Genomic DNA, 56,563 nt, shown 5'->3' on the forward strand with positions numbered 1-56,563 from the left:
CTTAACGGCGCCGGCCAGGTGCCGACCGTTGTGCTCGATGACGGCCGTCCGCTCGCGCAGTCCAATGCCATCATCCGCTATCTCGCGCGTGGCAGCGATCTGATCCCGACCGATGCCTATGACGCCGCCAAGATGGATGAATGGCTGTTCTGGGAACAATACAGCCACGAGCCCTATATCGCGGTGTGTCGCTATCAGATCGTCTATCTCGGCAAGGCGATTTCGGATCTCGATCCTGAGAAGCTCAAGCGCGGCTATTTCGCACTGGTGCGTATGGAGCATCACCTGACGACATCGCGTTTCCTTGTGGGAGATCGCGTCTCGCTGGCTGACGCATCGTTGCTGGCCTATACGCGCGTGGCCCATGAGGGCGGCTTTCATCTCGACGGTTACGCATCGATCAGGCGCTGGATCGCCGATAGCGAGAAGGCATTGGGTATTTCGTGAATACGCAGATCAAGCTACGGCCTGCGCGCCGCGAGGACGTCGTCGCGATCGTGGTAATGCTGGCCGATGATGCGCTTGGCCGTGGCCGCGAGCGTATCGAGGACCCACTGCCGCAATCTTATTACGAGGCCTTCGATAAACTCGCGCATGACCCAAATATCCGGTTGATGGTTGCAGAAGGCGGCGACGGCAGCGTGGTCGGATGCCTGCAGCTCTGCATCTTGCCGGGCTTGAGCTCGCAGGGCGCTTCGCGAGCGCTCATCGAGGATGTTCGTGTTTCGACGACGCTGCGCAGCCAGGGTATCGGCGAACAACTGGTGCGATGGGCCATTGGCGAGGCACAGGCGAGGGGATGCAAACTCGTCGAGCTGCTGACGCATCAGACCCGGGTCGATGCCCAGCGCTTCTACAAACGGCTCGGTTTCGCTGACAGTCATGTGGGCATGACGTTCCGCTTCTAGGCCACGCGCGATCACCATGCCGTGCGGTCGGGAACGTCGAACAGGACCGGTGGTTGCCCATCGTCATCAACGATGGAGCTGCCCATGCAATCCCGATTTGGCTTTTCCGCTATCGTCGTCGCCTCGCTTCTGGCCTCGACCGCATTCGCCTCGGCCCAAGGCGCCGGCACGGACGGTGTCACGGGCGCCCCGGTAACGCAGATGCCGAGCCCGAATGTCTCGCCGCCTCCCGCAACGGGCACGACGGGTATGGGCGGCGGCACGAGTCAGCCGGGTGCGCCGAACACAACGACGCCGGGACGGATCGGCACCGGCGCGTCGCCGAGCGGTTTGCCTGGGGATAATCCGAAAGCGCCGGGCTTTCCCGGAAAGGTCGGACGATAGGCGTCACTCGTGAGAGCGAGTAAGCCGCAACCTCAAACGCAAGGGCAGCGAGGGTCATCGCTGCCCTACCGCGCATGTTCGTTCCGTCAGCGGGAAATGACGAAGAGGGCCGGTATCATGCGGCTGTGGGTGTCGGTGTTCCGGTTAATGACCCGTAAACCAGCGAAGCGCTGATGGGATTTGTTTCGGAACGTGCGGGGACGAGCGACGTATCCATATACGCGGGGACGTTGGAAGGACTCATGAGCAATTATTCGATTGAGAAGGTCGGCAGCGACTATGTCGTGAAGGTCGACGATCAAAGCGTCATGAAAGTCGGCAGCCGCCGCCGTGCCGCGCAGCTCGTGGTCTATGCGTCGGAATTGCTGAACGACGTGCCCCTGGTACCCGATGACACTGCATCGTCCGGTGACCTCGCCATGCCTGCGGGTGCATCGTCTGTGAAGGATCACGACCCGGCGGGCGATGTCACCCAAGATCAATGACGCGTGATAGCCCGGAAGTCGCTTGACGCTTTGGGTCGGTTCCCATATCCACGCCAGCGGGACACCTCCCCCCAACGGGAGGCTAGCTATCTGGAAGGATAGATTATGACTGCAGCGAAGCCTTCTTCGCGGCCCAACGTGCCGCATTTCTCCTCCGGCCCCTGCGCCAAGCGCCCCGGCTGGACCCCCGAAAAACTCACCGACGCAGCCCTTGGCCGTTCGCACCGTGCGAAGATCGGCAAGAACAAGCTCAAACTCGCGATCGATCTGACGCGTGAAGTGCTTGAAGTGCCCGCCGATTACCGCATCGGTATCGTGCCGGCATCGGATACGGGCGCCGTTGAGATGGCGCTGTGGTCGCTGCTCGGGCCGCGTCCCGTCACCACCATCGCCTGGGAATCCTTCGGTGAAGGCTGGGTTTCGGACATCGTCAAGGAGCTGAAGCTCAAGGACGTCACCAAGCTGCATGCCGGCTATGGCGAAATCCCGGACCTGTCGAAGGCCGATCCGAACTCGGACATCGTCTTCACCTGGAACGGTACCACTTCCGGCGTGCGCGTACCGAATGCCGACTGGATCAAGGCTGACCGCGAAGGCCTGACCATTTGCGACGCGACCTCGGCCGCTTTCGCGCAGCCGCTCGACTGGGCGAAGCTCGATGTCGTCACCTTCTCCTGGCAGAAGGCGCTCGGCGGCGAAGCCGCACATGGCATGCTCGTGCTGTCGCCGCGCGCCGTGGCGCGTCTGGAGAGCTACACGCCGCCATGGCCGCTGCCGAAGATCTTCCGCATGACCAAGGGCGGCAAGTTGAACGAAGGCATCTTCGTCGGCGAGACCATCAACACGCCGTCGATGCTGTGCGTCGAGGATTATCTCGATGCGCTCGGCTGGGCCAAGTCGGTCGGCGGCCTCAAGGCGCTGATCGCGCGTGCCGATGCCAACACCAAGGCGCTCGCTGACTGGAAAGCGAAGACACCGTGGATCGACTTCCTCGCAGCCGATCCCGCGATCCGCTCCAACACGTCGGTGTGCATGAAGGTGATCGATCCCGCGATCACCGCGCTATCGCCGGACGCGCAGGCTGACTTCGCCAAGAAGCTGGTCGCGGCTGTTGAGAAGGAAAATGCCGGTTTCGACTTCGCGCATTATCGCGATGCGCCGGCCGGTCTGCGCATCTGGTGCGGTGCTACGGTCGAAGCCAAGGACGTCGAAATCCTCACGCAGTGGATCGACTGGGCCTTTGCCGAGACCAAGGCTTCGCTCGCCAAGGCGGCGTAAGGCGGCTTCTTACCCTCCCCTGGAGGGGGAGGGTCGACGAGGACTGGCGACGCGCAGCGTCGTCAGGATTCGGCGGGGTGGGGTGACATCCTCTCCCCGTCCTCTCATTCAATGATCAGCCCGTTGCTTCACCCCACCCCGGCGCTTCGCGCCGACCCTCCCCCTCAAGGGGAGGGTGAAGGAGCCTCATCATGACCGCCCCCAAAGTTCTCATTTCCGACGCTCTCTCTCCCGCTGCCGTGCAGATCTTTCGAGATCGCGGCATCGACGTCGACTTCCAGCCGAACCTCGGCAAGGACAAGGACAAGCTCGCCGAGATCATCGGCAACTATGACGGCCTCGCCATCCGCTCGGCCACCAAGGCGACCGCGAAGATCCTCGAAAAGGCGACGCGCCTGAAGGTGATCGGCCGCGCCGGCATCGGCGTCGACAATGTCGAAATTCCCGCGGCGACCGCCAAGGGCATCATCGTGATGAACACGCCGTTCGGCAATTCGATCACCACCGCCGAACATGCGATCACTTTGATGCTGTCGCTCGCCCGCGAGATCCCGCAGGCCGATGCGTCGACGCAGGCCGGCAAGTGGGAGAAGAACCGCTTCATGGGCGTCGAGATCACCGGCAAGACGCTGGGCGTGATCGGCTGCGGCAATATCGGCGCCATCGCGGCTGACCGCGCGCTTGGCCTGCGCATGAAGGTCATCGCCTTCGATCCGTTCCTGTCGCCGGAGCGCGCCAAGGATATCGGCGTCGAGAAGGTCGAACTCGACGACCTCCTCAAGCGTGCCGACTTCATCACGTTGCACACGCCGCTCACCGAGAAGACGAAGAACATCATCGATGCCGCTGCCATCGCCAAGATGAAGCCCGGCGTGCGCATTATCAACTGCGCCCGCGGCGGTCTGGTCGACGAGCAGGCGCTGGTCGATGCGCTGAATAGCAAGCATGTCGCCGGCGCTGCCTTCGACGTGTTCGTCGAGGAGCCGGCCACCAAGAACGTGCTGTTCGGCCATCCCAATGTGATCTGCACGCCGCATCTGGGTGCATCGACGACCGAAGCGCAGGAGAACGTCGCGCTGCAAGTCGCCGAGCAGATGTCGGATTATCTGCTGTCGGGCGCGATCTCAAACGCGGTCAACTTCCCGTCGATCACCGCGGAAGAAGCACCGAAGCTGAAGCCGTTCATCGAACTCGCCGAGAAGCTCGGCTCGTTCGCGGGCCAGCTCACCGAGACCGGCATTGCCAAGGTGCAGATCACCTATGAAGGCGCGGTGGCCGAAATGAAGATCAAGGCCCTGACGTCTGCTGCATTGAGCGGGTTGCTGCGGCCGATGCTCGGCGACGTCAACGTCGTCTCCGCGCCGGCCGTTGCCAAGGAGCGCGGCATGGTAGTCGATGAAGTGGTGCGCGCGGCGCAGAGCGATTACGAAAGCCTGATCACCGTTACGGTTATCACCGAACGGCAGGAACGCTCGGTGTCCGGCACTGTCTATCATGACGGCAAGCCGCGGCTGGTTGATATCAAGGGTATCCGCGTCGATGCCGAATTCGGGAAGTCGATGATATATGTCACCAACGAGGACAAGCCGGGCTTCATCGGAAAGTTCGCCTCGCTGCTCGGCGACGCCAAGGTCAACATCGCGACCTTCCATCTCGGCCGCAACGAACAGGGCGGTGACGCCATCGCGCTGGTGGAGATCGACGGCGTTGTGCCGGCCGATGTGCTGAGCAAGGTGCAGGCGCTGCCGCAGGTGAAACAGGCCAAGGCGCTGACATTCTGAGTGTCTCTTACCCGAACTGACATTGCCGAAATCCCCGCCCGAAAGGCGGGGATTTTTTCGTTTTGCGGAAAATGTTCACATTCAGGTCGGCGCGGCAGGTTTGCCCCCGCCCCGCACGTGTAAGGATTTGGGAACACTACCCCGATACATTTTACTCCGAGGAATCAGCGATCGAAAATCGCACGCCCGGGGGAATACAGCCGTGAAGCTCGCCAATATCCGTATTACGTACAAGCTCGTCGTTCTGGTGGCCGTCACCATGATCGGCCTCTGCGCCGCGGGCATTCTGGCCGCCTATATGGTCAAGAGTGAGATGCTCTCCGCGCGAACCGAGCAGCTGAAGTCGATCGTCGAAATCGGGACCAACGTAGCGGCCAGCATCCAGAAGGATGTCGCAGCAGGCAAGCTCACCAAGGAAGCCGCGACCGCCGAGCTGGTACGCCGCATCGAGCCGATGACCTATGACAACGGCAACTATCTGTTCATCTACACGATGGACGGTGAAGTGGTTCATCTGCCGGGCTTCAAGGCGGGATCCAACCGGCTCGACGTCAAGGTTAGCGGCGTTGCCATTACACGTGAATTCCGCGACGGCGTCGCAGCCAACGGCACGAAGATTCTGACCTACGAATTCCAGAAGCCCAATGAGCAGGTCCCGTCGCGCAAGATGGGCTATGCCGCGGCGCTTCCCGGCTGGAACATGTTCATTGCCACCGGCGCCTATCTCGATGACCTCGACGCTCATCTGAAACCGATCATCTGGGCGCTCGGCCTGGCCATGCTGGCCATTGCCGCAGTGGCGGGTGCGATCGCGTGGCTGATCGGCCGTAGCATCACCAAGCCGCTCGGCATGCTGGGATCGCGCATGGAGTCGCTCGCCAATGGTGCGCTGGATGAGGAAATTCCCGGCGTTGGCCGTAGCGATGAAGTCGGTGCGATGGCCAAGACGGTTCAGGTGTTCAAGGACAATGCGCTGCGTATCCGCTCGCTCGAACAGGTCGAGGCGGATGCGCAGGGCCGTATCGCCGCGGAGCGCCGAGCCGCCATGGAGGCGATGGCCACGGATTTCGAGCGCAGCGTGACGGGTATCGTCCGCTCGGTCTCCACCGCCGCAGTCGGTATGCAGAGCACCGCGCAGTCGATGACGGCGACGGCAAGCGATGCAAGCTCGCGCGCCGCAACGGTCAGCGCAGCTTCGACGCGCTCGTCCGATAATGTCAGCACGGTCGCGGCGGCTGCGGAGGAATTGTCAGCGTCAGTCAGTGAAGTGCTGCGTCAGGTATCGGCCTCCAGCGAGATCGCCAGCAAGGCGGTGGGCGATGCCGAGCGCACCAATGCCACCGTTCAGATCCTGTCGAGCGGCGCTGAAAAGATCGGCGAAGTGGTACAGCTAATCCACAGCATTGCCTCCCAGACCAATCTGCTGGCGCTGAACGCAACCATCGAAGCCGCACGTGCCGGCGAGTCCGGTCGCGGTTTCGCGGTGGTGGCATCCGAAGTGAAGGCGCTGGCCAGCCAGACCGCCAAGGCCACCGAGGAAATTTCGGCGCAGGTCGCCGCCATGCAGGCATCGACCAGCGAGGCCGTTGCATCGATCGGCGCCATCACCGGCACCATCGCCCAGATGAGCCAGATCACCAACACGATCTCTGTGGCGGTGGAGCAGCAGGGCACGGCGACGCAGGAAATCGCGCGCAACATTCAGTCGGTGTCGGCCGGCGCGAATGAGATCAGCAATCATATCGGCGGCGTCAGCAGCGCAGCCGAGGCCACCGGCTCCGCGGCGTCACAGGTGCTGTCGAATGCAAAGGAGCTGGAGAGCCAGTCCGGCATGCTGCGCACCGCCGTGGATGAATTCCTCGCCAAGGTGAGAGCAGCCTGAGTCAAATCCTTCCCCGAGCGCGGCTTAGCTGCGCTCGGGGAGCTACCGGGCTGGGACTTGCCTGAACTATTGAGTTTCGGCCGCTGCGTCGTATCGCTGCACCACCAAATTTAAATCTGCACAATGATAGTTCATAGTGGTGCGCAGTTACCTGTAGCGCGACTTTTGGTGCATTCGAGGTAACCTATAACCGCGGTTGCAAAAACGGAACTACACACCACTTCACGAACTCGAAACTACACCCTGCGATGGTGACGCGCTTATTTCAGCGCGCCTTACAGGGATACTTCCCATGAATCGTTTGAAAATTTCGATCGGCCTTCGCCTCTACAGCATCATTGGCTTGAGCTTTCTTGGCCTCGCCGGGCTGGCCTGGATGCAGCTGAACACCCTCGGCGACTCGCTCAAGCAGCAGCGCCAGAGCGAATTGACCCATCTTACGGAGCTGGCGCTCGGCATCGCGCAGGAAGAATACGCGACGATTCAGCGTAGCGGCGTGTCGGACGAGGCCGCGCGCAAGACCGCAGCAGCGCGTATCGGCAAACTGCGTTACGGCAATGGCGATTACTTCTGGATCAACGACCTGCAGCCGCGCATGGTGATGCATCCGATCAAGCCCGAGATGAACGGCAGCGATCTCTCCGGCAACAAGGACCCGAACGGCAAGCGGCTGTTTGTCGAATTCGCCGATGTCGTGAAGAAGCAGAAGGCCGGCTTCGTCGATTATCTTTGGCCGAAACCCGGCAAGGACGCACCGCAGCCGAAGCTCTCTTATGTCGTCGGTTTCGAGCCCTGGGGTTGGGTCATCGGTACCGGCGTCTATATCGACGACTTGCAGGTACAGCTCTGGGAGAGTGCGCGCACCGTGATGATCGCGGCACTCGCGGTCATTGTCATTCTCGGCGCGCTTGCCTGGATGATTGGCCGCAGCATCACCATCCCGCTTCGCCGGCTCGGCGCGCGCATGCGCGGTCTCGCCGATGGCGCGCTGGATGAAGCGATCCCCGACGTCGACCGCGGCGACGAGATCGGCGCCATGGCCGCAACGGTTCAGGTGTTCAAGGACAACGCGGTGCGCATTCGCGGGCTCGACAAGATCGAGGTGGAATCGCAGGCCCGTGCTGCTGCCGAACGCCGTGCGACGATGGAAAGCCTCGCCGATGATTTCGAGCGCAGCGTCAACGGCATCGTCCGTTCCGTCTCCACCGCCGCGGCCGGTATGCAGAGTACCGCGCAGTCGATGACGGCGACAGCAAGCGACGCGAGCTCGCGCGCATCGACGGTCGGTGCGGCATCGGCGCGCTCATCTGACAATGTCAGCACGGTTGCCGCCGCGGCTGAAGAACTATCGGCATCGGTCAGCGAAGTGCTACGTCAGGTCGCAGCCTCGAGCGATATCGCCAGCAAGGCCGTGGGCGATGCGGAGCGCACCAATGCGACGGTGCAGCAGCTCTCCAGCGGCGCCGAGAAGATTGGCGAGGTCGTGCAGCTGATCCACAACATCGCATCGCAGACCAATCTGCTTGCGCTGAACGCAACCATCGAAGCGGCACGCGCCGGTGAATCCGGCCGTGGCTTCGCGGTCGTCGCGTCGGAGGTGAAGGCGCTGGCGAGCCAGACAGCGAAGGCGACCGAGGAAATCTCCGCGCAGGTTGCGGCGATGCAGGCGTCGACGCAGGAGGCTGTCAACTCGATCAACGCCATCACCGGCACGATCGCGCAGATGAGCCAGATCACCACGACGATCTCGGCGGCAGTGGAAGAGCAGGGTTCGGCCACGCAGGAGATCGCGCGCAACATCCAGTCGGTTGCCGCTGGCTCGAGCGAGGTCAGCGCTCATATCGGCGGCGTCAGCGCAGCGGCGGAAGCAACGGGGCAGGCGGCAGGCATGGTGCTGTCGAATGCAAAGGAGCTGGACGGCCAGTCGAGCATCCTGCGCAAGGCGGTGGATGAATTCCTCGCGAAGGTTCGCGCAGCGTAGAGCCTTTCCTCTTCTCTCGCGGAGAGCGAGCTCTTGTAGCGCTGCAATCGTTGCTCATCATCAAGTATCACAGGCTCGATGATTTGCGGGTTTGGTTTGTAAAGAACAAAAAAAGGTCTGTTCGGTATTCTTCTCCTCAATTGGTATTTGCACCCGCGACCTTTTTTGGAGAACTCATTGTGAAGATAAGTAATCTGACGATCACGCCCAAGCTAGGTATTCTGGTGGGTGTCATGTTGCTTGGTCTGTGCGCGTCTGGCGTTCTCGCGGGATATTTCGTTCAGGGCGAGATGATGACCTCAAGGATCGAGGAGCTGCGCCACTTCGTCGATGCCGCGCGCAGCGTGGCGATCGGATTGCAAAAACAAGTCGACGCCGGCCAGCTCACCAAGGAAGCCGCGATGGCTGAATTCGGTCGTCGTGCAAATACGATGACCTACGACAACGGCGCGGGCTACCTGTTTGGCTCCATGATGGACGGCGTGACGGTGTTGTCGCCGGACGCAAAGCAGATCGGTCAGAACCGCCTCGATGTGGTGACCAATGGCAAGGCGATCGGTCGCGAGTGGCGCGACAGTGTTGCTGCCAAGGGCGAGCACACGATGTTCTATGACTACGTCAAACCCGGCCAGACGGCGCCGCTGCGCAAGGTTGCTTATGCCGCCGCGATCCCCGGATGGAACATGTATGTGGGCGCCGGAGCCTATCTGGAAGACCTCGACGCCAGGTTGAAGCCGATCGTCTGGGCGCTCGGTTTGGCGATCCTTGCTATTGGTACGGTCGCGGGCGGCATCGCCTGGATGATCGGCCGCAGCATCAGCCGCCCGCTCGGTCAGCTCGGTGCGCGGATGCGCACGCTGGCCGATGGCGCGCTTGAGGACGACATTCCCGGGACCGGGCGCGGCGATGAGATCGGTGCGATGGCATCGACCGTTCAGGTCTTCAAGGACAATGCGGTCCGGATTCGCGGGCTCGACAAGATCGAAGCTGAGACGCAGGCGCGCGCGTCGGCCGAGCGTCGTTCGGCCATGGAGAGCATCGCCGATGATTTCGAACGCAGCGTCAACGGTATTGTCCGCTCGGTATCGACGGCAGCAGCAGGGATGCAGACTACCGCGCAATCCATGACGGCGACCGCCAGCGATGCCAGTTCGCGTGCATCGACGGTCGGCGCCGCGTCGGAGCGGTCGTCGGACAATGTCAGCACGGTTGCAGCCGCCGCCGAGGAATTGTCGGCTTCGGTCAGCGAAGTCTTGCGGCAGGTCTCGCAGTCGAGCCAAATTGCCAGCAAGGCAGTCGGCGATGCGGAACGCACCAATGCGACCGTTCAGCTGCTGTCCAGCGGCGCGGAGAAGATCGGCGAAGTGGTTCAGTTGATCCACAGCATCGCCTCCCAGACCAATCTGCTCGCGCTGAATGCGACCATCGAAGCGGCGCGCGCCGGCGAGTCCGGCCGCGGCTTTGCGGTCGTCGCCTCGGAAGTGAAGGCGCTGGCAAGCCAGACCGCCAAGGCCACCGAAGAGATCTCCGCCCAGGTCGCAGCTATGCAGGCATCGACCAGCGAAGCCGTACTCTCGATCAGCGCCATTACGGGGACCATCGCGCAGATGAGCGAGATCACCACTAGCATCTCCACGGCCGTCCAGGAGCAGGGCGAGGCCACGCGGGAAATCGCGCGCAACATTCAGTCGGTCGCGGCAGGCTCCAGTGAGATCAGCGAACATATCGGGGGCGTCAGCAGCGCAGCGGAAGCGACCGGGACGGCGGCCTCGCAGGTGTTGTCGAATGCCAGGGAGCTCGACACTCAGTCCGGCATGTTGCGAACGGCGGTGGACGAATTCCTGACCAAGGTGCGTGCGGCTTAATTTCTTTCCCTCCCCCCCCTTGCGGGGGAGGGTGGATCGAACACGCGAAGCGGGTTCGAGACGGGAGAGGGGGCGGCCGAGCGCGGGGCTACCCCTCTCCCGCCTTCGCTTCGCTCAGGCACCCTCTCCCACTGCGCGCAGCTACGCTGCGCTGGGGGAGAGGGGAAGTCAGAGAGCCGCGCTCAACAGAAAAGCCCTCCCTTGCGGGAGGGCTTTCGTCGTTCAGGCTGATGCCTGCTCGCGTTGATTACTTCGCCTTCAGGAAGTCGGCGACTTCGAGCAGCACGAACTCGTTGTCGTCGGCCTTGTTCGGCTCGCGGCTCGACGAGAACGGCAGGTTGTTGTCGTTGCCGACGATGATGTGGGTGGCATCAACCTGGTCGACGTTCTCGATGGTGAAGAACGGGAAGGTCAGCACGCCGTCATTCAGCGGCTTGCGGGCCAGCTTGTTCGGGTCCTGGATCTTCATCAGGTCGATGAAACCAATCTTGCGAACGGGCTTGCCGACATTGGCGTCGTTCAGTTCGATCTTGTAGACCTTCTTGAACTTGGCGAGATCCGGGAAGCAGTCTTCACCGCGCTTGCCGTCGGCGCAGGCCTTGTCCTTGGTGCCTTCGCCATTGTCACGCTCGATGATCAGGCCGTTGTCGGCGGTGATCATGTTGAAGTCGCCGATGGCATTGCCGTTCTGTTCGAACACGTACTGCCAGTAGCGACCGGTGAACTTCTCGTTGGCGACGTCGAATTCCAGGATGCGCGAAGCTTCCTTGCCGTCGACCTTTTCCCAGTCCTTCTTCTCGGCATCCCAGATCGGGCCTTCGAGCAGGCCGTATAGGAACTTGCCATCCTTGGAGGAGGCGAAGCCTTCATAGCCCTTGGAGCGGCGCAGGTTGACGGTGGTGTAGGTGGCGCCCGGTGCGCCCGGCGACTGCACCGACCAATGGTCGGGCGAACGCACCGGCTTGCCGTCGGCGACGGTGTCGAACACAGCCAGAACCTTGCCGGTCTTGTCGGCCTTGATGATGTAGGGGCCGAATTCTTCGCCGATCCAGAAATTGTCGCCGACGATCTGGAAGCCTTCGGTGTCGACATCGGCGCCGGTCAGGTAGCGCTTGGCGGTGTCTTCGTGAACGATGCGGAACGGCACCTTCTTGTCGGGATCGTGCAGGAACACGGTGGCCTGACGCTCGACCTTGCCGTTCTTCCAGTCGATCTTGTGATGATTGAGATAGATCATGTAGTCGGCCGAATTGTAGCGCGAGCCGGCGCCATTGTCGGTCAGCACCCAGAACGAACCGTCTGGCATCACCTTGATGCCGGAATGGCCCTGCAGCGGCTGCCCCTTCATCGGCAGCGAGATGCCGGTGGCGCGCTCATAGGACTTGCCCATCACGGTGCCGAGCGCGTCGACGCGCTTGCCGGTTGTGTATTTGCCCGAGGTCTTCAGGTCGTTCGGCGCATCCGCTGGCGCATCGATGGTCGACGTCGCCGGCAGCACGGCATGGCCGGCGAGCTTGGCTGGAAATTCGCCTTCCGACTGCGCAAAGGCTGCGGAAGAAAGCATGACGAGGGAAGCGACGGAGCAGAGGAATGTGCTGCGCATGGTTGTCTCCTTTGTGGTGACCATGCGCGGTGTTCTGGGGGGCGGGCGTTACGCTGCGCTGACAGTTCCGTGACGAATGGGTGACAGCGGGGGAAAGAGCTGCGGCATGGGGTCGCCGCGGCTGCGGGTTAGGCGCGGTTCCTCTTCGTTCAACCCACGCAAAACCATCGTCATGGCCGGGCAAAGCGCGAAGCGCGGCTTCGCTGGATGTCCCGGCCATCCACGTCTTCTTTGTAGCCGAGACGTGGATACCCGGCATTCGCCGGGCATGACGAACATACCTGCCGTGCGGTTCTATCTGAAATGCGCCTACTGCTTCTCGATCCCTGCATCCGTGATCAGCTTCTCCCACACCTTGAGCTGATCCTTCAGGAAGGCGTCGAATTCTTCCGGCGTACCGGAGAAGGCTTCCATGCCGCGGTTGGCGAGGTCTTTCTGGATTTCGGGGCGTTCGACGATCTTGCGGATTTCGGCGTTGAGCTTGACGACGATGTCCTTCGGCATGTTGGCCGGGCCGAGATAGCCCTGCCACGAGGTGATGTCGAAGCCCTTCACGCCGGCCTCGTCCATGGTCGGCAGATCGGGCAGCAGTTTGGAGCGATATTTCGTGGTCACCGCAAGCGACTTCAACGCCTTGGCGTTGACATGCGGCAGGCCGGTCGGAACGTCGACGAACATCATGCTGACACGGCCGGCGATGACATCGGTGAGCGCCGGTGGTGAGCTCTTGTAAGGCACGTGCAGGAGATCGAGCTTGGCGAGGCGGGCAAAGGTCGCGCCCGAGACGATCGCCGACGAACTGCCCGATGCGTAGGAGTACTTGCCCGGCTCTTTCTTGGCGAGCGCGATCAGCTCTTCCACGGAGTTGGCGGGAATCTCAGGATTGATCACCAGCATGAAGGGCAGGTCGCCGGTGCGCGCGATCGGCGTGAAATCCTTGATCGGATCATAGCTCATGGTCTTGAGCAGAAAAGGATTGGCCGAATGCGTCGTGTTGGTGGTCACGAACAGCGTGTAACCATCGGCGGGGGCGCGGGCGACGAAACTGGCGGCGATCGAGCCATTGGCGCCGGCCTTGTTGTCGATCACGGTGTTGGCGTTCAGTGCGGTGCCGAGTTCCTTGGCGATCAGGCGCGTCGTGGTGTCGGTGCCGCTGCCTGCGGCGAAAGGGAGCACCAGCGTGATCGCCCGGTTTGGATAATTCGCAGTTTGTGCGATGGCATCCGGGGTCGCCAACAGCAGCGCTCCGATAAACGATGCGCTCGCCACACCGCGAAGAACTGAAAGTCCGTGCATTCCGCTTTTCTCCCTGAATAGGCTTTGGTAGCCCACATTTGTTGCGGGCAAACTAGCGGAGGTCGGTGACGCACGGAAGCGGAAAGGTATGCAGTTCAGCTGAGCGCGCCGATGGTGTAGGCCATGCATCGACTTCTGCTGCACCGGGTCGACCTTATCGCGTTCGTGAGCGACAGCACCTGCAGACGGTCGCTGATCTCCGCAGCATCTCCACGTCGGGGTCGGTGCGAATGCCGGGGCGACCTCCGGAGCACGCACGGTCGGTTCGTCGCGATCCTTCTCGTCGCCGCTACTGCTTCCCGACCAGCGACAGGTTCAGCGCCGCGCAGGCGCAAAGCTCTTTGACAAATGCACAGCAGCTCTTATATATATTAGAATAGTTCTAAACTAAGCAAGGCATTGATATGAAGGCGTTTTCGGACCTCACCGAACGCGAGGTGCTGGCGGTTGCGATCTCCAGCGAGGAAGAGGACAGCCGGATCTATCTCAGCTTCGCCGAGGATCTGGCAGAGCGCTATCCCGATTCCGCGAAAGTCTTCAGCGAGATGGCCGAAGAGGAAAGGGGCCATCGGCATCTGCTGTTGCAGATGTATGAGGAGCGCTTCGGACCGAACCTTCCGCCGATCCGGCGCGAAGACGTCAAGGGCTTCATCCGCCGCCGACCAATCTGGCTCACGCGTAACCTGTCGCTCGACACTATCCGCAAGGAAGCCGAGAGGATGGAGTTTGAGGCCGAGCGTTTTTACGCCAGGGCTGCCGAGCAGGCGACGGATGTCGGCGTTCGCAAGTTGCTGGGCGATCTGGCCGAGCTGGAAAAAGGACACGAGCATCTCGCGGCCAAATTATCGGATGCCATCCTGACGTCCGACGTTCGTACGGTGGAGGACAACACCCGCCACCGGATGTTCGTCCTGCAATATGTCCAGCCAGGTCTTGCGGGCTTGATGGACGGCTCCGTATCGACGCTGGCGCCGCTGTTTGCGGCCGCGTTTGCAACACATCACAACTGGCAGACATTCCTTGTTGGCCTCGCCGCGTCGATCGGCGCCGGCATCAGCATGGGTTTCGCCGAAGCATTGTCGGACGATGGCTCCATGACCGGACGCGGCTCGCCGTGGTTGCGTGGCGGCATCTGCGGGCTGATGACGACGCTGGGCGGTCTCGGCCATACTCTGCCTTATCTCGTGCCGGACAGCTGGCCGAATGCATTCTGGATCGCGACGGCCATCGCGGGTGTTGTCGTTTTTTTCGAACTCTGGTCCATCGCCTATATCAGGGCGCGCTATATGGATACGCCGTTCCTGCAGGCCGTCTTTCAGGTGGTGCTTGGCGGCGTCATCGTTCTGGCGGTGGGAATATTGATCGGAGGCGCGTAGTGGGTGGGGAGGCGTCAGATGGCGTCGTTACGCGGGATGGCGTAGGTTCTATGCACGGGAAACCCTGCTGCTCGTCCCGCCGATGATGAGTGTGTGCGATGCATGATCGCGGCAGGTGCGATCGCGGGCAGCTTACGGGTAAAGGAGCGTCCCATGTATGCTGCCATTCGTCAGAGCAAGGCAAAGACCGGCATGGCTGAGGAACTGACGCGCAGGATCAAGGAAGGTGCCATTCCGATCATCAGTGATGTCGAAGGTTTCATGGCCTATTATGTGGTCTATGCGTCCGACGATACGGTGACGGCGATCAGCATCTTCAACAATTTCGCGGGCGCCGAGGAGTCGAACCGACGCGGGCTCGCATGGAGCGAACAGAATCTGGCGCCCTTGCTGATTGGACCAGCCACAGCGATAGCCGGGCCGGTTATCGTTCATACGTTGGCATAACGCGCGCGGGACAGGTGCTATGCCGGGCGGTGGCATGTGCGCGTAGATTACTCGCTAGATTCTCAATCTCCCAGCAGGCGCTTCGCGCCGGCGATTGCGCGGCGCTCGACTTCTTCGGGGCCGCGCTCCCGGGTCAGCGCATCCATCGGCACTTCGAGCGCGACCGGAATATGCTTCGGCAGGTGCGCGGCGATGGCGCAGAGGTCGATGCCGCCGTCGCCGGGTGGCAGCCGTTCAGCGCGCGCGGTGTGCAGCAGTCCTTCCACCGTGCCAGGCTTCTCCGCCGGAGCATCGCAAAAATGGAAAAACGGCAGCAAGCGCGATGGTATGTCGTCGAGTTCGGCGAGGCTGCTGTCGGAGCGGTCGAAATGCAGCGTATCGACGAGGATACCCGCATTGGCGCGGCCTGCGGTCTCGACGATGGCGCGCGCCTTGTGCAGGTTCGACACATTGGTCCAGGGAAAGAACTCCATCACCGGCATGATGCCGTATCGCGCCGCAAGATCGGCGATGGCCGCCAGTCGGTCGGCGAGGCGGGACAAGTCGGGATCATAGGGCGCGACGATGACATGGCGGGCTCCGAGCTCCGCGCCGGCGGTGAGTATCGGCTCAAGCGCCGCGACGTCGATCCCGGGCGTGATCTTGACGAGTTCAATATCGAGCACGTGCAGTCCGGTATCGGCGAGACGCGCCTTGGTTTGCCGCATCATCGCCTTGTCGTTCATCAGCGGGTAGCCAGGGCTTTCCGCGGTCACGGCGATCAGTCTCAGTCCGACACTCCGGTAGCCGCAGCGCGCGGCAACATCGATCATCTCTGGCGGCGCCAGCGATAGCACGGTGAGGTGGGCAAGCGAGAAAACGGTCATGTGATGTTTCTACTCCCGATGTCAGGCTGGCCGGAGCGGATGTTCGGTCTATCGCCGTGATGCGATGAATACGCCCGACAGCACCAGCACGTAACCGATAAGGTGAAACAGTTGCGGCTGTTCGCCGAGAAACGCGATGGCCAATACCGATCCGAACACCGGCATGAGATGCAGAAATGGTGCCGCCCGATTCGGGCCGATCAGCGCGATGCCGCGATTGAAGAACAGATAGGCCAGCGCCGACGGAAAGATCATGGCATAGGCGAGCGTCAGCAGCGTTACGGTGTCGAAGATCAGCGGTGAACCGGAATTGAGTTCCCAGATGCTGACCGGCAGGGTCAGGATCGCGCCGCCGGCGGTGGTGAAAGCAATCAGCGACATCGGATGCGTCACCGGTCGCCGCAGCATCAGCGCCGAATAGATGCCGAACACCAGGAGCGCTGCGAACAGCATCGCATCTCCCTTGTTGATCTGGATACTGGCTAGCGCGGTGAGATCGCCGCGCAGGATGATGATCAGCACGCCGGCCATGGAAACCACGATGCCGAGCAGTTGCGCCAGCGTCAGTCTCACGCCGAACAGGATCAGCGTCCACAGCGCGACGCAGAGCGGGCCCGACGACTGGATCAGCAGCGCATTCAGGGCCTGCGTGTATTTCAGGCCCCAATAGGCCAGTACCGTATTGGCAGCGAAGCCGGTCAGCGCCAGCGTCGTCATGAGAGAAAGCTGGGCGCGGAGAACCGGCCAGTCCGTGCGCAGATGCGTCCAGGCGAAGGGCAGCAACAGGAAAAAGGCTCCGATCCAGCGCACGCAGGCCAGCGTCACCGGCGGGACGTGGCCGGCGACATAGCGGCCGAGCACGATATTCCCGGCCCAGAACAGCGAGGTGAGGCTGAGCAGGAGATAAGGCTGGTTGGCGAACCAGCCGACGATCGTTTGTCGCGGCGGAGCGGAAGGGGTCATCGGCTCGATGGTCAATGCAGCTTTCCATAGGCGGCAGTTCGCCGGGTGGCACAAGCCACGCTGGCGCGCGGGCACCATGCGCGGCAACGGAGCGCGCATCGGTGGATGCATCGAATGGACGCCGAGAATGAGCTTCGATTCAGGTATTCAGATGCCGAAAATCACGCAAAATCAGACGATTATACCTTTTCCGCCAGGCGAACATTAACTGCTTTCGAACGGCTAGCCGATAGAACTGAATCATAATGATGGAACTTGTTTCTTGAATTGCGGGTCCGGATACCTCGTCGGCGTTGTGCAGTGAGTGTGTCTGGAGCCGTTCGGCTTTGAGCGCACGACCGAGGGGTCGGCGCGACAGGAGATCGCAATGCCATTGTCCGCCTCCCAACCCAAACCCGGCCGTCGCCGGGGTCTCGGTCTTGGCCCGCGCATCATGTTGATGACGGTCTCCGGCATTCTCATCCTCGGCATCTGCATCACGCTAGTCGCCAAATATGTGCTCGAACAGGGCGCCGCCAAATCCGCGACAGAGCGGGTCGAGACCAATATGCGCGTCGCCTGGAACGTGCTGCGCGAGAGCGGCGACAAATACAGCATCGCGGATGGCAAGCTGCTTGCCGATGGCAAGCCGCTGAACGGCAATTTTGCAGCGGTCGACAAGATCAAGATGCTGGTCGGCGGCACCGCGACGATCTTCATGAATGACACCCGCATCTCGACCAATGTGATGAAGCCGGATGGCACCCGCGCTATCGGCACGCAACTGGCGAAAGGGCCGGCCTATGACGCAGTCTTCAATGGCAAGACCGCGTTCCGTGGTGAAGTGGCTATCCTCGGCGAGCCGTATATGACTGTCTATGATCCGATCTTCGACGCCAGCCGCAACGTGATCGGCATCCTCTATGTGGGCATCAAGAAGGTCGAGTTTCTCGAAACCGCCAACGACACGCTCTGGACCATTATCTATGCGACGCTCGGCGTGATGCTGCTCGCCATCATTGTCAGCTATGTTGTGGCGCGCAGCAGCGTGGTGCGTCCGTTGAAGGCAAGCATCGCCACGATGAACAAGCTCGCCAAAGGAGACCTCACCGTCGACGTTCCGGCAAGCAAGCGCGCCGACGAGATCGGGGAGATCATGGCGGCGCTGAGTGTATTCAAGGAGAACGGCCTCGAAGTCGAGCGCATGAAGGTCGCGCAGATCGCTACGGAAAGCCGCACGGCCGAACAGCGCAAGGCGGATATGATGAAGCTCGCCGCCGATTTCGAAGGCGCCGTCGGGCAGATCGTCGAGACCGTGTCATCCGCCTCGAAGGAACTGGAAGGTTCGGCCACCACATTGACGGCAACGTCGGATCGCTCGCAGGCTTTGGCGATCGCGGTGTCGGCGGCATCGGAAGAAGCTGCCACCAATGTGCAGTCGGTCGCATCCGCCACCGAGGAAATGTCGTCGTCCGTGCACGAGATCAGCCGCCAGGTGCAGGGCGCCGCGCGCATTGCCAGCGAGGCTGTTGCGCAGGCTGACAATACCAACAACCGCGTCAGCGAACTGGCGACGGCCGCGGCGCGCATCGGCGATGTCGTCGAGCTGATCAACAATATCGCGGGGCAGACCAATCTGCTCGCGCTCAATGCGACCATCGAAGCGGCGCGCGCCGGTGAGGCCGGCCGCGGCTTTGCGGTGGTCGCCGCGGAAGTGAAAGCGCTGGCCGAGCAGACCGCGAAGGCCACTGGCGAGATCAGCCAGCAGGTCAGCGGCATCCAGAAGGCGACCGAGGATTCGGTGTCGGCTATCAAGGAGATCTCCATGACTATCGGTCAGATGTCGGAGATCGCGTCGGCCATCGCATCGGCCGTTGAAGAGCAGGGCGCTACCACGCAGGAGATTTCGCGCAACGTGCAGCAGGCCGCAGCAGGCACCATGCAGGTGAGTTCGAACATCACCGACGTGCAGCGCGGTGTCGAAGAAGCAGGTTCCGCCTCGTCGCAGGTCCTGTCCGCAGCGCAGTCGCTGTCGAGCGAGAGCACGCGACTGAAGCATGAGGTCGGCAACTTCCTACGCTCGGTGCGTGCCGCGTAACTATCCACCGCGAAAGAAAAAATGGCATGCGCGAAGGCGTCCCAATTATTTCCGGGCAGAAATAATCGTCGCGCCTTGGCTGCATCTTGCTGAGAAAAATACCCGCTGAGTTTAGAACCATTAAAATCTGCGGCAGTGATGTCACACTGCCGCAGAATGCTTGTTGTTTGGAACGCTTCTATTGGCGGTGACGCTGCCGTCCCTCTAACCCCGATCCATCATATGAGGCATCCATCATCGCATATGTCGATGTGGATGAGATTTTGGGGATCACCTTGAACAACACCATTCGTCTGTCGCGTCTCGCGCTTCTGTCGTCGGTCTGTGCGCTCAGCGTCGTCACGCTCGATACTTCGCTGGCGCAGTCCAGTTCCACGCAGAGCGGCGCGCAGCCGCTGCCGCCTGTGGTCGTCAATCAGCCCAACCAGCAGCGTCGCCGTGCCACAGCTGCGCCGAGCCGCGCGCCGCGTGTCCGCACGGCAGTCGCGCCGCGTCCGGTTGCTCCGCGCCAGACCAATGTATTCGTGGAAAGCCCGCGCGGTCCGATCCAGGGCTATGTCGCCAATCGCAGCTCGACCGGCACCAAGACCAATACGCCGATCAATGAAACGCCGCAGGCGATCTCGGTGATCGGTGCGGAACAAATCCGCGATCAGAAGCCCCGTAGCTTCGACGACGTCCTGCGCTATGCGCCGGGCGTGTTGGCCGGCACCTTCGGCTCCGACTTCCGCAACGACTGGTTTCTGATCCGCGGCTTCAAGTCCGACGACAACAGCGTGTTTCTCGATGGCATGCAGCTGTTCTACACGTCCTATGCGAGCTGGAAGCTGCAGCCCTCCAACATGGAGCGCGTCGAAATCCTGCGCGGCCCGTCGGCGATCCTGTATGGCGGCTCCAGCCCGAGCGGCATTGTCAATGTCGTCAGCAAGACGCCGCAGGCCGATCCGATCCGCTACATCGAGACCGGCGTCGATAACTTTGGCAATGCCTATATTGGTTTCGACATCAACACACCGATCAAGCTGGCGCCGGGCAATGGCGAACTCTACACTCGCGTCGTTGGCCAAGTGCAGAACGGCGGAACGCAGACCGACTTTACGCCGAACAACAACTACTTCATCGCGCCGTCGGTGACCTGGAAGCCGGATGTTGACACCACGCTGACGATCCTCGCTTCGGCCTCGTATAACGAGACGCGTGCAGCGCAGTTCCTGCCTTACGTCGGAACCGTCACCGGAGCTCCCTTCGGTCGCATCCCGACCAGCTTCTTCGGCGGCGAACCGAATTTCGACAAGTTCAAGCGCGAGCAGGAAATGCTCGGTTACCAGTTCGAGCGCAAGCTGTCGGATAGCGTCACCTTCCGGCAGAACGCGCGCTTCGCCCATGTGGATGTGAACTACACCGGTGTCACCGGCAGCGGTTACGCCAATCAGACCACGGGGGATCTCGCTCGTTTTCCATTCGGCACACGCGGTATCGCCAACCAAGCGCAGATGGATAGCCAGGTCGAATACCGATTCAACACCGGCATCCTCAGCCACACCACGTTGTACGGCCTCGATCTGAAATATTATCAGATCAGTGATCGTCAGGCCTTCGCCTTCACCAGCGGTCCGATCAACGTCCTCAATCCAGTATATACCGGTGCGACGCTCACTGCCGCGCCGTACCGCGACTCGCAGCTGACCCAGCAGCAGCTCGGCGTATACTTACAGGACCAGATCAAGCTCGATCGCTTCACGCTGGTGCTCTCCGGCCGTAATGACTGGGTCGATACCAATGATGTCAGCCGCATTGCCGGCACCGCACCGCTTGGACGCAGTGCCAGCGCGTTCAGCGGGCGTGCCGGCCTGATCTACAATTTCGACAACGGCCTCGCGCCCTACATCTCCTATGCAACGAGCTTCAATCCGGTCATCGGGGTTAATGGTTCGGGACAGCTACTGCTGCCGGAAACGGGTCAACAGACCGAGGTCGGTGTCAAGTTCCAGCCGGTCGGCTTTGACGGTCACTTCGGCTTCGCCTATTTCGACCTGAAGCGGCAGAATGCGCTCACGACCGATCCCACCAACGTGCTGATTCCGACCCAGAGCGGCGAAGTGACGTCGCGCGGTATTGAACTCGAGGCTGTGGCCAATCTGGCGCCCGGCTTCAAGGTGCTCGGGTCGTTCACCCACTACCATCTGTTCGTCAGCAAGGACTTCGATCCGACGCTGATCGGCAAGACGCCGACCAACACGCCGCAGCAACTTGCATCCGGCTGGGCGGACTATACTTTCCAGGATGGCTGGCTGCGCGGCTTCGGCTTCGGCGGCGGTGTGCGTTATGTCGGCGGATCCTTTGCCGACCAGGCCAACACGCTCGCCGTGCCATCGCGAATTCTGGGTGATCTCGCGGTCCACTACGATTGGCAGAACTGGCGCTTCGCCGTTAATGCCAACAATGTGACCGATGAAATCTATGTGGCGAGCTGCGCGGGCCCTACGTCCTGCTTCTACGGCGATCGCCGCCGCGTGACCGGCAGCATCGGCTACAAGTGGTAACGGTACGGGCGAGCGAGACAGCACGACAATAGGTCGCTGTACGTCACGCTCGCCGCACGGTCGCCACGTCGAAATGATCTGCTCATGTCGTCTCCGGCTTGCCGGGGACGACATTTTCAGTAGCTGAAGAAGGATCGATCCCCTGAAAGCGCGTACGGCCCGCATCTGGTCGCTGATCCACAAATGGACCAGCCTTGTCTCGACCGTCTTTCTGCTGCTGCTGTGCCTCACGGGCCTGCCGTTGATCTTTCATCATGAGATCGACGAGGCGCTTGGCTATGCGCCGAAGATGGATGTGCATGTGCCGGGCGCGGCGAAGCTCAGTCTCGATGCCATCGGCCGCGCCGCGATCACGGATCATCCCGGCAGTGTGTTGCTCTATATGGCCTGGGACAAGGACGAGCCCGGCATGGTCTCGACCTTCACCAACACGTCGGTGACCTCCGATCCGCAGACCACGGTGGTGAAGGCATTCGATGCCTATACGGCGAAGCCGGTGGGTCTCCTCGGCACCGGCCCGATGCTGGTGATGCTGCGGCTGCATACCGACATGTATCTCGGGCTTCCCGGCAAATGGTTCATGGGCGTCATGGGCTTCCTCTTCATGATCGCCATCATCTCCGGCGTGGTGCTGTACTGGCCGTTCACGCGCCGTCTGAATTTCGCGGCGATCCGCAAACAGAAATCGCGCCGGGTGTTGTGGCTCGACTGGCACAATCTGCTTGGCGTGGTCACCATCGTCTGGGCGCTGGTGGTCGGCGGCACCGGCGTCATCAATGCCTATGCCGAGGTCATGCTCGGTATCTGGCAGCGTAACGAATTGGCTGCCATGGCTGCGCCCTATGCCGGCAAGCCGACACCGGCGCAGCTCGCGTCGCTGGACAAGGTCCTTGGCAATGCCATGAAGGTCGCGCCGGGCATGGACCCAGCCTTCATCGCATTTCCCGGCACGCCGTTCACATCGACGCATCACTTCGCGGTCTTCTTGCGCGGCGATACCCCGCTGACCTCACGGCTGGTGAAACCCGTGCTGCTCGATGGCGAGACCGGTGAGGTCTCCGACACCAGCGAACTGCCGACCTATCTGAAAGCGGTACTGGTCTCGCAGCCGCTGCATTTCGGCGACTATGGCGGCATGCCGCTGAAGATCATCTGGGCGCTGCTCACGGTTTTCACGATCATCGTGCTGGGCAGCGGGCTGTATCTGTGGGCGGTCAAGCGCAGCAAGGTCAGGCGCGGGGCGCGGTTGTCCGCCGGCGCTCAGGCAGCGATCGGGTCATCGTCATGAGCAAGGTGCCGCAGCACAGGGCGACCTGGTGGCGCGTGTTCGGCGCGCCGATCGTCATCGGCGTCTTATCGCTGGCAGGCATGCTGTCGGCGCTACTCGCCGGCGATCCCGGTCGCTATTTTTCGTGGTTTGGCGTCGGGCTGCCGATCGCGATCGCGGCATGGGCGTATTGCCGGAAGTGACATGAGAAAGTAGAGCGGATGAGAGAAGCACAATCCGCCACGTCTCCAGCATCGTAACGCCAGGGCGCATGATGTCTTCGGCTAATCCGTCGCTGGCCTACGAGACTACCAGCGCCGATCCCAATTATTGTTCCAGTTGTTATTCCATCCATTGTCCCAACTGTCCGGCTGACCGCGCATCGCGCGGCTCTGGCCGCGGCGCTGGTCGCCATAGGCCAGCATCGGGTTCTGCATGCAGTCGCCGCGCTGGCCGCTCACGGTGGCCATGCACTGGTTATAGGAGGTGAAGGTACAGCTCGGATTGAAGCCGGTGGCCGAGGTGCGCGAGCACCATGGATATTCGCGGGCCATGGAGGGCGTGGCGCCCATCACGACCAGAAGTGCAGCTGCTGCCAGGATTGAGCGCATGTCGGTTCTCCCTTTGCGAAAAGTACGACGTCGTTAATGCGCAGCTTACATTGCCGTTCCCGCCTGCGACAGCGCGTCATGATCACGCCGGCATGCCCGGGCTTCAAACAGCAGTGATGCGCGTCAGTCCGTCAGTGTGGCTGCCATCGCATCCAGCGCCGCGCGCGCGGCTTCCGGCGCAATCTCGATCTGCAGCCCGCGCTGGCCGCCATTGAGATAGATCGTATTTTCCGACAATGCCGCCTGCTCCATGGCGATCGGCACGCGCTTCTTCTGTCCGAACGGGCTGATGCCACCGACGTGATAGCCGGTCATGCGTTCGGCATCAGCCGGGCGCATCATCTTCGCGCTCTTGCCGCGAAAGGCCGCGGCCAGCTTCTTCATGCTGACCTCCTTGTCGGAAGGCACGACCACGCAAACCGGCTTGCCATCCACCTCGGCCATCAATGTTTTCAGCATGCGCTGCGGTGCAATGCCGAGCGCCTCCGCTGCCTGCAGGCCGATGCTCTCGGCGTGGGGATCGTAATCGTAGGTATGCAGGGTGAACGCGGCGCCGAGCCTGCTCAGTGTCTGTGTGGCGCGGGTGGTTTTCGACATGTGAGACTCAAGGAAATTGGAACGCCCGAGAGAATGGTGAACTCAGACGACCTCGGATACGGGCTGCATGTCGATAGCAAAACTCTCGAGGAATTTCGAGGTCATGATGTAGAAGCCGACCGAGAGCTGCAATTCCACGAGCGCGCCGGGTGTCAGATGCGCAGCGATGGCCTTGAACGTCGCGTCGGTTGGGCGATGCAGCGCGACGATCTCATCGGTGAACGCCAGCGCCGCGCGCTGCGTGTCGTCGAAACAAGTCGCGGCCTGCCAGTTCTCCAGCGCAGCGTTCTGCTCCTCGGTGACGCCCACATAGCCACCGATGCGCTTGTGCGCGGCGACTTCATAGGGCGCCTCGCAGAGAATGCCGGTGCGGGTGATCGCCAGTTCGCGGATGACGGGATCCAGCTCACCCTTGTTGCGGATGGCGCCGCCGAGCCGGCAATATTGTTCGAGATAGCTGGGCGAATGCGCCATCATGCGGAAGATGTTGGCATTGCGGTTCTTGCCGAGGATCTCGCGGGTGCGTTCGCTGGCTGCGGCGGGATCGCTGTAGTCGATGCGGGCCATGAGTCCTCCCTTGAGATCGCCGTCGCGCCCTCCTGATGGGGCGCGTTCGGGCGAATGGCCGTGCCGTTATAGCCGAGCAGGGATAGCTCTGCCAGATCGCGATCGTCAGGCCCGCGTGTCGTATTCAACATTGCAGGCGCTTGTGCATAGTGGTCAAAGGGGGGCCCGTCATTCTGGCGGGGCCATGCGCCGGTCTCGATTCAATGACAAAAAGAGAAGACCCAAGGAACGTTTCGAGCGACGTTGCACCTCGCAAGACAGGTATTCGACTGTTCGTCCCCATCCTGGCGGGGGCACGGCTTGGCGAGCGCATGATTGCTTGCCTGGGCGCACTGCTGGGCATCGTGCTCACGGGATTGATCTGCCGATCTGTGCTGGGCGACAGCTCCAGCCTGCCGCTGATCGTGGCGCCGCTTGGCGCATCTGCTGTGCTCTTGTTTGCGGTTCCCACGAGTCCGCTGGCCCAGCCATGGGCGATCATCGGCGGTAACACCATCTCGGCTCTGATCGGTGTCGCTGTCGCGCATCTCATTCCCGATCAGATCCTGGCGATCGGCTTCGGCGTATCGCTCGCCATCGCCGCGATGTCCTTTGCGCGCTGCCTGCATCCGCCCGGCGGCGCCACGGCGCTGACGGCGATCATCGGCGGGCCAATCGTTACGTCATCTGGTTATCTGTTTCCATTCGTGCCTGTCGGCCTGAACTCGGTGCTTCTGGTCGGGCTGGGCTATCTGTTCCACAAGATCTCGCGGCGGACCTATCCGCACAGGGCGCCGGTGCCATCAGCAAATCCGCATCAGACATCGGACATCAGCCCGGAGCTGCGGGTCGGCTTTCGCGCCGAGGATATCGACAAGGCGCTGGAAGCGCTCAGCGAGACTTTCGATATCAGCCCCGACGATCTCGAAACGCTGCTGCGGCAGGTCGAACTGCAAGCCATGTTGCGCTCGCACGGCACGATCCTGTGCGGAGACATCATGTCGCGCGATGTCGTCACGGTCGGATTGCGGGATAGTGCCGAACTGGCCCGCTCGCGGCTGCTCCTGCACAATGTCCGCACGCTTCCCGTCCTGGGCAAGCAGGGACAGCTCGTCGGAACGGTCGGCCTCCGCGAGCTGATGAAAGAATCGGGCGATGTCGGAAAATCCATGTCGCCCGCAGCGACGGCGACGATGCAGACGCCCGCGGTGACCTTGCTGCCGACGCTGACCGATGGACGAACGCACGCCGTCATCATCGTCGATCAGGACCGCATGATTCAGGGGCTGATCACCCAGACCGATTTGCTCAGCGCCGTCGCGAAGCTTGTTCCTGTTGCCATGTAGGCGATTGTGCACCTGCAAGTCCGCGGACGGAATGAAGCTGCAATTCGGTTGAACAATCTGTAGCTGGAGATATGGTTCTCGCGCAGCGTTAAAACTCACAGCGAGGCTGTCATGCGATCTTCACGAATTCCCGTTCTGAAGTTTGTGCTCGGCCTGGGCATGTTCGCCGCCGCGTTTTGTGGTGAGGGCGTCATCGCAGAGGAGGGACGGGCCGTCGTGTGGCCGACCCAGGGCTGGCAGACATCCACGCCGGAAGAGCAGGGCGTGGACCCGGCAGCGCTCGCCAAGCTGGTTGAGTCCGGTGCTCGTCAAAGCATGGACAGCATTCTGATCGTGCGCCACGGCAAGATCGTACTGGATGCCTATTACGCACCGTACAGCGCGGACATGCCTCACGTGGTCAACTCCGTCACCAAGGCCGTGATCGGCACGCTGACGTCATTCGCCTTGAAGGATGGTCTGCTGACGGGCACCGATCAGCCGGTGCTGCCATTCTTTGGCGAGCGCAGCATCCTCAACCTCGATGACAGAAAGAAAGCCATCACGCTTCAAGGTCTGCTGGACATGACCTCCGGACTGATGTGGGAAGAAGGGCTCGGCGAAGGACCACCGCTGTCGGTGATCGACATGGAGCGAAGCCGGAACTGGATCGAGTTCATCCTCAATCGACAGATGGCCGCCACGCCCGGAGACGGCTTCAATTACAATAGCGGCAATCCGCATCTGCTGTCCGCGATCCTCACCAAAGTAACGGGGATGAGCGCGGAGGATTACGCCAAGGCGCGGCTGTTCGGCCCGCTGGGTATCACGGCATGGAAATGGCGTCGCGATCCGCAGGGCATCTCGACCGGCGGATACGGTCTGGCGCTGCACCCGCGCGATATGGCGAAGTTCGGCTATCTCTATCTGCGCAACGGCGAGTGGGAGGGTAAACCGCTGGTGCCACGGGACTGGATCGACAAGGTGAACCACGCCACGGTGGACATGCGCCTCTCATTTGCTCCGGCATGGCGTTATTCGAATTTCTTCTGGGCTCTGCCCGACAGTAACGTCTATTGGGCGAGTGGCTATCATTGTCAGTTGATCGTGGTCTACCCGGCGCTGGATCTCGTGGCGGTGACCACAGGTAGAAACGGCTGCGCCGTGACGACTCTCCTGCCGTCCATCGCGGCATCTATCAAATCCGAGACTGCAATACAGCCGGACACGGCCGGCACAGAACGACTGGCGAGCGCCATCCGCGCCATATCGACAGAGAAGCCGTCAGAGGTCGGGCCGACGCCAGAGATCGCATCGACGATCTCGGGCAAGACCTATGCGTTCGCCCGCAATCCGCTGGGCGTGAAATCGCTGACGCTGAGACTGGTCGGCCCGAACCCGCATTATGATTTCGAACTCTACAGCCGCAATTCGGCGCGACCGCCCGAGATGATCAGCGGCCCTATCGGGCTCGATGGATTGTATCGCAAGGGAAAGGACACACCCTATGGGCCGCTTGCGGTGAAGGGACGGTGGCTGGATGATCACGCGTTCGAAGTCGAGCGGATCAATATCGGCGCGAGCGAGCTATCGCGGAAATGGACGCTGTCATTCGATGGCGACAAGGTCAGCCTTCGCGGCAAGAATTTTGAAGGCGTCGACGTTGCGATCGACGGACAGTCGGGCGGTTGATCGCCGAAAGGCACGGGAAGTCCTGAGACCTCCCGTGCGGTCTTGCAGCGTCAGACCGGCATGATGCCCGGTGATTGGCGGGGCCATTTGGCGATGACTTCCGGTGCCACATTGAGATGTTGTGCGACGAGAGCCGGCGGCGTGTGCGTCAACCAGTCGGACAGCGACACTTCCTCGTAATGCGCCGTGCGGAACACTTCGATGAACTGCAGGTCGGTGTCGCCAGTGTTCTCGATATAGTGGCCGAAGTTGCGTTTGACGTAGCCGACATCGCCCGGCGTGAAGTCGATGGTGGTGGCGTTCGGGCCGGAATTGAACAGGGTCATCCGCGCGCGGCCCGCGAGATAATACTGCCACTCGTCGGCGTTCGGATGCCAGTGCATCTCGCGCATGCCGCCGGGCTTCACCGTCACCAGCGCCACCGCGATCGTCGCCGAAGCGGTGAAGTTGCTGGTATCGGCAATCCGGATTTCGCCGTTGCGTGTCGATTTGACCGGCTTGGACGATCCAAGCGCATAGGTGAACGGATAGAGCGCAACATCCGCATCGCGATAGGACGAGGCCTGGTCGGCCGCGAGCGAACCGGGAACCGTGCCCTGGAAGATCCAGAGATTTTGCAGCGGGATTTTCGCGAAGCTTTCGACCGGCACGCCGAAATTCTTGGCGAGGATTTCCGGCGGCGTATGCGCGATCCAGTCCGACAGCAGCAGCGTATTGAATTCGTTGGCCTGACCGTCATCGAAGCAGATCACGAATTCGCAGCCATCGGGGCCGAGGCCCTGCAGCGAATGCGGCGCGCCGGAGGGGAAGTACCAGAGGTCGCCCGCGCTGACGTCGGCGACATAGGGCCGGCCCTGATTGTCGAGCACGGTGACGCGGCACGAGCCGTAAGTCATGATCGCCCATTCGCCGGCCTGATGCCAATGCATCTCGCGGATGCCACCGGCGGTGAGCCGCATGTTGACGCCGGAGATCGTGGTCGAGATCGCGAAATCCGCCTGCGTCACCTGCCGCGCCCAGCCGCCGTTCTGGATGCGCCGCGGTGCATTGTTGAACGTGGCCCAGGGCAGCGCCATGCCGCCGATATCGGTCGCCGGTGGCAATTGCGAGGATGGGAACTGGCCGGCGATGATGGGATTTTGCGGGCCGGGATCGCTCAGATTGTTCGGTCCCTTGGCATTGACCGCGCCCTGCGGCGGCAGATCCGGATTGCCGAATGTCGCGGCCTGTGCCGATGCTGCGGCGCTCATCACGATGCCCGATGCTGTTGCGGCCATGAGATCTCTCCGTGAGAACATGGGACGTCCTCCTGTTGCGACGCAGATCTGCGTCATGATTGTCGGATCGATGAAAGCGTTGCGCGCCGGGTACCCTCGACGCGCGCTGTTAAGGGGGCAGAGGCAGCTCTACTTCTTGACGCCTGCGGCCGCGAGGATCAGGTCGGCGACTTCCTTCGGGTGCGACACCAGCGAGAGGTGGCCGGCATTGAGTTCGATCGTCGTCGCATTCATGCGCTTGGCGAGGAAACGCTCGAGATCTGGATTGATCGTCTTGTCCTCTTTCGACACCGCATAGAATGATGGCTTGTCATGCCACGCGGCTGCGGTGGTGCGGCCTGCGAAGATCGATGCGGCGGTCGAGCCCTGCACGGCATAGAGCACTTCGGCCTGCTTGCGCGGAACGCCATTGGCGAAATATTTCAGGAACGAGTCTTCGGAGAGCTGGGTGTAGCCATCATGGGTCTGGATTCCGGCGCGCACCTCGCCCGTCGGAAATTTGCCGGACAGCGCCACGAAGTCCTCATTGGCATCCGGCGCACGGGCCGCGACATAGACCAGCGCCGAGACCTTCGGATCGGTGCCGACGTCGCTAATCACCGTGCCGCCCCAGGAATGCGCGACGAGGACGGTCGGCCCATCCTGCAAGGCGAGCGCGCGGCGGGTCGCGGCATTGGAGTCGTCCAGCGAGCTCAGCGGATTTTGCACGGCCGTCACATGGAGGCCTGCCTTCTGCAACAGCGGAATGACTCCGGCCCAGCTCGATCCGTCGGCCCAGGCGCCGTGCACCAGAACCACGTTCTTGGCTTTCACGGGCGCTGCGGTTGCAGCCTGCGCCATCGGCGCCGTCAGCAGGCACATGGTCGCCATCAGCATCGCACGCAGCGTCATCTTGGAGAGGGAGTTCATCAGCATGGTATCACCATTCGGTTGCCCGGCGATTGTTTCGGCCGGAGGGACAAGGGAAGCATGGATGTTGCACTTGACGGGCTCGCGCCGGTCAGCTCGAACGGGAGCGGATCGGCATGACATTATCTGGTCTATGGGATGGCGAGGCCGCGGTGAATCGGACGGTGGTGTGCAGCCGGCATACCTAGGTTTATGGCTACGAATACGCAGGGCCGGCGCCGACTGTTACGTCGGCGAACCCAGCGGTAACGGAATGGTGAGGGCTGCAGGATGATCGACTATGTCACCGTGGATGTGTTCACGGACCAGCGTTTCGGCGGCAATCCGCTGGCAGTCGTTCCGGATGCGCGCGGCATCGACGATGCGCTGCTGCAGAAGATCGCCACCGAGTTCAACTATTCGGAAACGACCTTCGTGTTTCCCCCGGATGATCCCGCACATACCGCACGCGTTCGCATCTTCACGCCGACCACTGAAATCCCTTTCGCCGGTCATCCCAATGTCGGCACCGCCTTCGTGCTTGGCCGCCAGGGCACGGCCTTCGGCAGGCCTGTCGGCGATCGCATGGTGTTCGAAGAGAAGGCGGGCCTCGTCCATCTCGATCTCTTGCGCGATGGCGGTGCGATTGTCGGCACCGGCTTCGTCGCGCCGCAGCCACTCACGATGCTGGGTGAGATTGACCGTGACATGATGGCCGCCTGCGTATCACTCGCGCCCGATGCCATCGTCACGTCAACACACGGGCCGCGCATGGTGTCTGTCGGTCTGCCTTTCGCGGTGGCCGAACTGAGCAGTCTCGATGCGCTGGCGTCCGCGCGGCCAAACACAACGGCCTTCGAGCAGGCCGAACAGAAACACCGGCATCACGACGATCGTTTCTCGGCCTTCGTCTATGTCCGTACCGGCGATGGTATCGATCACCTGCGCGCGCGGATGTTCGCGCCGCTCGACAATGTCCCCGAAGATCCGGCCACCGGGAGCGCCTCTGCGGCGCTCGCGGCCTATCTGGTGAGTCTGGATCCGCGTCGCGACGCCGTCTGTGCCATCACCATCGAGCAGGGCGTTGAGATGGGGCGCCGCAGCCTCATTGAGGTCGAGGTGCGGAAGCGTGATGGACATGTGGAGAGCGTTCGTATTTCCGGCCGTTGCGTGCCGGTGATGCAGGGCCGTATCGACGTGTAAGCTGAATCACGCATCGCCCGGCAGATCTCTCACGCGCCACAGGGCCAGCGACTTGTCGGCATAGTCGCCGGCAGCTTCCGTACAGCCTTCGTTGATCACGGCTAGGGGAGCAGGAAACAGGAACGGTGCGTGCTGCAGATTGAGTACGCGCCAGTCACCGTCCTCGATATCGCGATTGGCTGATGCGTCGGGAAATGTCGTGGTCAGCAACCAGCAGGTGCCGGAGCGTTTCAGATTGGCGATGGCGCGGTGGATGTTGGCGAATGACAGATGCACAAGGCAGTCGCGGCACAACACCAGATCCATAGCGGGCAAGGTATCGCTGACGAGATCGAGTCGGGCAAAATCGATATGGCCTGCATGGCCATAGTGCGCGGCATTGGCTGCCACGATATCCGGAACGATATCGGCGCCGAGATAGCGGATACCGCCGAGGTCCATCTGCGCCATCCAGGTGAAATCGCCGCAGGGCAGATCGAGGACGGATTGCACCCGCAATCGCCGCAGCAATTGCGTGAGGTCGCGGCGGAGTGACGTTGTTGCGTCGAGTTCGGAGCCGAGGCCGGATTGCGATTTTTCAGCGCCCCACAGATTGGTGCGATAGATCAGCTCGAAACGCGTGGTGAGATCGAGCCCGTCGAATTCGCAGCGTCGCTCGGCGAAGCGAAGTTCGGCCAGAACCGGTGTGCGTCGCCTCGATCTGTCCATTCGTGTGCCCGCTGCAGCAACGGTAAATCAGAGTTCCACAGCCAGCTTCGATCTGAAGTTCACCGTTGTAAATGCTCGTTAAACACGCTCTGGAATCATTGTTCTTGTAATTCGGCTGAAATCATCTATATTGCAGTTATTCGAATATATGCTCTGGCTTGTTGACCGCGCCGTAATCGGCTCCATTCCCCAAGACATCGTTGAAATCGGATCGGGCTCACGCGATGTCGCGTAGGGCTCGCGCATTCGCACATCTTGGAGAATAGTTATGGCAGTCGGTACAGTTAAGTGGTTCAACGCGACCAAGGGTTTCGGTTTCATTCAGCCTGATGACGGCGGCCAGGATGTGTTCGTTCACATCAGTGCAGTCGAGCGCGCTGGATTGGGTTCGCTCAATGAAGGCCAGAAGGTTTCTTTCGAAGCCAAGGCTGACAAGATGCGCGGCAAGACCAGCGCGGAAGATCTCCGCGCGATCTGAGCTTGAAGGTCCTGAAATTTCCACGGATGTACTGGGATTTCTCGACCGACAAGTTTTGCGTCGTCTGATAGATTTTGAATGACTGAAGCCCGTCGGTGATCATCACCGGCGGGCTTCATGCTATACGCATGATCGTACCGATATGAGGATCGATCAAGATGATTGAACGTCTGGATACGCTCAAGGCGGCGCGTATGCGCATGATCGAGGAACGCGATGCGCACGCGAAAGTGCTGGCGGCGCCCTTCAATCGCGATAATGCGGAACGGGCTCGCATGAAGTTTGTCGAGATGCAGAACGTGGTCGACGCCATCGATCGCGCCATCCTGGGTGAGCAACCCGTCCAATAGCGCCGGCTCTAGCCGATCAGCGCGCGTAGTTCCGCGATCATCTTCGTCGTCTCAAACGGCTTGCCGAAGAAGCGGCTGTCGTCGGGCAGATCGTTCTTGGCGACCTGCAAATGGCCGGAAACGATCACGATCTTGATCGGTGGCCAGCGGTTGCGTACCGCGTGGGCCAGTTTCAACCCGTCCATGCTTCCAGGCATCTGTACGTCAGTGAACAGCAGAACGATGTCGTCGCGCGTTTCCAGAATTCGCACGGCCTCGTCGGCATTGTTGGCCTCGATGGCGAAGAACCCGGCCTCCTCGACGATGTCGGCCGCGTGAATACGGAGCAGAGGCTCGTCCTCGACGATGAGGACGGCGGGCCGCTGCATGTCACGTGCATTGAGTTCTTGGAGTGATGCCATAAAAATTGGTGTCACCTTTCGTCGGGCACCGAAGCCAGATCGCTCAATCTGGTTTCGAACCGACATGTGAGCCCTTCGGGCAAGAATTCGATTTTGACGGAACTGCCGAAGTCGGCAGACAGCGTACCTTCGATCAGTCGTGAGCCAAATCCACGTCGCGTCGGCGGCGCCACGACGGGGCCGCCGGATTCGCGCCACGCGAAACCTAACGCCGGCCCGTCGCTGCCGGTGTGACAAGCCCAGTCGATATCTATCGTTCCGTCCGGAACGGATAATGCACCATACTTTGTGGCATTGGTTGCGAGTTCATGCAGCGCGAGCGCCAGCGACAGTGCCTGTTTGGCCGTCAGTTCCACCTCGGGGCCCGAGACGCGAATACGCTTTTCGCCCGTTCGATGCGGGGCCAGCGCGCCAGCGATCACCGTGGGCATCGACGCGCTGGTCCAGCTCGATCGCGTGAGGATGTCATGCGCCTGGTTGAGCGCGGCCAGACGCGCATCGAAGATCGTACGCGCCTCTTCCTTGGTCGCGGCAGTCCGGAACGTCTGACTGGCGATGGCGCCGACCATCGCCATGGTGTTCTTCATGCGGTGCTCGAGTTCGCGCGTCAACATTTGCTGTTGCGCTTCGGCGCGCTTCAGCTTGCCGATATCGCGAATGGTTCCAATGAAGCGACTGACTTCGCCATTCTCGAATTCAGCCCTGCCTTTGGCGGAACACCAGCGCTCAATGCCGTCATCGAGGCCGATGGTGCGGTATTCGATGTCATAGGCCTGCGGTCCGTCCAGCTTCATGGCGTTCACGCACGCCTTCTCAGTGACGTCGCGATCGTCGGGATGAAGCCCTTGCAGGAAGACGTTGAACGAGATCGGCTTGCCGAAGGTGAGGCCGAACAATTCGTAGCAGCGCCGGTCCCATTGCAGCACGCCGGTACGCGGGTCGAGATCCCAGGTTCCAGTGTCAGCGGCGTCGAGTGCAAGTCGTAGCTGGCTTTCGCTTGCCTGCAGCGCCACATCCACGGCACGCGATGCAGTGATATCGCGCGACACCGAAAGCAGCTGATGCGGTTTCCCATCGGGGCCGGGAATGGCAGTGACGGTGACATCCCACCATTTCGGCGTGCCGGCCATCGTGGTGGCGAAACCCTGGAAGTGTCCGGTACGCCCAAGCTGAGCGGCTCTTACAGCCGCCTTCGCGTCGATATTGCCCTGATTCTGCCAGAAGTCAGGCCATGGGCAGCCCTTGATCGCGCCGAAGTCCGTGACCTCCATGATGCGCTGGCCGCCGTCGGTCATGAAGATGAGGTTGCCGTCGAAATCGAGAACCTTGATGCAGTCGCCCGATGCTTCGAGCAAACTTCGCAAGAATGAATTGGCGTCCTGAATAGGTCCTAACGATTGATCCACGAATACCCCGGGAGCTGCGGCTCCGATCGCAAAAATACGCTGCAACGAAATATGACCGCAAGGAGATACGGTTGCGGATGTACGCTAACAGGTCTTCGAGCAAACGTGCCAGACCAGACCGGGTTCCGGCTCAATCGCGGCGATGCCGCGTGCGTCGATTTACGCTGAGGTCGATATAGCCTCCGCCGCGCTGCCGTCGTGCCAGAGCCACGCGCTGACCGCGCCGCTGCGGCCGCGGATCTGGACTTCGGTCGGGCCGCTTAGCGCCCCCGTTGCGCGCACCGCACAATCAGCCCCCGCTGCGCGCAGCAGGTCGTCGCTCAGGGCCACCTTGGCGCCGTGGCTCGCGGCGACCTCCATGAGCCGGCTGGCGACATTGACGGTATCGCCGGTCGCGGTGATGTGCTGGTAGCTGGCGCCGCCGAGACGCGATGCGACGATATCGCCGAAATGTGCGCCGATCTTGAATCCGATCTGGCTGGCGATCTCAGGCGGAAGACCGGCGATCCATGTGCCGGTGCGCGTCGTCAGTTCGATACAGCAGCGCACGGCACGGGCGGCATCGTCATCGGCGACCACAGGCAATCCGAACAGGATCATCGCGCCGTCACCCATGAAGGTTGTCACCACACCGCCATGGGCGAGGGTCACCTGATCGATCATGGCGTGGAAGGACTTCAGCAATTCGCGCACCGCATCTGCGTCGCGTGTCTCACTGAGTGCGGTGAAGCGCGAGATATCGATGAAGATGACGGCGGCATGCTGATGCACCGGCTGCAGCAGATAGTCCGGATCCTTGATCAGCCAGTCGCGCAGGCCCGGCGCCTGGAACTGGCGCAGCAGATCGCTGCGGGCGGCGAAATGCTGCACGCTGCGCCGGCTGCTCCAGATCTGCAGCGCGCCGAACGCCATGGCTGGCGGTACGGCCGCGGCCAGCGGCAATGCAGCGCTCATCCAGATGCCATGGGCATAGGCGACGGTGTTGATCACGGCCCACAATGCGACGACGGCGACAATCGCAATGAGGCCGACGGCATTGCGCCGCCAGGCGAGCAGGGCGATGCACAGCATCGCCAGGACGATCGCAAAGCCGGCATCGAACAGCCGGATGGATGTATTGCGCAGCAAGGTGTCCTTGGCGAGCAGATGCGTGATTGCGGTGGACACGACTTCGACGCCGGGCATCACCGGATCGAACGGCGTCGAGAAGAAATCGCCGCCGCCGCTGACGGTGACGCCGATGGCGACGACGCGGTCCTCGACATCGGCGCGGCGCAGTTTGCCCGCCAGAACCTCCGATGCGCTGATCGTCCTGATGGTGCCGCGCGGCCCATAGAAAGACATCGGCAACAAATGGCCGACATCGGTCGGGACATGGGTGCCGGCGAGGGAGAAATTATACTCGCCAATCTGGGCATCGTCGCGCGAGGCGGCGGATGCGACGCGCAGCGGCATCGACACCATCACGCGGTCGGCCGAGCGCATCAGCATCGGCATCGAGCGCGGTACGCCGCTGCTGTCGGTGTTGAGATTGACCACGCCGACCGTGGCCTGATCGGCGAAGACTTTCAGCGGCAGCAGAAATCCCGACGCCACCGGCAGATCCGCAAGCGGCCCGGCCTCCTTGGTGGCCACGGTCTGTTTGGACTCGCTGAACAGCGCCGCCGCGGCAATGACGGTGTTGGTCTTGCCGAGCGCCTGCGCCAGTGCGGCATCGCTCTCTGCTGCGCCGGCATCGACCAGCAGCAGATCGAGAGCGAGCACTTTCGGTTTGTAGCGTGCGATCTCCTCGATGATCGTCGTCAGCGTGACGCGGGGCAGCGGATAGCTGCCTTGTTCGCGCGCGACCCGGTCGTCGATGGCGATGATGGTGACGAGATCGGGTGGCTTCTTCACGCCGCGGATCTGGATGCGCAGATCGGTCAGCGTCGCCTCTAACCGGTCGAGAAAGCCGACATCGCCGCGGTTGTGACCAAAGGCCAGTGCTGCCGCCCACACGCCCGCCAAGATCATGGCGAGCGGTGTCTGCAATCTGCTAGCCTTCATCATCGTTTGTATCCGGGTCGCTAACGTCCAAGCCTTGCCATCAGCGCGGTGACGCGCGGCGCGGGCCAACGCTTGATGTCGAGTGGCGTCGCCGAGGTATCGACATCGACGCCTTCACCGGGGCCGAGGCTCACGCTGCCGGGGCCGGTCACGCGCCTGACGCCGACGCGACCGGTCTCGACGAAAACGGAGGTCTTGCTGCCCTCGGCGTCCATCGCCCATTTGGTGCCACGCACGGCGGCGATTGCTTGCGGTGTCATCACCTCGAAGGTTTTGCCGGCCTTCTGTTTGGGGGCCTCGATGAAAATGGCCTTGCTTTGCAGGTCGATGCCGTCGACACGGCCGTTGCGGTCGCGGTCGAGCAGCGTGAAACGCGCGCCGTTTTCAGCAATGATCGTCACGCCGCCGCAGTGCAGGGTTTGCGGGCCGCCGACCGGTTGGCTCGATGTGCAGCCGGGGCCGGTCTGCTGCGCCGATGCAGCACTGCCATACAGGCACGCCGCAGCGACGATGGCCGCCGCCAGCCTGATTGAATGGGTCATGTTGGTTACTCCTGAACGCCACATCGGTAAGGCGGGCGGCGGGCGATTCCGTTCAACGTCAGCGGGCGAGCGGCGTGATTAACGCTCGGAGGTACCCATATAGGGCGACGCCGCGGCACAACGAGGGCAGATCCAACCGGTCCGGCCGATCTCACGACCATGTGAGATTGAGAGGCATTCTCAGTAATCGGACCGCGAGCGCTGCCGCAATCTCGCCACATCGCCCCGGATTTTCAGGGGATATCAAAGGTTTGCATGAGGCTAACGAAGCCATTTTCGGGGCGTTCGTGCTTGTTTTCCCCCCGCGCTTCCTTTATTCCCGTTTTGCATCGCAGACAGCGTCCTGGAAGACTTGGGTAACCAAGATCATTGGCCGCGTTTAGGCGGATGCCTGGGCGTGATCCGGCAAACGGCAGACCGTTTTCCGCGCTGATCACGCTTCGACGCGTGTATTTTCAGAGGACTAGCGCCAAATGGCCAATGTTGTCGTCGTCGGCGCCCAGTGGGGCGACGAGGGTAAGGGCAAGATCGTTGACTGGTTGTCGGATCAGGCGGATGTCGTCGCCCGCTATCAGGGCGGCCACAATGCCGGTCATACGCTGGTCATCAATGGCCAGACCTACAAGCTGGCGCTGCTGCCGTCCGGCGTTGTGCGCCAGTCCAAGCTCTCGGTGATCGGCAATGGCGTGGTGTTCGACCCGCAGGCCTTTGTCGATGAAGTCGCCAAGCTCCGCGGCCAGGGCGTCGATGTCGGCCCACACAATCTGCGCGTTGCCGAAAACGTCACGCTGATCCTGCCGCTGCACCGCGAACTCGATGCACTGCGCGAGAATGCCAACAAGGCTACGGCCATCGGCACCACCCAGCGCGGCATCGGCCCGGCCTATGAAGACAAGGTCGGCCGCCGTGCGATCCGTCTGATGGATCTCGCCGATCTCGCCACGCTGCCGCACAAGGTCGATCGCCTGCTGACGCATCACAATGCGCTGCGCCGCGGTCTCGGCCTCGCAGAATTCAACACGGCTGACATCGTGAAGGAGCTCTCCGCATTCGCGCCGGTGCTGCTGCCTTACGCCGAGGCGGTCTGGCGGCTGCTCGACAGCAAGCGCCGCGAAGGCAAGCGCATCCTGTTCGAGGGCGCGCAGGGCGCGTTGCTCGATGTCGATCACGGCACCTATCCCTATGTCACCTCGTCCAACACGGTTGCTGCGCAGGCGGCGACGGGCACCGGCATGGGCCCGGGCGCGGTCGGCTATGTGCTCGGCATCTGCAAGGCCTACACCACGCGCGTCGGCCAGGGTCCGTTCCCGACCGAACTGCTCAACGAGATCGGCGAAGAGATCGGCCGTCGCGGCAAGGAATTCGGCGTCAATACCGGGCGCAAGCGTCGCTGTGGCTGGTTCGATGCGGTGCTGGTGCGACAGACTGTCCGCACCTGCGGCATCAATGGCCTGGCGCTGACCAAGCTCGACATCCTCGACGGCTTCGACACCATCGAGGTCTGCGTCGGTTATAAGCTCGACGGCAAGGAGATCGACTATCTGCCGGCCGGCGAAGGCGCCCAGGCCCGGATCGAGCCGATCTACGAGACCATCGAGGGTTGGAAAGAGCCGACCGCGAATGCGCGCTCCTGGGCCGATCTGCCGGCGCAGGCGATCAAATACGTGCGCCGGATCGAGGAACTGGTGGGCTGTCCGATTGCTTTGCTTTCCACGAGCCCGGAACGCGAAGATACTATTCTGGTGCAAAACCCGTTCGAGGCTTAACGGACTGTTACCGGATAGCCTCCAAATTGATGCACCCGCAACATTGAGTCGAGATGGCTGATTACTACCCGTTGATCGCCCGTGCCATCGCCGGACTGGACCCCAGTGCTCCCGGTGAGCAGCGGCGCGCGCTCTATGAGCGCGCCCGCACGGCTCTGATTGCCCAGTTGCGCAGTGTCGAGCCGCCGCTCAGCGAGTCAGAGATCACTAGGGAGCGGCTGTCGCTCGAAGAGGCCGTTCGCAAGGTCGAATCCGAAGCGGCTCAGCGCGCTCGCGACGCTTCGCGTCCGGCCGGCGCTGGAACGACGGGCGACGGCAAGCCGCGCGCCGGCGATGCTTTCCGCAATGCCGGGCCGCGTGCCGGTGCCACGCCGGCCGAGCCGTCGCCGCGCGGCCGCCAGCCGATTACGCCGACGCCGGCGTCTCCCCGCGGGCCGGAAGAGCCGCGCCCGCCGCGCACCTTGCGCGTCGATCCGCCGCCGATTCCGAAGCAGCAGTCGCCCAATGCCGGCGCGCAGGATCCGAACGGTCCGCCAACCCGCGAACGATCAGGCACGCCGCGCCGCTTCGAAAACAATCCGGCGGCACCCCCGCCGGCCCGTAACGATCGCGGCGACCAGGGCGATGCCGCGATGCGCGGTTTCCGCGATGTCACCGCCGATGTCGACGATCTCGGTCGCGCTGCCGCCCAGGCCAACCGCGCGGCGCGCAAGACTTACGCCAACGTGCCGTCTCCGACGCCGGAATTTGATCGTCTCGAACCCAGCATGGAAGCGCGGAGCGAAGCTTTCGGCTACGACGAAACGGCTTACGACGACCAGGACGGCGACGAGTCGCAGGTGCCGCCATCGCGCATCAAGGATTCCAAGGGCAAGAAGGCGAAGCCGCCCAAGCCTCCGAAGCCGAAGCGCGTCAGCGGCGGTTTCCCGTTCAAGACCGCGCTTCTCATCGGCATCGTGATGATTCTGATCGGCGCCGTGATTCTGGGCTGGCCGACGATCAACAAGATGGTGCGCGGTTTCGCCGGCGGTTCGGCGCCCGTCGTCACCGACAACAAGGATGCGCCGCTGGCGCCGCGGCCGAAAATCGCCGATCGCGTTGGTCAGCCGTCGTCGTCGGATCAGATCGCGCCGGTCGCGCAGCGCGTCGTTCTGTATGACGAGGATCCGGCTGAGCCGAAGGGCCGGCAATATGTCGGCACAGTGGTCTGGCGCACCGAGCAGATCAAGGGCACCGGCGGCAAGCCTGGTGACATCGCCGTGCGCGCGGACATCGAGATTCCGGAACGCAAGTTCAAGATGACCATGTCGTTCCGCCGCAACACCGACACGTCGCTGCCTGCCAGCCACACGGCCGAACTCACTTTCGTGCTGCCGCCCGATTTCGCCGGCGGCGGCATCGCCAATGTTCCGGGCGTGCTGATGAAGTCGAACGAGCAGGCACGGGGCACGCCGCTGGCCGGCCTCGCGGTCAAGGTCACCGACGGCTTCTTCCTGGTCGGTCTCAGCAATGTCGAAAGCGATCGCGCGCGCAACCTGCAGCTCCTGAAGGAGCGGTCATGGTTCGATATCCCGCTGGTCTATGCCAATCAGCGCCGCGCCATCATCGCCATCGAGAAGGGCTCGCCCGGCGAGCGTGCCTTCAACGACGCCTTCGCGGCCTGGGGCGAGTAAAGCTCACGCTTGCGGCGATACGTCCTAAGCGCTCATGGCCTCACACTGACCTCTCCACGTCATGCCCGGGCTTGTCCCGGGCATCTACGTCTTGAGCCGTGCAAAGAGGAAGGCGTGGATGGCCGGGACAAACCCGGCCATGACGAATGATAGTGTATTGCCTAGACGAACAAACCGATGCTGAGGCTTACGGTTACTTGCAGCCGAAACTCGCCGCCTGCGTCGCAGCTCCGCCATTCCAGCCGCGCGCTCACCATCGCGCTGTCACGCTGCCGAGAACGGTGCGCCCCTGTGTAAAGGTGCAGGTCCCACCGTTGCAGATCGGAACACGCTCGTCCGACAGATTGCGCGCATTCACGGCTAGTCGCATGCCGCGATAATCGTAATGCACACCCGCATCGAACGCTGTGATCGCAGGATTTCTGATCGTATTGATGTCGTCAGCCCAGGTCTGGCCGATCCAGCGTGCGCCGGCGCCGACACCGAAGCCCGCGATCGGACCGGTCTGCCAGGTGTAGTCGAGGAAAATCGCCGCCTGCTGGGTGGGCACGCCGATCGGCACCTTGCCGAGATCGGCCCCGTTGCTGCGAGTCACTGTGGCGTCAGTATAGCTATAGGACGCGACACCCTTGAGTCCCTCTGCCAGAGACAGCACCGCCTCCAGTTCGGTTCCGCGTGAGCGGATCTGGCCGGTCTGCACCGAGTACGGCGAACCGAAGACCGGATCGGTTGTCAGGACGTTGTCCTTGGTCAGGTTGAACCAGGTCGCCGTGAAGTAGCTGTTCCAGCCAAGCGGCTGATACTTGATGCCGGCCTCAAAGGATTCGCCTGTGGTCGGCGCAAACGGCGTGCCGCCGCGCGTCGTGCCGGTCTGCGGCAGGAACGATGTCGCGTAGTTGACGTAAGGCGCGAGCCCGTTGTCGAACAGATACAGCAATCCTGCGCGGCCTGTGAACTTGCTTGGGTCGCTCGTGGTGGTCACGCCTGACAGGTCGTTATGGTCCGAGAGCTCGGCAAAGTCCTGCCGGCCGCCGATGGTCAGCCGCCAGCCGCCCAGTGCCATCTGGTCCTGCGCGTAAAGTCCGAGCTGACCGAGAGTCTGGCTGTTGGCGCCCAGAAGCGACAAGGGCAATGTCGGCGCCGAAGTGCTATAAACAGGATTTGTCAGGTCGAGCGACGGACCGACGCCCGCATAGGAGCCAAAAGTCGTTCCCTGCCGGAAGTAATCGACTCCGGCCAGGACCGTATGCTTGATCGGGCCGGTCGCCAACCTGGCTTGGACCTGATTGTCGATATTGAAGGTGTTCAGGCTTTCCTTGAAGGTTGCCGCGTAGCGGTTCAACGTGCGGCCGTCGGGCGCGAGACTGAGCGCATCGACCATGTTGCCTTCGAACGACACGTGCCCGAGCCGGACGTTCTGCCGGAACGTCACGGCCTCATTGAAGCGATGTTCGAGCCTGTAACCGACCGAGGCCTGCGACTGCGTGAGCGCATCGAATGAGGGATCGCCGAGACGAATATTGGTGACCACGCCCGTCGCCGGGTTGCGCAGATAATAAGGCCACATCGACGTCTTGCTGCGCTCGTATTCGGCCAGCACCGTGAGCGTCGTGTCTTCGCCCAGCTTCGCGGTGAAGCTCGGCGCCAGAAACACGCGATCGTCCCAGGTGCCGGGAATCTGCGTGCCGCTGTCACGCACGAGGCCGGTGAAGCGATAGAGCAGCTTGTCGTTGTCGAGCGTTGGCCCGCTGAAATCGAAACGGCCCTGATAGCGATTGAAATTGCCGATATCGAGCCCGGCTTCGTTGAGCCGCTTCTCAAGCGGCATCTTGCTGACATAGTTCACCATGCCGCCGGCTTCGTTGGCGCCGTACAGCACCGAGGACGGACCGCGCATCACTTCGAGACGCTCGGCACCGTAGGGTTCGTTGCGGAAATAGGCGAAGGAGCCGTTACCCTGCCGCAGGCCGTCGCGGTAGTTGCCGTATTGGTTAGCTGCAAATCCGCGGATCAGGAACTGGTCGTAGCGGGCATCGTAGCCATAGGGCTGGGTTTGCACGCCCGCCGTATAGGCCAGCGCCTCACCGACGGTTCGCGCGCCCTGGTCGCGCATCTGCTCCGGCGTCACCACCGAAATCGACTGCGGCGTCTCGATCAGAGGCGTATCTGTTTTGGTGCCCGTGGCGCTTCGCGTGGCCACATAGCCTTGAACGGGACCCCATGCGGATTCCGTTGCGCGGGCGCCCGGCACATTGCTCGGAGTGACTGTTCCCTGACGCGTGGCTGTGCGCGCCGCCCGCGCGGCGGTGCGCGACGCGCTGCTGCGCGCAGTGTTCTTGGGTTTGGCACGCCGGTCTGCGCTGCCTTGAACGATGACGGGATCCAGCTGCGTGGCCCGCGCTGAAGGCGTCTCCGTGCCGGTGGCTTGCGCCAGCATTTGTGCGCTTGCCTGCGCTGACAGGCCCATCAACAAGACAATAGAACTCGCTGCACCAAGACACATTGCCTTGGTGACTTTTCTTTCGACGATCCCCACCGATAACGCCCCGCATGTCGTTCGGACTGACCGAGCCCGATTCCTGCGTGGTCTCTAGGACATCAAATCGCGCATGGCATTACCTGCCAAGTTAGAACCTCTACACACTAGAACCGTTAAAATCGCAGGAGTGTGCCGAGCGGCAATTTGCGGATGGCCGGATCAAGTCCGGCCATGACGAACGAGAGGCGAGAGCTTTCGCTCTCGCGCCGCCGGAATGACAGCTACTTGCAGCCGAAGCTCCCCGCCTGCGTCACTGCTCCACCATTCCACACTGTCCGCAACGGATAGACGCAAGCCGGATAGCTTAACTTGCTGTCGCGCGACGTCAGTGCGATCTCGTCGGGAGCCACACCTTTCTCGACCCAGTCCGTCAGCGCGGTGAAGAACTGATCCTGCTCGCGCGTCGGCGTCTGGTTGGCATTCCCCGGCAGTTTCGGCAGCGGCACGGAGTCGTTCTGGCCGCTGACCGTATAGGCGCGGCCCTGCGAGCTGTGGGCCGAGCCGGGCAGCAGATACATCCGCATGAACTTCTGCACCTCCGCGTGGCCGCCCATCTGCGCGGCGACGCGCTCGTGATAGTTGACATTGCCGGCCGGTGGGATCGCGTCATCGACGAGGCCGCTATAGACGATGATCTTGCGACCGAGATCGCGCAACTTGCCGAGATCCGCTTTGTCGGTGCCGAGATTGCTGAACCGGGTGGGCTGCAGGGCAAGGTTCTTGTTCACTGTATCGGCCAGGTCGGCATAGCTGAGCTCCTGCCACTTGTTGCGTTCAGTGGTCGAGCCGTTGTTGAACGGAATGTCCGACGGGTTGGTGGCGCTGGCATCGGCGGCGTAGCGGACGTCCTGCAGGGCCAAAGCCACGCTGCCGGCGGCTGTACCGGTGATCTGGCTGCCGATCGCCGTGGTCCTGGTGAAGGCCCACCACACCTGCCTCGTTCCGAGCACCTTGCCGCTGCGGCTGTCGGAGCTTTGCGCGGCGTCATAGCTGCCATCGGGCGTTGCGCCGAACCAGATCCTGTCGAGCGCCATCGCTTCCTTGAGGCTCATACAGGTTGCCGCATCGGCATTGCTGCCGGTGACGCCCTGGCCAGCCTCGCCGCTGCAGAGGGTCGCGGCATCGCGTGCGGGATCGTAATCGCAGGCGAACGGATCGAGCAGGAAACCGATCCCGGCCTTGTCGCAGGAGGCGAGGGCGCGCTTGTTCGCTGCCTCGATCTTGGCGGCGAAGGCGGTGGCTTTCGGCTTGTCGAGCGCGGTGAAGCCGAGTTCGGTCTTCATCACGATCTGCGGATACAGCGCGGCCGTGCCGAATTGCGGGATGTTGAGCGCCGGCTGCGCGATCATGTAGCCGTCATAGAGCTCGGGATAGTCCTGGGCGATCTTCATGCCCTGCCGGCCGCCTTGCGAGTGGCCATCGTAATAAGCGTAAGCCGGCGCCTTGCCGTAATAGAGCGTGACGAGCGCTCTGGTCTTGACGGCCTGCTCCACCATGGCGCGGACCGAGAAGTCGCGGAACGCCTCGACATTGACCTTGCCGTCGGAGAGAAAGGTGAAGGAGCCGTCCTGATACCAGGGTTGTCCTGCATCGGTGGTGCCCGAGGCATAACCCATATTGGCGTTGACGAGGGCGGGCACCTTGCTGCCGATCCTGTCGGCAGTGCGATGGCCACCGCCGACCCAGCCGCCGCCGCCGTAATTGCGGATGCGCGTATTCCAGTTCGACGGTGTCGGCAGCCAGACCTCGATGCCGATGCCCTCGGACCAGGAGCGTGCAGTCTTGTCCTTTTCCGCCGTGAAGCCTGGCCCCACCAGAAGCTTCACAAGGCACATGTCCGCCGCCATGGTGATCGGGCGGGGCGAATCCTGTGCGACCAGGTCCTCGCCCTTTTTGATCGCCCGCACGGCCACCACGGTGGTGGCCTCATCCGGATGAAATGCAGTCTTGATACCGTCGTCGCAGGCGAGCTGCTGTGCGGAAGCGGGCGCGGTGCCGCCGCATAGCGCAGCAAACAAGGCCATCGCCGTCACGATGGCACGCGTGCGGCTGTCATCATGGATGATGTGGGGGGCTGTCGACATGGCGTTTCCCGTCTGTTTTATTTTTGAGTTGGGGTGAGTTCTCCTCACTTCGCTTCTGCGATCAACTACCAAAACGATGTCGGAACGTAACATTATGTTAAAAAAGGCCCCGTGGATTGGGCCTACAGCGATGTGATTTGACCCCGTATGGTCGCCTGCTATCCACAATGATCCGCTCTTGAACTCCTTCTGCCGCCATGGACCCCCGCATGACCACGCGCCGACAGGTGATGAAGCTCGCCGCCTTTGCTGCCAGCCAGACCGCGCTGATGGGCGCGGTGCGTGCTGAGGGCGGTGTCGATCCCGGCGCGGCCGCGTCGTCACGGCTCCCCTTCGCGCAGCAGACGCCGATGCGTATCGGCGCCGCGGCGCTCCGCGTCCGCGACCTCGGCAAGATGCGGACCTATTACACAGACCTGCTGAAGCTCGACACCATCAGCGCGGACAAGACCGAGGTCGTGCTCGGCGTCGATGGCGTGGCGCTGCTGCATCTGATCCATCGGCCCGATGCACCGCTGGAAGCGCAGACCACCGCCGGGCTGTTTCACACCGCGTTCCTGATGCCGAGCCGCGCCGATTTCGCGCGCTGGCTGGTCCATGCCGCGCTGGCGCGCACACCGTTCGATGGCTTTGCCGATCATCACGTCAGCGAAGCCTCCTATCTCACCGATCCCGAGGGCAACGGCATCGAGGTCTATTCGGACCGGCCGCCGTCGGCGTGGAAATGGACCGGCGACACCGTCACCATGGGGACCGACCAGCTCGACATCGACAATATCGTGGCGCAGACGGACACGACTCGCGATCAGTATCACACCGCGCCGAAGGCGCTGCGTATCGGCCACATGCATCTACGCGTCGGCGATGTCGCGCGCGGGCGCAATTTTTACGAGGGGCTGATCGGGATGGAGCCGACGCGGCTCGGGCGGCCGGGTGTCGCATTCCTGTCGTCAGGTCGCTATCACCATCACATCGGCATCAACACATGGCAGAGCGCCGGCAGCGGTCCGCGCAATGCGCAGGAGACCGGGCTGGCCTGGTTTTCGCTCCGTATTGCCGATGATGCTGTCATAACTGACCGCAAGCGCCGTCTTGCGGCGGCGGGCCTGTCAGGCGAGTCGATCGCAGATGGCATTGCGATCGCCGATCCCTGGGGCACCCAGGTGCGGCTCGTGAAAGCGTAAGGTTGAGAAAGATTCGGCCGGTCTGCTGTCGCGCGACGGGCCTACACCTCAGCCAATTCGAAATACCGCGGCGCGTCGCGCCAGCCATGGGCTGCAGCATGGAGCGCCTTGGCGCGATAATCCAGTTCGAGATCGCAGAGCATGCCGCGCATTTCCAGATCGCTCTCCTCGCGGGCGAGGCGGTTGCAATCGTCCGCGCGGTCTCTGAAATAATTTTCTGACATAATCATCGGTATCGTTTTCCATCGGCTTCGATGGAACTTCGCCGTCCGGTTTGGCGAAGACGTGGCGGCATGCCATCAAATACATGGCAGTTCCCGCTTTTCGGGTTGCGAAAGATTGCGCAGCAATGTTACGGCGCGCCGTTGGCGCCTGCGGTCACGGCATGCGACACGAGCGCATGGGCATCGGTGATGCCGCCGGCCGCATGGCGCACGATGGTCTCCGCCATCATCGCCTTCGTCGCCGGTGTACGATGCTGCACGGCGATCTGCTGCACAGCGATATCCAGCACCTGGCGCAGCGTGGCCACATAGTTTGCGTCGAACTTCGGTGTCGGGTCGGTTGTCATGATACACTCCGTCGTCTCGAGCTGCGCGGACCATGCTGGCGCATTGGGGCGTATCTTGGCCCGTGCGATGAAACGTCGATGACGGCTGGTGACATTGTTTTGAAGTGTGGGCGTGAACCTTCACGCGGTGTTGCGCGACATCGCGTCGCGCGCATTGCGCTGCACACCAGAGCGCAAAAAGGGATCGATAAAATCTTTAGCAAGTGTGAAGCCACGATGACGTCGCGTGCACATTCGCGCGATTGATGACCCCTGCCATTTTGTTGAATGGGGCTTGATCAAGCGCCATCCCGAATGCGGCCTATCGCGCGTCGAGGCGTCGGTTCGCGGATGTTTGCACGGGCGCCTTGCAGCAAGGCGTCCGTGCTCCGCTTATGGGCGCGCCGCTTACCTCAGCGAGATGGCGAGGCCCGAGAGATCGGCATTGACCATCAATCCGGTCTGGCGGCCGCTCAATTCCAGCAGCGCGCCCTTTTCGTTGGTGAGCACGATGGCGCTGACGCCGCGGCCGACGGCAGCACCCGCGCCGCCTGCGCCATAAACTCCGGCCACATCGCCCGGGCTGTTGATGCGGCTGACGCGGCCGGACAGATAGGTCTGCGACGCGCCGAAGACGAGGCCCGCGCTCAAGCCGCCGATCGACAGCGGATAGGTCCGCCCGCGAAAGGTCAGCGTGCCCGAACCGCCCGACGCGCCGATAAACCAGCCGCCCTTCAGCACATTGATGCGGATCGTGCCGCTATCGGCGAAAGCCGCGGAGGACAGGCTTGCGCCGATCAAGGCGAGGGCGGCGACGAGGGTGGTGCGGAAAAGCGAGCGCGACATGGGGGTGTCCTCCGAGGAATGATTCGTTGGCGCAAGGCGAGGCCGGCACAATTCAGCAAAATGGCCGCGGGGTCCATGGGCCTTCGGCGCTGCGCGGGCGGCGAGGGCGCTGCAATTGACAAATGCAGGCCCCACCAAACACACTCGGCCATGGCCAGGACCGTCCTCTTCCTCTGCACCGGCAACTACTATCGCAGCCGCTATGCGGAAGAACTCTTCAATCACCTGGCGCGCCGTGCCGGTCTGGACTGGGAGGCGACGTCGCACGCCCTGGCCATCGAGCGGGGCAAGGACAATGTCGGCCCGATGGCGCGGCAGACCATCGACGCTCTGACCATCGATGGCATTGCGCCCCTTGGCGCGTCGCGGATGCCGGCGGTCTGTACGCATGATGCGCTTGCAGCGTCCGATATGATCGTGGCCGTGAAGGAGGCCGAGCACCGCACCTTGCTGGTGACGCGCTTTCCGGGCTGGGAAGATCGCGTGACCTATTGGCACGTGCATGACATCGACGTGGCGCCTCCCGACGTCGCGCTGGGCGAGCTGAAGGCGCTCGTAGAGGCCTTGGTGCAACGGCTTGCGAATGTGCGAGAGGGCAGCTGTGCCGGTACTACTTAATTGATGCTGTGAAAGAACCACTTCACCAGCAACACGCCGCTGCCGATCGCCACAACCACGATCCCGTAGCCGGTCAGGACGTCGGCCGGCGTGCCGCCAAATGGCCACAACTCGGCAACGCAGAGGCCGATGGCGAATGTCAGCACGGAGTAGAATAGACAGCCGCGCTCTTCCGGCTTTGACGCCAACGCCTGCATGATGAATTCCAGAGGGGGGCTTGGCTCGGACATCGACTAACTCCTTTCGATCAGTCGGCGAGCGCGACGATCGGGTTCAGCCGTATTGCGGCTGCTTTGCGCCTTGTTGCGTGAACCTGGTGCGCAGTTATCCCGACTTATCGCCACCGTCCCACGGCCGCATTGGCCAATCACGAGGCCGCTGCCTTGACACCCCTTGAGCAAGTCGATCACCGCATGCGCGTGCTTGCCGCACGGATCCATGCGCCCGAGGAGCTGCTGCCGGGGTATCGGCATGTCGATTCCGGCCGTGCGCTGATCGAGCATGACGGGCACTTCCACTACATGTTCGTCGAACGCGGCGAGCGATACGACATGCGGACCACCGACGATCTAGATGAGCTGATGTACTGGACTTTCGAGACCATCACCTCGGCGATGGCCGGAACCTATGAACTCATGCACCGCAATTCCAACGCCGGCGATATCAGGCGCCTGCGTTTTGCGCATCAGCTCGCATTGTTGGGCCGGCTTGATCCTGCATGGGCGGATCGCTGCCGCGCCAGACTCGATGATATCCTCTCGCGTCATCCTTATGTCGACGGGCGTTGATCGGCATGCATCGCTCGGAAGCAGATGTGATGTGAGCAATGGGCGGCGCGACAGGCTTCGCTATGTCGGGCGATCCCAAAACAGGCCAATTGTTCTCATTGGCGGTGCCGCGAAGGTCACCGGATGTGACGCTCCGCGAGCCACCAGTAAGCGAGCGCCGCAACGCTTCCGCCGCAGGCCGCTGCGCGGATCAGCCCCCATTCGGTCGGCAGTGAGGAGCCAACGGAGGCGCTGATGCCGAAGAAGCCGCCGCCGGTGATGGCGCCGCCGATCATGCACATTACCGGCGACATGATGCCGGCCCATCGCGCAAAGAGGATTCCGGGCAGGGCGATGAAAACGGTGGCCTTGAACGAACCCGCCACGCCGAAAACGAGAGTCAGCAGAGCCGTCGTGACGACCGCGCCGAGATGCGCGGCGAGTCCGCCGGTGGGCCGAAGGCTGAGCTGCAGCAGAATTCCCATGGCCAAAGGCGCGATGATAATCGCCACGATCAGGCCGACGATCATGCGCCCGATGTCGATCAGGCATCGCGAGACGCGGGACATCGGTGGTGCGGGAATGGGAGACGTCGGAGGCATGACGCTTGGAATGTGCCGCTTCCAGACATCAAGCCATGTCAGCGCCGGCCCGTCATATTGCGCTCAATTCTTTCGATACGCGCTTCAACGCCTTCAGGCCTTCTGGATCGGACGGAGCCAGTCGCGCGTGCATCCTGAAGTCAGCCAATGCCTCTTTCAGACTGCGTTTCTTCTCCCACGCCATGCCGCGGTTGTAATAGGCTTTGGTATCTTTCGGATCGAGCCGGATCGCCTGGTTGAAGTCCGCGATGGCCCGGTCGAAATTGCCTTTGGTGCCCCAGGCGTTGCCGCGGTTGACGTAGGCAGCCCCATGTTTCGAATCGAGCTGGATCGCCTGATCGTAGTCCGCGATGGCCCGATCGAGGTCACCCCTGCCGCTCCAGGCGCTGCCGCGGTTGTAGTAGGCGTCAGTATCTTTCGGATCGAGCTGGATCGCCCGGTCGAAGTCCTCGATGGCCCGGTTGAAGTCGCCCTTGGCGCCCCAGGCGCTGCCACGGTTGGCGTAGGCGAGCCCTGATTTCGGATCGAGCTGGATCGCTTGGTTATAGTCCGCGATGGCCCGATCGAATTTTCCGCTGTGGTACCAAGCGTTGCCGCGATTGTTGTAGGCAGACGGATAGGTCGGATCGATCCGCATCGACTCGTTGTAATCCGCCATGGCGTGGGTGAGGTCGCCCTGTGCCCGGTACGCCCCACCGCGACGCGCATAGACCCGCGCGAGGCCTCGACCCGTGTATTGGTGCGAGTCGATGGTGCGCGTGCACCCCGCGACCGCGAGGTCATCCGACAGCTTTATGCAGGAATCCGACTCGTCTGCGGCGGCCACTCCCGGCAACCCGGCGAGAAGCACCACGCCCATGCATGCGAACAACCGGTATGTTGAGAAGCGCATCTGCATCGCATGTGGTCTCCGCACGTTGTCCGGAGCAGCCGGGATACCCGACCGCCATTCCCCGGACGCTCATTTGTCCCTTGGTCGGGGTCGCAGATCAAATAGTTCATCGGCGATCATTGGATCCCCGGTTTCCGCTTCGGATCATTGTTCGGGACCGGAAAGAGCAGCAGATCGAACGGCTTCGGTCCAGCAGCGACGAGTTCGGGCGCCTCGCTTGAGCTCGCGCTGATCGGCGTCCAGGCAATCATTTTTGAATGAAAACTGCACGTCCGCGCGTCGATTGCACAAGAAGCCAAGGAAAACTCAACGGCAATTCAAGGTGCCTACAAGGCTTTCCGGCCCGTCCGCGCGCATTCTGGCAGTGCTTTCAGGAGCAAGGCCACAGATGGCCCGAACGATCGGAGAAAAGTCATGAGGATTATCGTCATGGGCAGAACAGGTCTCATCGGACGCACACGAATGCCTGATGCGGGTGCACGTCCATGACCAAACCTCACGATCGTTTGAACGATCCGGCAGCCGCATCAGAGGCGCCCCAGGAAACTCCGTCCCATGCCGAGCGGCCTTCTGCCGGTGCGGAGATGTCCCGCGTGCTCGGGACCACACCATTTCATATGGCTTTGGATTCCTCCGGTGCCGGAATCACCCACTGGAAACACGAGCCATTGCACGACGTCGTCGAGCCGATGACCCATCACGTCATCATGGCTTACAACGGTTCGATGCAGCGCATGGAGCGGCGGTCAGGAAGATCGGTTGCGATCGGAACGTTTCGTCCCGGTGTTGTGATCATCATTCCAGAAGGATCAAGCTCCCGATGGGATATTCCAAAGCCTGTTGATGTCGTTCAGCTCTATCTTCCGCACAAAATACTCGAGCGCGTTGCCCACGAAGCCGACATCGCCGCTCCTGGCGACCTTTTGGAGCGAACGGCGCATCCCGATCCCATCACATCGCGGTTGCTCATAAGTGCGGCGGACGTCCTGGAGGGCAATGCGGCCCTGGATGCCCTGTTCAGGCAGCAAGTGACGGATCTTCTGGCCACGCGCCTGCTGGCTGCGCACACCGGCGCGCCAACCACGTTCCAGCAGACCATGGGCGGGCTGGCGCCGAAGACGCTGCTACGTGCCATCGAACGTTTGCGCTCGGACAGCGATACGGACGTCTCTCTTTCCGCCCTGGCCTCGGATGCCGGCCTGTCGCGCTTTCACTTCTGCCGCGCTTTCAAGGAAAGCACCGGGCTTTCACCACACGCCTGGTTGCGCCAACACCGGCTCGAGCAGGCCATGAACATGCTGCGCGACACCGACGCATCGGTCGTGTCGGTGGCAGCGGCGCTTGGCTATGCCTCGCAGACAGCCTTCGCAGCGGCGTTCAGGAAGCTGACCGGCGAAAGTCCAAGCGATTGGCGCCGACGGACGCGTTAGCCGCAATCTCTCGACAGGTACGTCAATCGCTCTGGGGCAGTTGCAGATCCGATCAGCTAGATCATCACCGTGCCCACGCCAATAACGGACGGAGACAGACAATGGCCTGGAAGACCTTCGTCGACCCACTTGCAATGATACCGCGACGGAGAGTCGTCACGAGCTCTCTGATATATGGACTTTCATTGACCATTCGACTGACGACATCGACGGGCGAAGAAGCCGAGAAGCCAGCGCAGACCGCGCAAGACAGCACCCCTTCGTTGTCCATTATCGTGAGCGACGACATCCAGGCTTTGAACGACCGGCCGCTGACGTTCGCACAGCCGATCATCTTTCATCGTGACCGGCCGCTGGTTCCGCGAATCTGCCGCGCCGAATGTGAACGTCCCATGCAACTGGCGTCGATGCTGGACTGTACCCCTCCATAGGGGCCCACCTCGTCGTTTCCCGTCTTCGCGTCATCGTTGATCGCAACAAATTTGCCGCAGGTGAGAAGCGGCGGCGGTGACGCGCGTACTGCCGAGCAACTTAAACCCAAGGAGAACATCACATGCGAATAGTCATCATAGGCGCCGGCTTCGCCGGCATGTACGCCGCATTGTCCGCAGCCCGCCTGCGCGACATCAAGGGCGTTTCGCCCGAAGAGCTCGAGATTGCGCTGGTCGCACCCGAGCCGACACTGGTCATTCGCCCGCGGCTCTATGAGCCGAAGCCCGAAACCTTGACGGCGCCTTTGCTGGATGTCCTCAAGGCCGTCGACGTCGTCTATATCAAAGGCAGCGCCGAGACAATCGACACCGCATCCCGCACGGTGCAGGTCGCGACCGCCAACAATAAGCGACAGTCGCTCTCCTACGATCGGTTGGTCGTGGCGACCGGAAGCCGGTTGTTTCGTCCGAATATTCCCGGCCTCGCGGAGCATGGTTTCAGCGTCGACAATCTCGACGATGCGATCGCGCTCGACAAGCATCTGCATGGCCTAGCCGATCGGCCGGCATCGAACGGACGCGACACCATCGTCGTAGCTGGCGGCGGCTTCACGGGAATCGAAGCAGCGACCGAAATCCCGACGCGGCTTCGCGCGATCCTCGGCAAGGACGCCCGGCCGCGCGTCATCATTGTCGAACGAAACAGTGCGATCGCTCCCGACATGGGCGAGAGTCCGCGTCCCATCATCGAGGAGGCGCTGCGCAAGCTCGGTGTGGAGACCCGGCTCGGTGCCGGGGTTGCCTCGCTGGATAACTCCGGGATCACACTGTCCGACGGCGAACGTATCGAAACCGAGACCGTGATCTGGGCGGCAGGCATTCGCGCTGCGCCGCTGACCACGCAGATCCCCGCCGAGCGCGACAATTTCGGCCGGCTGCTGGTCGACCGCGATTTGCGCGTACCCTCGGTACCTGGCGTCTTTGCCACCGGTGACGCCGCCAGAGCGGCCAGCGACGATGTCGGTAACTACGCGCTGATGTCGTGCCAGCATGCGACACGGATGGGCGCCTTTGCCGGCAACAATGCCGCCGCCGAATTATTGCGCATGGCGACCAGGCCATATCACCAGAAGGCCTACGTCACCTGTCTCGACCTCGGCGAAGCCGGCGCACTGTTCACGCGCGGCTGGGACCGCAAGGTCGAGATGGTTGGCGACGTCGCCAAGAAAACCAAGAAGGAAATCAACACCGTCTGGATTTATCCGCCGAAGCCCGAGCGTGCCGCCGCTCTCGCCTCGGCCGATCCGGAGCATGTGACCGAAGTCTAGCCCCTCACACAAGAAAGGACCGTGCTCCATGCAGGAGCGCGGCCAGCTCTCGCAACCGATCAACCAGGAGGACCCACAGATGACACAGACGATTCAAGCCACTCGGAAAGACACTCAGCAAAATACCCAGCAAAATACTCAGAAGGAGAAACACATGAACCTTGATACGACATCAGCCCCCGTCAAGTCGGGGCGTAACGAACTGGTCCCCTCGCGCTATGCAGTGAAGATCGGCGACATCGACGTGCTGGTGGTTAGCGATGGCGTGCTGCCACTCCCAACCTCCATGTTGGGACATAACGCAGACCCCGCCGTCCGGGCCGCCTGGATGCGCGACATGTTCCTGCCGCCGGACGCTTTCGACTGGCCACTAAACGTGGTCGTCGTGCAGAGCGGCGAGCAGACCATTCTTGTCGACGCCGGGCTGGGATTGGACCCGGACCTGCATTTGCCGCGGGCCGGACAACTGATCCAGCGATTGGCCGCTGCCGAGATCGATCTTGCATGCGTCACCGATATCGTGCTGACGCACTTGCATATGGACCATATCGGCGGACTGCTCGTCGAAGGGGTGAAGGATCAGTTGCGTTCGGATCTGCGAATCCACGTGGCTGCCGCCGAGGTCGAATTCTGGAAAGCGCCCGATTTCTCTCACACCCAAATGCCGCCCGGATTCCCGGACGCGCTGCGGGCGACCGCCAAGCGGTTCATGGCCGAATATGGAAAGCATTTTCGGACATTCACGGACGAGCACGAACTGGCGCCGGGAGTCGTCGTGCGTCGGACCGGCGGCCACACGCCCGGACACAGTGTCGTCCGCCTGGCATCCGGCGGTGACGCGCTGACCTTCGCCGGCGACGCCGTGTTCACAGTCGGGTTTGACCAACCCGATTGGCACAACGGCTTCGAGCACGACCCCGAGGAGGCAGCGCGCGTGCGGACCCGTCTGTTGCGGGAGCTGGCGGCAACAGGCGAATTGTTGGTCGCGACCCATCTGCCATTCCCGTCCGCCGGCCACGTGGCGATCGATGGCGACGCGTTTCGCTGGGTTCCGATCTCCTGGGACTACTGATCGTTTGCCGGGTTAGGACCGGGGCGCGTTCTCTTCGCTAATGAGTGCGCGCCCTGGTTTTAGCAGCGCCGATTCAGAAGGACTGCAGAGTTGTGGGGCCAAGCCGCGTCATCTTGGCAAGAAGGAGATTGAAAATGCAGAGTGAAAAGGTCGTGATTGTGACGGGCGGCAGCTCCGGCATAGGGAGGGCGGCGGCGCTGCGCTTCGCAAGGGAAGGCAACAAGGTGTTCGTAACGGGTCGTCGCCTAGGCCCAATTGAAGAAACGATTGCTGAGCATGCGAACATAGCCGGCATGGTGGCGGATGCAGCCTCCGCCGAAGATGCCAAGCGCACAATCGCCAAGACGGTCGATCTTTGGGGCAGGGTTGATGCCTTGGTCAACAACGCGGGCGCAGGTGCCATCCTTCCGCTGGCAGACGCGACAGCCGATCGGATCATGGACATTTTTTCCGTCAATGTGCTCGGCCCAAGTCTCCTCGCCTCTGCTGCTCTTCCTCACCTAAGGGCAACACGGGGGACGATCGTTAATGTCTCGAGCACTTTCGGTCACAAGCCGGTGGCTGGACTGTCTCATTACGCCGCCAGCAAGGCGGCCTTGGAGCATTTGACCCGCTGCTGGGCGCTGGAGCTTGCACCACTCGGCATACGCGTGAACGCCGTGGCGGCAGGGCCCACGGAATCAGGCGCGTTGACTGGCATGATGGGGCTCTCCCTGGAACAGGCTGCGGCAATCAAGGAACAGGAGCGTGCGCGCATACCGCTCGGGCGGCGCGGCGTTCCTGACGATCTGGCGGAATGGATCGTGAGGCTTTCGAGTCCCGCTTCGGAATGGATGACGGGCCAGGTTGTTGCTGTTGATGGCGGTCTGGGACTGGCTTAGTTGCAGTTAGCGTTGCGGGTAAACGTGAGCCAGTCGCAAAGCACGTCGCTGCTAGCTAGTGTTTTCGACTGATACATCGATCAAAAAAGGCGGTCCGCAATTGGGCAGACCGCCTCCTATATTCAGGGCTTGAACGTGAAGTCCGGTCCGAGCGCGACGTCAGCCGGAATGGGTGGCAGATCGGCGAATAGTTCGGGATGCTTTTTCATGACGTTCAGCATCGGCTTGGCGTCGATGTTCTTGTTGACGTCGAATGTCGCCTTCAGCACGCCCAACCGCTGAAGCCGGTCCTGCGCGCTCCAGAGTGCCTTGTAGCTATTTGCCGAAAGACGTCGATCAAGCTGCTGGACATTGAATTCCATGGCGGCTTCGGCGATCTCCGGCTTCAGGCCGGGAATCCAGCGGGTGCCGATCTGCGCGGCGGCCTTGGGATTTTTGCGCATCCACTGGTCGGCCTGTGAGGTCGCGGCCAGGAATTTCTCCGTCGATTCCGGATTTTTCTCGACCCAGGACCGAAGCGAGACGACATAGCCGAGATAGGCGATGACATCACCGCCGCGGATTACTTCGAAGGCACCGGGGACGTCCTTCTGCGCGATGATCGGCCACGGATCCCAGCCGGAAAACGCATCGATGCCCTTGGCGAGCAGCGCGACCGTCATATCCGGCGGCGGCGTGTTGACCAGCTGGACGTCGTCGGGCTTGAGCCCGGCCTTTTCCAGCAGTGCCAGGATATAGAGATGGTTGATCGTGCCGAAGGAGGTCGCGATCTTCTTGCCCTTGAGGCTCTTGAGGTCACCCTTGACGATGCCCGATCCCTCACGGGCA

Annotated in this window: 53 protein-coding genes (2 of these 53 cut by a window edge); 30 read left to right on the forward strand and 23 right to left on the reverse strand. The window is 62.1% G+C overall.

What is annotated here, in order from left to right; translation table 11 throughout:
* From AB8B02_RS01930 to AB8B02_RS01970, 9 genes are all read left to right on the forward strand, one after another.
* Positions 1-447: the 3' portion of a glutathione S-transferase family protein gene (locus AB8B02_RS01930; protein ID WP_439062968.1), read on the forward strand. Its footprint begins 135 nt before the window's first position; 447 of the gene's 582 nt are visible here — the last part of the coding sequence; the start codon falls outside the window, past its left edge; the stop codon is at positions 445-447.
* 56 nt (positions 448-503) lie between these two features.
* Positions 504-908, forward strand: coding sequence for a GNAT family N-acetyltransferase (locus AB8B02_RS01935; protein ID WP_439064568.1), 405 nt, complete (start codon positions 504-506; stop codon positions 906-908).
* A gap of 84 nt (positions 909-992) precedes the next feature.
* A complete protein-coding gene (locus tag AB8B02_RS01940) occupies positions 993-1,292 on the forward strand; it encodes a hypothetical protein (protein ID WP_439062969.1) in 300 nt (99 codons plus the stop codon).
* Between the two features lie 242 nt (positions 1,293-1,534).
* Positions 1,535-1,777, forward strand: coding sequence for a hypothetical protein (locus AB8B02_RS01945; RefSeq protein WP_439062970.1), 243 nt, complete (start codon positions 1,535-1,537; stop codon positions 1,775-1,777).
* A 105-nt stretch (positions 1,778-1,882) separates the two neighbouring features.
* A complete protein-coding gene (locus tag AB8B02_RS01950; protein WP_439062971.1) occupies positions 1,883-3,055 on the forward strand; it encodes a phosphoserine transaminase in 1,173 nt (390 codons plus the stop codon).
* A gap of 191 nt (positions 3,056-3,246) precedes the next feature.
* The gene (gene serA / locus AB8B02_RS01955) at positions 3,247-4,836 is read left to right on the forward strand and encodes a phosphoglycerate dehydrogenase (RefSeq protein ID WP_089261694.1); all 1,590 of its coding nucleotides are present in this window, start codon (positions 3,247-3,249) and stop codon (positions 4,834-4,836) included.
* 202 nt (positions 4,837-5,038) lie between these two features.
* On the forward strand, positions 5,039-6,718 hold the full coding sequence (locus AB8B02_RS01960) for a methyl-accepting chemotaxis protein (RefSeq protein ID WP_120288635.1): 1,680 nt from the start codon (positions 5,039-5,041) through the stop codon (positions 6,716-6,718).
* 292 nt (positions 6,719-7,010) lie between these two features.
* Positions 7,011-8,699: a cache domain-containing protein gene (locus AB8B02_RS01965; protein ID WP_309947299.1), complete on the forward strand. Its 1,689-nt coding sequence runs from the start codon at positions 7,011-7,013 to the stop codon at positions 8,697-8,699.
* Between the two features lie 179 nt (positions 8,700-8,878).
* Positions 8,879-10,564, forward strand: a complete 1,686-nt coding sequence (locus tag AB8B02_RS01970) for a methyl-accepting chemotaxis protein (protein WP_439062972.1) — start codon at positions 8,879-8,881, stop codon at positions 10,562-10,564.
* Between the two features lie 247 nt (positions 10,565-10,811).
* Here the strand turns inward: AB8B02_RS01970 and AB8B02_RS01975 are convergent, their stop codons facing one another.
* On the reverse strand, positions 10,812-12,167 hold the full coding sequence (locus AB8B02_RS01975) for an esterase-like activity of phytase family protein (RefSeq protein WP_089261686.1): 1,356 nt from the start codon (positions 12,165-12,167) through the stop codon (positions 10,812-10,814).
* Between the two features lie 309 nt (positions 12,168-12,476).
* Positions 12,477-13,463, reverse strand: coding sequence for a Bug family tripartite tricarboxylate transporter substrate binding protein (locus tag AB8B02_RS01980; RefSeq protein ID WP_120288638.1), 987 nt, complete (start codon positions 13,461-13,463; stop codon positions 12,477-12,479).
* A gap of 404 nt (positions 13,464-13,867) precedes the next feature.
* On the opposite strand from AB8B02_RS01980, the gene mbfA reads away from it, so the two are divergent.
* Positions 13,868-14,839, forward strand: a complete 972-nt coding sequence (gene mbfA / locus AB8B02_RS01985; RefSeq protein WP_439062973.1) for an iron exporter MbfA — start codon at positions 13,868-13,870, stop codon at positions 14,837-14,839.
* Between the two features lie 153 nt (positions 14,840-14,992).
* Positions 14,993-15,286 carry an antibiotic biosynthesis monooxygenase gene (locus AB8B02_RS01990; protein ID WP_089263582.1) on the forward strand — a complete coding sequence of 98 codons (294 nt, stop codon included), beginning with the start codon at positions 14,993-14,995 and terminating at the stop codon, positions 15,284-15,286.
* 62 nt (positions 15,287-15,348) lie between these two features.
* On the opposite strand, the gene AB8B02_RS01995 is transcribed toward AB8B02_RS01990, so the two are convergent.
* The gene (locus tag AB8B02_RS01995) at positions 15,349-16,152 is read right to left on the reverse strand and encodes a sugar phosphate isomerase/epimerase family protein (RefSeq protein ID WP_439062974.1); all 804 of its coding nucleotides are present in this window, start codon (positions 16,150-16,152) and stop codon (positions 15,349-15,351) included.
* Positions 16,153-16,200: 48 nt separating this feature from the next.
* Positions 16,201-17,115: a DMT family transporter gene (locus AB8B02_RS02000; protein ID WP_439062714.1), complete on the reverse strand. Its 915-nt coding sequence runs from the start codon at positions 17,113-17,115 to the stop codon at positions 16,201-16,203.
* Between the two features lie 367 nt (positions 17,116-17,482).
* Here AB8B02_RS02000 and AB8B02_RS02005 point away from each other — a divergent pair, with 367 nt between their 5' ends.
* The 4 genes from AB8B02_RS02005 to AB8B02_RS02020 all read left to right on the forward strand — a co-directional run bounded on the left by AB8B02_RS02005 (position 17,483) and on the right by AB8B02_RS02020 (position 23,205).
* A complete protein-coding gene (locus AB8B02_RS02005) occupies positions 17,483-19,192 on the forward strand; it encodes a methyl-accepting chemotaxis protein (RefSeq protein ID WP_439057392.1) in 1,710 nt (569 codons plus the stop codon).
* Positions 19,193-19,467: 275 nt separating this feature from the next.
* Positions 19,468-21,735, forward strand: coding sequence for a TonB-dependent siderophore receptor (locus AB8B02_RS02010; RefSeq protein WP_439057393.1), 2,268 nt, complete (start codon positions 19,468-19,470; stop codon positions 21,733-21,735).
* 175 nt (positions 21,736-21,910) lie between these two features.
* Positions 21,911-23,023 carry a PepSY-associated TM helix domain-containing protein gene (locus tag AB8B02_RS02015; protein ID WP_439064569.1) on the forward strand — a complete coding sequence of 371 codons (1,113 nt, stop codon included), beginning with the start codon at positions 21,911-21,913 and terminating at the stop codon, positions 23,021-23,023.
* Positions 23,020-23,205, forward strand: a complete 186-nt coding sequence (locus AB8B02_RS02020; protein WP_439062975.1) for a hypothetical protein — start codon at positions 23,020-23,022, stop codon at positions 23,203-23,205. The genes AB8B02_RS02015 and AB8B02_RS02020 overlap by 4 nt, the downstream gene beginning before the upstream one ends.
* Positions 23,206-23,310: 105 nt before the next feature.
* On the opposite strand, the gene AB8B02_RS02025 is transcribed toward AB8B02_RS02020, so the two are convergent.
* The 3 genes from AB8B02_RS02025 to AB8B02_RS02035 form a co-directional block, all read right to left on the reverse strand.
* Positions 23,311-23,613 carry a DUF3551 domain-containing protein gene (locus AB8B02_RS02025; protein ID WP_092138886.1) on the reverse strand — a complete coding sequence of 101 codons (303 nt, stop codon included), beginning with the start codon at positions 23,611-23,613 and terminating at the stop codon, positions 23,311-23,313.
* A 123-nt stretch (positions 23,614-23,736) separates the two neighbouring features.
* The gene (gene ybaK / locus AB8B02_RS02030; RefSeq protein ID WP_092138884.1) at positions 23,737-24,210 is read right to left on the reverse strand and encodes a Cys-tRNA(Pro) deacylase; all 474 of its coding nucleotides are present in this window, start codon (positions 24,208-24,210) and stop codon (positions 23,737-23,739) included.
* 42 nt (positions 24,211-24,252) lie between these two features.
* Positions 24,253-24,777 (reverse strand): carboxymuconolactone decarboxylase family protein, encoded by a 525-nt coding sequence (locus tag AB8B02_RS02035; protein WP_439062976.1) that lies wholly within the window; start codon positions 24,775-24,777, stop codon positions 24,253-24,255.
* Positions 24,778-24,980: 203 nt separating this feature from the next.
* On the opposite strand from AB8B02_RS02035, the gene AB8B02_RS02040 reads away from it, so the two are divergent.
* Together AB8B02_RS02040 and AB8B02_RS02045 are read left to right on the forward strand one after the other, a co-directional pair.
* A complete protein-coding gene (locus tag AB8B02_RS02040; protein WP_439062977.1) occupies positions 24,981-26,102 on the forward strand; it encodes an HPP family protein in 1,122 nt (373 codons plus the stop codon).
* A gap of 111 nt (positions 26,103-26,213) precedes the next feature.
* Entirely contained in the window at positions 26,214-27,773 is a 1,560-nt protein-coding gene (locus AB8B02_RS02045; RefSeq protein WP_439062978.1) for a serine hydrolase domain-containing protein, read from the forward strand.
* Positions 27,774-27,823: 50 nt separating this feature from the next.
* Here the strand turns inward: AB8B02_RS02045 and AB8B02_RS02050 are convergent, their stop codons facing one another.
* Entirely contained in the window at positions 27,824-29,071 is a 1,248-nt protein-coding gene (locus AB8B02_RS02050; protein ID WP_439062979.1) for a cupin domain-containing protein, read from the reverse strand.
* Between the two features lie 108 nt (positions 29,072-29,179).
* Positions 29,180-29,941, reverse strand: coding sequence for an alpha/beta fold hydrolase (locus AB8B02_RS02055; RefSeq protein ID WP_439062716.1), 762 nt, complete (start codon positions 29,939-29,941; stop codon positions 29,180-29,182).
* A gap of 288 nt (positions 29,942-30,229) precedes the next feature.
* On the opposite strand from AB8B02_RS02055, the gene AB8B02_RS02060 reads away from it, so the two are divergent.
* The gene (locus AB8B02_RS02060) at positions 30,230-31,141 is read left to right on the forward strand and encodes a PhzF family phenazine biosynthesis protein (protein WP_439062980.1); all 912 of its coding nucleotides are present in this window, start codon (positions 30,230-30,232) and stop codon (positions 31,139-31,141) included.
* A gap of 6 nt (positions 31,142-31,147) precedes the next feature.
* On the opposite strand, the gene AB8B02_RS02065 is transcribed toward AB8B02_RS02060, so the two are convergent.
* On the reverse strand, positions 31,148-31,849 hold the full coding sequence (locus tag AB8B02_RS02065; RefSeq protein ID WP_439062981.1) for a class I SAM-dependent methyltransferase: 702 nt from the start codon (positions 31,847-31,849) through the stop codon (positions 31,148-31,150).
* Between the two features lie 268 nt (positions 31,850-32,117).
* Between AB8B02_RS02065 and AB8B02_RS02070 the strand changes: the two genes are divergently transcribed.
* Together AB8B02_RS02070 and AB8B02_RS02075 are read left to right on the forward strand one after the other, a co-directional pair.
* Positions 32,118-32,327 (forward strand): cold-shock protein, encoded by a 210-nt coding sequence (locus tag AB8B02_RS02070; protein WP_068731259.1) that lies wholly within the window; start codon positions 32,118-32,120, stop codon positions 32,325-32,327.
* 158 nt (positions 32,328-32,485) lie between these two features.
* On the forward strand, positions 32,486-32,677 hold the full coding sequence (locus tag AB8B02_RS02075; RefSeq protein ID WP_439062982.1) for a hypothetical protein: 192 nt from the start codon (positions 32,486-32,488) through the stop codon (positions 32,675-32,677).
* Between the two features lie 8 nt (positions 32,678-32,685).
* Here AB8B02_RS02075 and AB8B02_RS02080 read toward each other — a convergent pair whose 3' ends face one another.
* From AB8B02_RS02080 to AB8B02_RS02095, 4 genes are all read right to left on the reverse strand, one after another.
* Positions 32,686-33,045: a response regulator gene (locus AB8B02_RS02080; RefSeq protein WP_089263577.1), complete on the reverse strand. Its 360-nt coding sequence runs from the start codon at positions 33,043-33,045 to the stop codon at positions 32,686-32,688.
* A 44-nt stretch (positions 33,046-33,089) separates the two neighbouring features.
* On the reverse strand, positions 33,090-34,442 hold the full coding sequence (locus tag AB8B02_RS02085; protein WP_439062983.1) for an HWE histidine kinase domain-containing protein: 1,353 nt from the start codon (positions 34,440-34,442) through the stop codon (positions 33,090-33,092).
* A 201-nt stretch (positions 34,443-34,643) separates the two neighbouring features.
* A complete protein-coding gene (locus tag AB8B02_RS02090; RefSeq protein WP_309947327.1) occupies positions 34,644-36,533 on the reverse strand; it encodes a CHASE2 domain-containing protein in 1,890 nt (629 codons plus the stop codon).
* Between the two features lie 17 nt (positions 36,534-36,550).
* On the reverse strand, positions 36,551-37,072 hold the full coding sequence (locus AB8B02_RS02095) for a FecR domain-containing protein (RefSeq protein ID WP_309947329.1): 522 nt from the start codon (positions 37,070-37,072) through the stop codon (positions 36,551-36,553).
* A 473-nt stretch (positions 37,073-37,545) separates the two neighbouring features.
* Between AB8B02_RS02095 and AB8B02_RS02100 the strand changes: the two genes are divergently transcribed.
* The gene (locus tag AB8B02_RS02100) at positions 37,546-38,838 is read left to right on the forward strand and encodes an adenylosuccinate synthase (protein ID WP_089261652.1); all 1,293 of its coding nucleotides are present in this window, start codon (positions 37,546-37,548) and stop codon (positions 38,836-38,838) included.
* A gap of 53 nt (positions 38,839-38,891) precedes the next feature.
* Entirely contained in the window at positions 38,892-40,511 is a 1,620-nt protein-coding gene (locus AB8B02_RS02105; protein ID WP_439062984.1) for a hypothetical protein, read from the forward strand.
* A 250-nt stretch (positions 40,512-40,761) separates the two neighbouring features.
* Here the strand turns inward: AB8B02_RS02105 and AB8B02_RS02110 are convergent, their stop codons facing one another.
* Together AB8B02_RS02110 and AB8B02_RS02115 are read right to left on the reverse strand one after the other, a co-directional pair.
* A complete protein-coding gene (locus AB8B02_RS02110) occupies positions 40,762-42,948 on the reverse strand; it encodes a TonB-dependent siderophore receptor (protein WP_439062985.1) in 2,187 nt (728 codons plus the stop codon).
* Between the two features lie 323 nt (positions 42,949-43,271).
* Positions 43,272-45,134 (reverse strand): tannase/feruloyl esterase family alpha/beta hydrolase, encoded by a 1,863-nt coding sequence (locus tag AB8B02_RS02115; protein WP_439062986.1) that lies wholly within the window; start codon positions 45,132-45,134, stop codon positions 43,272-43,274.
* Positions 45,135-45,343: 209 nt separating this feature from the next.
* Between AB8B02_RS02115 and AB8B02_RS02120 the strand changes: the two genes are divergently transcribed.
* Complete coding sequence (locus AB8B02_RS02120) at positions 45,344-46,318, forward strand: VOC family protein (protein ID WP_439062987.1); 975 nt, start codon at positions 45,344-45,346, stop codon at positions 46,316-46,318.
* A 41-nt stretch (positions 46,319-46,359) separates the two neighbouring features.
* Here AB8B02_RS02120 and AB8B02_RS02125 read toward each other — a convergent pair whose 3' ends face one another.
* The 3 genes from AB8B02_RS02125 to AB8B02_RS02135 form a co-directional block, all read right to left on the reverse strand.
* On the reverse strand, positions 46,360-46,548 hold the full coding sequence (locus tag AB8B02_RS02125) for a hypothetical protein (RefSeq protein WP_439057409.1): 189 nt from the start codon (positions 46,546-46,548) through the stop codon (positions 46,360-46,362).
* A 122-nt stretch (positions 46,549-46,670) separates the two neighbouring features.
* Positions 46,671-46,889: a hypothetical protein gene (locus AB8B02_RS02130; protein WP_068731389.1), complete on the reverse strand. Its 219-nt coding sequence runs from the start codon at positions 46,887-46,889 to the stop codon at positions 46,671-46,673.
* A gap of 387 nt (positions 46,890-47,276) precedes the next feature.
* Positions 47,277-47,714, reverse strand: a complete 438-nt coding sequence (locus AB8B02_RS02135; protein ID WP_068731288.1) for a hypothetical protein — start codon at positions 47,712-47,714, stop codon at positions 47,277-47,279.
* 150 nt (positions 47,715-47,864) lie between these two features.
* Here AB8B02_RS02135 and AB8B02_RS02140 point away from each other — a divergent pair, with 150 nt between their 5' ends.
* Positions 47,865-48,332 carry a low molecular weight phosphatase family protein gene (locus tag AB8B02_RS02140; protein ID WP_439062988.1) on the forward strand — a complete coding sequence of 156 codons (468 nt, stop codon included), beginning with the start codon at positions 47,865-47,867 and terminating at the stop codon, positions 48,330-48,332.
* Here AB8B02_RS02140 and AB8B02_RS02145 read toward each other — a convergent pair.
* Entirely contained in the window at positions 48,329-48,562 is a 234-nt protein-coding gene (locus AB8B02_RS02145) for a hypothetical protein (RefSeq protein ID WP_439062989.1), read from the reverse strand. The genes AB8B02_RS02140 and AB8B02_RS02145 overlap by 4 nt on opposite strands.
* 183 nt (positions 48,563-48,745) lie before the next feature.
* Here AB8B02_RS02145 and AB8B02_RS02150 point away from each other — a divergent pair, with 183 nt between their 5' ends.
* A complete protein-coding gene (locus AB8B02_RS02150) occupies positions 48,746-49,120 on the forward strand; it encodes an Imm63 family immunity protein (protein ID WP_089261637.1) in 375 nt (124 codons plus the stop codon).
* A gap of 116 nt (positions 49,121-49,236) precedes the next feature.
* Here the strand turns inward: AB8B02_RS02150 and AB8B02_RS02155 are convergent, their stop codons facing one another.
* Positions 49,237-49,668, reverse strand: a complete 432-nt coding sequence (locus AB8B02_RS02155) for a hypothetical protein (protein WP_439062990.1) — start codon at positions 49,666-49,668, stop codon at positions 49,237-49,239.
* A gap of 85 nt (positions 49,669-49,753) precedes the next feature.
* On the reverse strand, positions 49,754-50,599 hold the full coding sequence (locus AB8B02_RS02160; protein WP_439062991.1) for a tetratricopeptide repeat protein: 846 nt from the start codon (positions 50,597-50,599) through the stop codon (positions 49,754-49,756).
* Positions 50,600-51,078: 479 nt separating this feature from the next.
* Here AB8B02_RS02160 and AB8B02_RS02165 point away from each other — a divergent pair, with 479 nt between their 5' ends.
* From AB8B02_RS02165 to AB8B02_RS02185, 5 genes are all read left to right on the forward strand, one after another.
* The gene (locus tag AB8B02_RS02165; protein WP_439062992.1) at positions 51,079-52,023 is read left to right on the forward strand and encodes a helix-turn-helix transcriptional regulator; all 945 of its coding nucleotides are present in this window, start codon (positions 51,079-51,081) and stop codon (positions 52,021-52,023) included.
* A gap of 185 nt (positions 52,024-52,208) precedes the next feature.
* The gene (locus tag AB8B02_RS02170) at positions 52,209-52,454 is read left to right on the forward strand and encodes a hypothetical protein (protein ID WP_439062993.1); all 246 of its coding nucleotides are present in this window, start codon (positions 52,209-52,211) and stop codon (positions 52,452-52,454) included.
* A 122-nt stretch (positions 52,455-52,576) separates the two neighbouring features.
* Positions 52,577-53,782: an NAD(P)/FAD-dependent oxidoreductase gene (locus AB8B02_RS02175; RefSeq protein WP_439062994.1), complete on the forward strand. Its 1,206-nt coding sequence runs from the start codon at positions 52,577-52,579 to the stop codon at positions 53,780-53,782.
* A 154-nt stretch (positions 53,783-53,936) separates the two neighbouring features.
* The gene (locus tag AB8B02_RS02180; protein WP_309947997.1) at positions 53,937-54,854 is read left to right on the forward strand and encodes an MBL fold metallo-hydrolase; all 918 of its coding nucleotides are present in this window, start codon (positions 53,937-53,939) and stop codon (positions 54,852-54,854) included.
* Positions 54,855-54,988: 134 nt separating this feature from the next.
* Positions 54,989-55,735 (forward strand): SDR family NAD(P)-dependent oxidoreductase, encoded by a 747-nt coding sequence (locus AB8B02_RS02185; protein WP_439062995.1) that lies wholly within the window; start codon positions 54,989-54,991, stop codon positions 55,733-55,735.
* A 122-nt stretch (positions 55,736-55,857) separates the two neighbouring features.
* Here the strand turns inward: AB8B02_RS02185 and AB8B02_RS02190 are convergent, their stop codons facing one another.
* On the reverse strand, positions 55,858-56,563 hold the 3' portion of the coding sequence (locus tag AB8B02_RS02190) for an ABC transporter substrate-binding protein (protein WP_093759258.1). It continues 350 nt past the right edge of the window; the window shows 706 of its 1,056 coding nt (coding positions 351-1,056); its start codon lies off the right edge, out of view; its stop codon occupies positions 55,858-55,860.

Origin of the sequence: Tardiphaga sp. 862_B3_N4_1, assembly GCF_051811085.1 — a bacterium.
In the GTDB taxonomy this organism is placed as follows: Bacteria; Pseudomonadota; Alphaproteobacteria; order Rhizobiales; family Xanthobacteraceae; genus Tardiphaga; species Tardiphaga robiniae.

Coding starts and splice junctions, on each gene's coding strand:
- AB8B02_RS01935 (WP_439064568.1), top strand. CDS start 504: ATGCTGGCCGATGATGCGCTTGGCCGTGGCCGCGAGCGTATCGAGGAC.
- AB8B02_RS01940 (WP_439062969.1), top strand. CDS start 993: ATGCAATCCCGATTTGGCTTTTCCGCTATCGTCGTCGCCTCGCTTCTG.
- AB8B02_RS01945 (WP_439062970.1), top strand. CDS start 1,535: ATGAGCAATTATTCGATTGAGAAGGTCGGCAGCGACTATGTCGTGAAG.
- AB8B02_RS01950 (WP_439062971.1), top strand. CDS start 1,883: ATGACTGCAGCGAAGCCTTCTTCGCGGCCCAACGTGCCGCATTTCTCC.
- serA (WP_089261694.1), top strand. CDS start 3,247: ATGACCGCCCCCAAAGTTCTCATTTCCGACGCTCTCTCTCCCGCTGCC.
- AB8B02_RS01965 (WP_309947299.1), top strand. CDS start 7,011: ATGAATCGTTTGAAAATTTCGATCGGCCTTCGCCTCTACAGCATCATT.
- AB8B02_RS01975 (WP_089261686.1), bottom strand. CDS start 12,167: ATGCGCAGCACATTCCTCTGCTCCGTCGCTTCCCTCGTCATGCTTTCT.
- AB8B02_RS01980 (WP_120288638.1), bottom strand. CDS start 13,463: ATGCACGGACTTTCAGTTCTTCGCGGTGTGGCGAGCGCATCGTTTATC.
- mbfA (WP_439062973.1), top strand. CDS start 13,868: ATGAAGGCGTTTTCGGACCTCACCGAACGCGAGGTGCTGGCGGTTGCG.
- AB8B02_RS01990 (WP_089263582.1), top strand. CDS start 14,993: ATGTATGCTGCCATTCGTCAGAGCAAGGCAAAGACCGGCATGGCTGAG.
- AB8B02_RS01995 (WP_439062974.1), bottom strand. CDS start 16,152: ATGACCGTTTTCTCGCTTGCCCACCTCACCGTGCTATCGCTGGCGCCG.
- AB8B02_RS02000 (WP_439062714.1), bottom strand. CDS start 17,115: ATGACCCCTTCCGCTCCGCCGCGACAAACGATCGTCGGCTGGTTCGCC.
- AB8B02_RS02005 (WP_439057392.1), top strand. CDS start 17,483: ATGCCATTGTCCGCCTCCCAACCCAAACCCGGCCGTCGCCGGGGTCTC.
- AB8B02_RS02020 (WP_439062975.1), top strand. CDS start 23,020: ATGAGCAAGGTGCCGCAGCACAGGGCGACCTGGTGGCGCGTGTTCGGC.
- AB8B02_RS02025 (WP_092138886.1), bottom strand. CDS start 23,613: ATGCGCTCAATCCTGGCAGCAGCTGCACTTCTGGTCGTGATGGGCGCC.
- ybaK (WP_092138884.1), bottom strand. CDS start 24,210: ATGTCGAAAACCACCCGCGCCACACAGACACTGAGCAGGCTCGGCGCC.
- AB8B02_RS02035 (WP_439062976.1), bottom strand. CDS start 24,777: ATGGCCCGCATCGACTACAGCGATCCCGCCGCAGCCAGCGAACGCACC.
- AB8B02_RS02040 (WP_439062977.1), top strand. CDS start 24,981: ATGACAAAAAGAGAAGACCCAAGGAACGTTTCGAGCGACGTTGCACCT.
- AB8B02_RS02045 (WP_439062978.1), top strand. CDS start 26,214: ATGCGATCTTCACGAATTCCCGTTCTGAAGTTTGTGCTCGGCCTGGGC.
- AB8B02_RS02050 (WP_439062979.1), bottom strand. CDS start 29,071: ATGTTCTCACGGAGAGATCTCATGGCCGCAACAGCATCGGGCATCGTG.
- AB8B02_RS02055 (WP_439062716.1), bottom strand. CDS start 29,941: ATGACGCTGCGTGCGATGCTGATGGCGACCATGTGCCTGCTGACGGCG.
- AB8B02_RS02060 (WP_439062980.1), top strand. CDS start 30,230: ATGATCGACTATGTCACCGTGGATGTGTTCACGGACCAGCGTTTCGGC.
- AB8B02_RS02065 (WP_439062981.1), bottom strand. CDS start 31,849: ATGGACAGATCGAGGCGACGCACACCGGTTCTGGCCGAACTTCGCTTC.
- AB8B02_RS02070 (WP_068731259.1), top strand. CDS start 32,118: ATGGCAGTCGGTACAGTTAAGTGGTTCAACGCGACCAAGGGTTTCGGT.
- AB8B02_RS02075 (WP_439062982.1), top strand. CDS start 32,486: ATGATTGAACGTCTGGATACGCTCAAGGCGGCGCGTATGCGCATGATC.
- AB8B02_RS02080 (WP_089263577.1), bottom strand. CDS start 33,045: ATGCAGCGGCCCGCCGTCCTCATCGTCGAGGACGAGCCTCTGCTCCGT.
- AB8B02_RS02090 (WP_309947327.1), bottom strand. CDS start 36,533: ATGATGAAGGCTAGCAGATTGCAGACACCGCTCGCCATGATCTTGGCG.
- AB8B02_RS02095 (WP_309947329.1), bottom strand. CDS start 37,072: ATGACCCATTCAATCAGGCTGGCGGCGGCCATCGTCGCTGCGGCGTGC.
- AB8B02_RS02100 (WP_089261652.1), top strand. CDS start 37,546: ATGGCCAATGTTGTCGTCGTCGGCGCCCAGTGGGGCGACGAGGGTAAG.
- AB8B02_RS02105 (WP_439062984.1), top strand. CDS start 38,892: ATGGCTGATTACTACCCGTTGATCGCCCGTGCCATCGCCGGACTGGAC.
- AB8B02_RS02110 (WP_439062985.1), bottom strand. CDS start 42,948: ATGCTGGCGCAAGCCACCGGCACGGAGACGCCTTCAGCGCGGGCCACG.
- AB8B02_RS02115 (WP_439062986.1), bottom strand. CDS start 45,134: ATGTCGACAGCCCCCCACATCATCCATGATGACAGCCGCACGCGTGCC.
- AB8B02_RS02120 (WP_439062987.1), top strand. CDS start 45,344: ATGACCACGCGCCGACAGGTGATGAAGCTCGCCGCCTTTGCTGCCAGC.
- AB8B02_RS02125 (WP_439057409.1), bottom strand. CDS start 46,548: ATGATTATGTCAGAAAATTATTTCAGAGACCGCGCGGACGATTGCAAC.
- AB8B02_RS02130 (WP_068731389.1), bottom strand. CDS start 46,889: ATGACAACCGACCCGACACCGAAGTTCGACGCAAACTATGTGGCCACG.
- AB8B02_RS02135 (WP_068731288.1), bottom strand. CDS start 47,714: ATGTCGCGCTCGCTTTTCCGCACCACCCTCGTCGCCGCCCTCGCCTTG.
- AB8B02_RS02140 (WP_439062988.1), top strand. CDS start 47,865: ATGGCCAGGACCGTCCTCTTCCTCTGCACCGGCAACTACTATCGCAGC.
- AB8B02_RS02145 (WP_439062989.1), bottom strand. CDS start 48,562: ATGTCCGAGCCAAGCCCCCCTCTGGAATTCATCATGCAGGCGTTGGCG.
- AB8B02_RS02150 (WP_089261637.1), top strand. CDS start 48,746: ATGCGCGTGCTTGCCGCACGGATCCATGCGCCCGAGGAGCTGCTGCCG.
- AB8B02_RS02155 (WP_439062990.1), bottom strand. CDS start 49,668: ATGTCCCGCGTCTCGCGATGCCTGATCGACATCGGGCGCATGATCGTC.
- AB8B02_RS02160 (WP_439062991.1), bottom strand. CDS start 50,599: ATGCAGATGCGCTTCTCAACATACCGGTTGTTCGCATGCATGGGCGTG.
- AB8B02_RS02165 (WP_439062992.1), top strand. CDS start 51,079: ATGACCAAACCTCACGATCGTTTGAACGATCCGGCAGCCGCATCAGAG.
- AB8B02_RS02175 (WP_439062994.1), top strand. CDS start 52,577: ATGCGAATAGTCATCATAGGCGCCGGCTTCGCCGGCATGTACGCCGCA.
- AB8B02_RS02180 (WP_309947997.1), top strand. CDS start 53,937: ATGAACCTTGATACGACATCAGCCCCCGTCAAGTCGGGGCGTAACGAA.
- AB8B02_RS02185 (WP_439062995.1), top strand. CDS start 54,989: ATGCAGAGTGAAAAGGTCGTGATTGTGACGGGCGGCAGCTCCGGCATA.